32 protein-coding genes and 1 pseudogene (2 of these 33 running past the window's edge) are annotated in these 57,671 nt (G+C 66.9%); 17 read left to right on the top strand and 16 right to left on the bottom strand.

Translation table 11 applies throughout. The features are described from left to right. On the bottom strand, positions 1 to 3,338 hold the 5' portion of the coding sequence (locus ASF14_RS20375) for a hydantoinase B/oxoprolinase family protein (RefSeq protein WP_236697173.1). It extends 256 nt beyond the left edge of the window; 3,338 of the gene's 3,594 nt are visible here — the first part of the coding sequence; its start codon is at positions 3,336 to 3,338; its stop codon lies beyond the left edge, outside the window. A gap of 160 nt (positions 3,339 to 3,498) precedes the next feature. Between ASF14_RS20375 and ASF14_RS20380 the strand changes: the two genes are divergently transcribed. Next, complete coding sequence (locus ASF14_RS20380) at positions 3,499 to 6,189, top strand: TonB-dependent receptor (protein ID WP_056439739.1); 2,691 nt, start codon at positions 3,499 to 3,501, stop codon at positions 6,187 to 6,189. Here the strand turns inward: ASF14_RS20380 and ASF14_RS20385 are convergent. Further along, on the bottom strand, positions 6,167 to 6,928 hold the full coding sequence (locus tag ASF14_RS20385; protein WP_156361343.1) for an acid phosphatase: 762 nt from the start codon (positions 6,926 to 6,928) through the stop codon (positions 6,167 to 6,169). The two genes, ASF14_RS20380 and ASF14_RS20385, sit on opposite strands and share 23 nt — an antisense overlap. A gap of 243 nt (positions 6,929 to 7,171) precedes the next feature. Here ASF14_RS20385 and ASF14_RS20390 point away from each other — a divergent pair, with 243 nt between their 5' ends. From ASF14_RS20390 to ASF14_RS20420, 7 genes are all read left to right on the top strand, one after another. Beyond that, a complete protein-coding gene (locus ASF14_RS20390) occupies positions 7,172 to 9,901 on the top strand; it encodes a TonB-dependent receptor (RefSeq protein ID WP_056439747.1) in 2,730 nt (909 codons plus the stop codon). 148 nt (positions 9,902 to 10,049) lie between these two features. Then, entirely contained in the window at positions 10,050 to 10,556 is a 507-nt protein-coding gene (locus ASF14_RS20395; protein ID WP_056439749.1) for an RNA polymerase sigma factor, read from the top strand. Next, complete coding sequence (locus ASF14_RS20400) at positions 10,549 to 11,535, top strand: FecR family protein (RefSeq protein WP_056439752.1); 987 nt, start codon at positions 10,549 to 10,551, stop codon at positions 11,533 to 11,535. The genes ASF14_RS20395 and ASF14_RS20400 overlap by 8 nt, the downstream gene beginning before the upstream one ends. 533 nt (positions 11,536 to 12,068) lie before the next feature. After that, positions 12,069 to 14,855, top strand: a complete 2,787-nt coding sequence (locus tag ASF14_RS20405; protein WP_056439754.1) for a TonB-dependent receptor — start codon at positions 12,069 to 12,071, stop codon at positions 14,853 to 14,855. Between the two features lie 478 nt (positions 14,856 to 15,333). Continuing rightward, positions 15,334 to 18,063, top strand: a complete 2,730-nt coding sequence (locus ASF14_RS20410) for a TonB-dependent receptor (protein WP_082442394.1) — start codon at positions 15,334 to 15,336, stop codon at positions 18,061 to 18,063. A 71-nt stretch (positions 18,064 to 18,134) separates the two neighbouring features. After that, positions 18,135 to 20,429: an alpha-N-acetylglucosaminidase gene (locus tag ASF14_RS20415; RefSeq protein WP_056439757.1), complete on the top strand. Its 2,295-nt coding sequence runs from the start codon at positions 18,135 to 18,137 to the stop codon at positions 20,427 to 20,429. A gap of 5 nt (positions 20,430 to 20,434) precedes the next feature. After that, positions 20,435 to 21,550, top strand: coding sequence for an acyltransferase family protein (locus ASF14_RS20420; RefSeq protein WP_056439884.1), 1,116 nt, complete (start codon positions 20,435 to 20,437; stop codon positions 21,548 to 21,550). 77 nt (positions 21,551 to 21,627) lie between these two features. On the opposite strand, the gene galA is transcribed toward ASF14_RS20420, so the two are convergent. The 3 genes from galA to ASF14_RS20435 all read right to left on the bottom strand — a co-directional run bounded on the left by galA (position 21,628) and on the right by ASF14_RS20435 (position 29,118). Continuing rightward, positions 21,628 to 24,513, bottom strand: coding sequence for a beta-galactosidase GalA (gene galA / locus ASF14_RS20425; protein ID WP_201780638.1), 2,886 nt, complete (start codon positions 24,511 to 24,513; stop codon positions 21,628 to 21,630). After that, positions 24,510 to 27,305, bottom strand: coding sequence for a glycosyl hydrolase 115 family protein (locus tag ASF14_RS20430; RefSeq protein ID WP_156361344.1), 2,796 nt, complete (start codon positions 27,303 to 27,305; stop codon positions 24,510 to 24,512). Before ASF14_RS20430 ends, galA begins: the two co-directional genes overlap by 4 nt. Positions 27,306 to 27,432: 127 nt before the next feature. Continuing rightward, positions 27,433 to 29,118 carry an alpha-L-fucosidase gene (locus tag ASF14_RS20435; RefSeq protein WP_056439758.1) on the bottom strand — a complete coding sequence of 562 codons (1,686 nt, stop codon included), beginning with the start codon at positions 29,116 to 29,118 and terminating at the stop codon, positions 27,433 to 27,435. 351 nt (positions 29,119 to 29,469) lie between these two features. Here ASF14_RS20435 and katG point away from each other — a divergent pair, with 351 nt between their 5' ends. Continuing rightward, positions 29,470 to 31,701, top strand: coding sequence for a catalase/peroxidase HPI (gene katG, locus ASF14_RS20440; protein ID WP_443025854.1), 2,232 nt, complete (start codon positions 29,470 to 29,472; stop codon positions 31,699 to 31,701). Between the two features lie 140 nt (positions 31,702 to 31,841). Here katG and ASF14_RS20445 read toward each other — a convergent pair whose 3' ends face one another. Then, the gene (locus ASF14_RS20445; protein WP_056439764.1) at positions 31,842 to 33,236 is read right to left on the bottom strand and encodes a sensor histidine kinase; all 1,395 of its coding nucleotides are present in this window, start codon (positions 33,234 to 33,236) and stop codon (positions 31,842 to 31,844) included. Beyond that, positions 33,226 to 33,891 carry a response regulator gene (locus ASF14_RS20450; protein WP_056439767.1) on the bottom strand — a complete coding sequence of 222 codons (666 nt, stop codon included), beginning with the start codon at positions 33,889 to 33,891 and terminating at the stop codon, positions 33,226 to 33,228. The genes ASF14_RS20445 and ASF14_RS20450 overlap by 11 nt, the downstream gene beginning before the upstream one ends. Positions 33,892 to 33,991: 100 nt before the next feature. Between ASF14_RS20450 and ASF14_RS20455 the strand changes: the two genes are divergently transcribed. The 6 genes and pseudogenes from ASF14_RS20455 to ASF14_RS20480 all read left to right on the top strand — a co-directional run bounded on the left by ASF14_RS20455 (position 33,992) and on the right by ASF14_RS20480 (position 41,462). After that, the gene (locus tag ASF14_RS20455) at positions 33,992 to 35,068 is read left to right on the top strand and encodes an ABC transporter substrate-binding protein (RefSeq protein ID WP_056439769.1); all 1,077 of its coding nucleotides are present in this window, start codon (positions 33,992 to 33,994) and stop codon (positions 35,066 to 35,068) included. Then, a pseudogene (locus ASF14_RS20460) lies at positions 35,065 to 36,562 on the top strand (OprO/OprP family phosphate-selective porin). The gene ASF14_RS20455 and the pseudogene ASF14_RS20460 overlap by 4 nt, the downstream one beginning before the upstream one ends. 33 nt (positions 36,563 to 36,595) lie before the next feature. After that, positions 36,596 to 37,897 carry a CitMHS family transporter gene (locus ASF14_RS20465; RefSeq protein ID WP_056439777.1) on the top strand — a complete coding sequence of 434 codons (1,302 nt, stop codon included), beginning with the start codon at positions 36,596 to 36,598 and terminating at the stop codon, positions 37,895 to 37,897. Between the two features lie 4 nt (positions 37,898 to 37,901). After that, the gene (locus ASF14_RS20470) at positions 37,902 to 38,546 is read left to right on the top strand and encodes a YjbE family putative metal transport protein (protein WP_056439779.1); all 645 of its coding nucleotides are present in this window, start codon (positions 37,902 to 37,904) and stop codon (positions 38,544 to 38,546) included. A 37-nt stretch (positions 38,547 to 38,583) separates the two neighbouring features. Next, on the top strand, positions 38,584 to 39,240 hold the full coding sequence (locus tag ASF14_RS20475; RefSeq protein WP_056439782.1) for an alpha/beta fold hydrolase: 657 nt from the start codon (positions 38,584 to 38,586) through the stop codon (positions 39,238 to 39,240). Between the two features lie 89 nt (positions 39,241 to 39,329). Continuing rightward, positions 39,330 to 41,462 carry a TonB-dependent siderophore receptor gene (locus ASF14_RS20480; protein WP_056439785.1) on the top strand — a complete coding sequence of 711 codons (2,133 nt, stop codon included), beginning with the start codon at positions 39,330 to 39,332 and terminating at the stop codon, positions 41,460 to 41,462. A 31-nt stretch (positions 41,463 to 41,493) separates the two neighbouring features. Here the strand turns inward: ASF14_RS20480 and ASF14_RS20485 are convergent, their stop codons facing one another. From ASF14_RS20485 to ASF14_RS20525, 9 genes are all read right to left on the bottom strand, one after another. Next, entirely contained in the window at positions 41,494 to 42,348 is an 855-nt protein-coding gene (locus tag ASF14_RS20485; RefSeq protein ID WP_056439788.1) for a MipA/OmpV family protein, read from the bottom strand. A gap of 17 nt (positions 42,349 to 42,365) precedes the next feature. Beyond that, positions 42,366 to 43,790, bottom strand: coding sequence for an efflux transporter outer membrane subunit (locus ASF14_RS20490; protein ID WP_056439791.1), 1,425 nt, complete (start codon positions 43,788 to 43,790; stop codon positions 42,366 to 42,368). Further along, positions 43,783 to 46,824, bottom strand: coding sequence for an efflux RND transporter permease subunit (locus ASF14_RS20495; protein WP_056439794.1), 3,042 nt, complete (start codon positions 46,822 to 46,824; stop codon positions 43,783 to 43,785). The genes ASF14_RS20490 and ASF14_RS20495 overlap by 8 nt, the downstream gene beginning before the upstream one ends. Before the next feature lie 3 nt (positions 46,825 to 46,827). Next, entirely contained in the window at positions 46,828 to 47,919 is a 1,092-nt protein-coding gene (locus ASF14_RS20500) for an efflux RND transporter periplasmic adaptor subunit (protein ID WP_236697175.1), read from the bottom strand. Positions 47,920 to 48,014: 95 nt separating this feature from the next. Next, positions 48,015 to 49,076 (bottom strand): helix-turn-helix domain-containing protein, encoded by a 1,062-nt coding sequence (locus ASF14_RS20505; protein WP_056439802.1) that lies wholly within the window; start codon positions 49,074 to 49,076, stop codon positions 48,015 to 48,017. Positions 49,077 to 49,544: 468 nt separating this feature from the next. Continuing rightward, positions 49,545 to 50,189 (bottom strand): TetR/AcrR family transcriptional regulator, encoded by a 645-nt coding sequence (locus ASF14_RS20510; RefSeq protein ID WP_056439804.1) that lies wholly within the window; start codon positions 50,187 to 50,189, stop codon positions 49,545 to 49,547. A 5-nt stretch (positions 50,190 to 50,194) separates the two neighbouring features. Beyond that, positions 50,195 to 51,691 (bottom strand): efflux transporter outer membrane subunit, encoded by a 1,497-nt coding sequence (locus tag ASF14_RS20515; RefSeq protein ID WP_056439807.1) that lies wholly within the window; start codon positions 51,689 to 51,691, stop codon positions 50,195 to 50,197. 3 nt (positions 51,692 to 51,694) lie between these two features. Next, entirely contained in the window at positions 51,695 to 54,883 is a 3,189-nt protein-coding gene (locus ASF14_RS20520; RefSeq protein WP_056439810.1) for an efflux RND transporter permease subunit, read from the bottom strand. Between the two features lie 6 nt (positions 54,884 to 54,889). Next, positions 54,890 to 56,086: an efflux RND transporter periplasmic adaptor subunit gene (locus tag ASF14_RS20525; protein WP_156361346.1), complete on the bottom strand. Its 1,197-nt coding sequence runs from the start codon at positions 56,084 to 56,086 to the stop codon at positions 54,890 to 54,892. A 100-nt stretch (positions 56,087 to 56,186) separates the two neighbouring features. On the opposite strand from ASF14_RS20525, the gene ASF14_RS20530 reads away from it, so the two are divergent. Both ASF14_RS20530 and ASF14_RS20535 read left to right on the top strand, forming a co-directional pair. Beyond that, complete coding sequence (locus tag ASF14_RS20530) at positions 56,187 to 56,777, top strand: TetR/AcrR family transcriptional regulator (protein ID WP_056439816.1); 591 nt, start codon at positions 56,187 to 56,189, stop codon at positions 56,775 to 56,777. Positions 56,778 to 57,380: 603 nt separating this feature from the next. Beyond that, on the top strand, positions 57,381 to 57,671 hold the 5' portion of the coding sequence (locus tag ASF14_RS20535; RefSeq protein ID WP_168371585.1) for a cell wall hydrolase. 195 nt of this gene lie beyond the right edge of the window; only the first 291 of its 486 coding nucleotides appear in the window; the start codon lies at positions 57,381 to 57,383; the stop codon falls past the right edge of the window.

Consider the following 57,671-nt stretch of genomic DNA (forward strand, 5'->3'; position numbering starts at 1 on the left):
CATTCGCCCGCACCGCCCGACCCGCGCCGGATGGCGAATTGTTCGAGCAGCACCGGATAGCGCGTCTCCAGCACCTCCGGGTCGGTCAGGCGGCTGTTGGTCATATGCGTCTGGATGGCATCGGCCCCGTCATGCCCCGGCCCCGCGCCCGCGCCCGCGCCACCTGCGATGGTCTCATAATATTGATAGCCGTCGTCGCCGAAGGTCAGGTTGTTCATGGTGCCCTGGCTACCCGCCATCGCCCCCAGCGCGCCCAGCAGCGTGTCGGTCACCACCTGGCTGACCTCGACATTGCCCGCCACCACGGCGGCGGGGAAGCGCGGGTTGAGCATCGACCCCTCCGGCACGATCAGCGTGACGGGACGCAGGAACCCTTCGTTCAGCGGCACCGCCTCGTCGACCAGCAGGCGCAGGACATAGAGGACGGCGGCGCGCGTCACCGCCAAAGGCGCGTTGAAGTTGGTCGGCCGCTGCTCGCTGGTGCCGGTGAAGTCGATCGTCGCGCGCCCCTGTTCGGCATCGATCGCGACGCGGACCGCGACGACCGCGCCGTCGTCCAGTTCGTAGCGGAAGCTGCCGTCCGATAGCGTCGCGATCATCCGCCGCGCCATCGCCTCGGCATGGGCCTGGACATAGGCCATATAGCGGATGACGACGCCCTGCCCCTGTTGCGCGGCCAGTTGGCGAAGCCCGTCCGCCCCGCGCGCACAGGCGGCGACCTGCGCGGCGAGATCGGCGATATTCTGGTCGATATTGCGCGCTGGGTAGGGCCCGCTGGCCAGCAGGTCGCGGATCGCCTGCTCGCGCATCGCGCCATCCTCGACGATCAGCACATCGTCGAAGACCACACCCTCCTCCGCCAGCGTCCGGCTGTCCGGCGGCATCGATCCGGGCGTCGTGCCGCCGACATCGGCATGATGGCCCCGCGCCGCGACGAAGAAGGCGGGCGCATCGCCGCCCGCGAAGACCGGCATGACGACGGTGATATCGGGCAGGTGCGTGCCGCCGCGATAGGGGTCGTTCAGCGCATAGACCTGCCCCTCGCGCATCATGTCGCCGCGCGCCCGGATGACGGTGCGGATGCTCTCCCCCATCGATCCCAGATGGACGGGGATATGCGGCGCATTGGCGACCAGCCCGCCCTCCGCATCGAAGATCGCGCAGGAGAAATCCAGCCGCTCGCGGATGTTGACCGAGGCCGCGCTCCGCTGAAGCGCCGCGCCCATTTCCTCGGCGATACCCATGAACAGACCGGCGAAGATTTCCAGCCGGACCGGATCGACGCTCTCCTCCGCCGCCTGCGCGCGCCGGGCCGCGACGCGTTCCAGCAGCAGCGTGCCCTCGGCCAGCACGCGCGCCTGCCAGCCCGGCTCGACCACCACGGTCGACACCGGATCGATGATCAGCACCGGCCCCGCCAGCACCGCGCCAGCCGCCAGCCCTTCGCGGGCGTGGACCGGCACGTCATGGGGCGCCCCGGCCAGATACATGGCGACGCGATCGACCGGATCGGCGGTACGTTCGGCCAGCATGGGTGCGGGCAGATCCTGCGCCTCGCCGCCCGCAATCGCCTCGACCCGCAGTTGCTCGACGACCAGCGCATCCTCGCCGACAAAGCCGAAACGCTGGCGATGCGCCTCGGCAAAGGAGGCGGCCATGGCTTCCGGACTGTTCCAGGCGACACCGATCGTCTGGTCGTTCCGCGCATAGCGAAGCTGCGCCAGCACGTTCAGCCGCACCGACCCCGGATCGATGCCCTGCTCGGCCAGCCCCGCAATGGCGGCGCCGCGGAGATCGGCCAGCGCCGCCTCCAGCCCATCGTCGCCCAGCGGCAGGCCCACCGTCGCCTCACGCACCACGCTGCGATTGGCCAGCCCGATGCCGACCGCCGAGAGCACGCCTGCCAGCGGATGGATCAGCACCTGCGCCATGCCCAGCGCATCGGCGACCAGACAGGCATGCTGCCCGCCCGCCCCGCCGAAACAGGCGAGCGCATAAGAGGCCGGGTCCTCGCCGCGCGCGACCGAGACGGCGCGGATCGCCCGCGCCATGCTGGCCACTGCGATCGCGACCAGCCCCTCGGCCGCCGCCATCGGGTCAAGCCGTTCGCCGGTCGTCGCCTCGACCTGATCGAGCAATGCGGCCAGCGCGCGCTCGGCGGCGGTGCGGTCGGGCGGCAGGTTGCGGTCGGGGCCGAACAGCGCGGGGAAATGCCTCGGCTGGATCTTGCCCAGGATCATGTTGCAGTCGGTGACGGTCAGCGGCCCGCCGCGCCGGTAGCAGGCCGGTCCCGGCTCCGCCCCCGCCGAGGCCGGGCCGACCAGCAATCGCCCGCCGTCGAAATGACAGATCGACCCGCCGCCCGCCGCGACCGTGTCGATCCGCATCATCGGCACCGCCACGCGCACGCCCGCCAGCACGGCATCGGAGCGCCGGTCGTAACTACCCGCGAACAGCGACACGTCGGTCGAGGTGCCGCCCATGTCGAAGCCGATCACCCGGTCGAAACCCGCCCCGCTTGCGGTGCGCGCCATGCCGACGATGCCCCCCGCCGGGCCCGACAGCAGCGCATCCTTGCCATGGAAATGCTCGCCTGCGACCAACCCGCCGCTCGACTGCATGAACAGCAGACCGCCCGCCGCCGCCTCGCCCAGCCCCGCTTCCAGCCCGCGCACATAACGGCCCAGCACTGGCGACAGATAGGCGTCGGCCAGCGTCGTATCACCGCGCGCGACCAGCCGGATCAGCGGCGCGGTGCGATGGCTGACCGAAATCTGGGTGAAGCCCGCCGCCTCGGCCAGTTCGGCCAGCGCGACTTCATGCGCCTGATGCTTCCAGCCATGCATCAGCACGATGGCGATCGACCGCAGCCCGCGCGCATAGGCCTGCGCAAAGGCGGCCGCCGCCGCGTCGCGGTCCAGCGGGGTCAGGACCAGGCCATCCTCCGTCACGCGCTCATCGATCTCGACGACTTCGGCGAATAGCGGCGGTGCGCGGCGGATGTCGCGCGCGAAAATGTCGGGCCGGTCCTGATAACCGATCGCCAGTGCATCGCCGAAGCCGCGCGTGATCGCCAGCAGCACCGGCTCGCCTTCGCGCTCCAGCAGGGCATTGGTCGCGATGGTTGTGCCGATACGGACGCCGCAGGGCGGGAGCGGTCCGTCGCCGACCCCGGTCAACTGCCGGATCGCGGCCTCGGCCGCGTCATAGCGGCGATCCGGGTCTTCGGACAGCAGCTTGGTCGTGACCACGCCACCATCGGGGCGACGTGCCACCACGTCGGTGAAGGTGCCCCCGCGATCGATCCAGAACTGCCACTGCGCCATCGCACCCTGCATGTCATTCTCCGTCGACGCATTTAGTATCATTTGAAACCACTTCTGCCAGTGACATGCGCGCTACACAATTGCCGCCTATCCGCCCGACGGCAGGCATATGATTTGGTAGCGACGGGAACGGCAGGAGACGAATGAATTCCGGTCCGCCAGGGGGGCGGCCATGACGATGCTCGTCGCGCTGGCGCTGGTCGCCGCGCAAGGTGACCCCCTGCTCTCCATCGATCTTCCTGCCCAGCCGGTGGGGGCCGGGCTCGACCGGCTGGCGCGTCAGGCAGGCGAGGCGCTGGTCGCTCGGCCTGGCGATCTGGCCGGACGACGTTCGCCCGCGCTGCATGGGCGGATGCGCCTGTCGACCGCGCTCGCCCGCTGGTGCGCGCCCGCCGCTCTGTCCTGCCGCCGGATCGCGGGCGGAATCGTCGTGCGTGCGCTGGGGCCGGTGCCGCGCGCGATCCCCCTTCGCGCCCGCCCCGCGCCGCCGCCCGAAGACCCGATGACCGGCCCCGATGTGATCGTCAGCGGCCGTCGCGGGATGACCGTGCAGGGCGAGTTGGAGCGCAGCTATTCCGCCTCGCACCTCGATGCCGTCGAACTGGCGCGACGGGCGCCGCAAAGTCTGGCGGAATTGCTATCCGGTCTGCCCGGGCTCTGGGTGGACAGCTCGGCCGGGGTCGCGGCCAATACCATCCGGGTGCGCGGCATCCCGCTCGATGGGTATCAGGCGATCGCGGTGCAGGAAGACGGGCTGCCGGTGCAGCACGACACGCTGCCCTGGACCGATATCGACCAGTTCGTCCGCCCCGACCTGATGATCGAAAGCAGCGACTATGTGCGCGGCGGTCCCTCGGCGATCTTTGCCAGCAACGCGCCGGGCGGCGTGCTGAACCTGCGCACCCGCGCACCCCGCGACCGGGCGTGCGGGGAGATACGGGCGACCACGACCGATTATGGCCTGATCCGCTGGGAAGGCTATGCAACCGGGCCGGTCGGCGGCGACTGGCGGGTGATCGCGGGGGGATCGGTGGCGCGCGATCCGACGGTTCGACGCATCGCCTCGACGCTGGGCGGCGGGCAGTTTCGGGTGCGCGCGGACCATGATCTGGGCGGCGGAGGAAACGTGTCGCTGGCGGTGCACGGGCTGGACGACGATACGCTTAACATCTCATCCTTTCCGATGCGGTATGACGGCAGGCGGATCACGCCGCTGCCCGGCTTCGATCCCCGGCGAGGCAGTTTTCTGGGGCCGGAGCTGACCCGGCTGCGCTTTGCGGCGCTGGGCGACCGGCCGCTGGGGCGCAACAACCGCAACCGTATGGTGACGCCCTCGCTGGCCTGGAGTCAGCCGGTCGCGGGCGGCGTGCTGAACCTGCGCGCCCATTACCGTGCCTCGCGAACCGAGCGTTATGCGCTGTCCTCGTCGGGTGGCGCCATCCCGGCGGCACAGGCCCTCGCCGACGCGCTGCCGCGCCTGACCGCCGCCTTCCCTGCCACCACGCAGATCGCATTACGCCATGCGAGCGACGGCAGCGCCTTTGTGCCGCTGCCTGGCAACGACCGCGTCATCGTGCTGAACCCGGTGGCGGCGGATACGCGGCTGAACGAGGCGATCGTCGATCTCTCCTATGCCCATGCGCTGGAGGCGGCGGGGCATCATGACCTGACGCTGGGGCTCTATGCCGTCGGTTATCGCTGGGACTTTCGACGGGCCGTCGCCCGTGCGCTGCTGGAGGCGCGTGGTCAGGGACGACGGCTCGATCTGGTTGCCCTGGATGGCAGCGGGCGGGTGCTGGGTCGGGCGACCGATGAGGGGCTGCTCAGCACGGGTTCGACCTATGAGGCCGTGCAGGGGCGGCAGCATATGATCGCGCTCTATGCCGCCGACGAATGGCAGTTGGGCCCGCGCTGGCGGCTCGACTGGGGGCTGCGGCACGAGCGGGCGGCGCTGTCGGCGACGGTCGAGCGTCCCATGTTTATGGACGGCGGCGATCCCACGACCCTGGCCGACGACCGGATCGCGGTCGGGTCGGGGCTGTCGGACGCGCGGGCAAAGCGTATCGCCCGCACCGCCGCGACGCTGGCCGTGCACTGGCGGGCGAGCGACCGGCTGGGCGCCTTCGCCCGCGCCACCCGTGCGATGCGACTTCCCGACCCGGGCGTGTTCCGCATCGGCGGCAGCGACCAGCCCCGCGCGCTGACCATCGAGCAGGCCGAGCTGGGGCTAATTTGGCGGCGTGGCACAACCGGCCTGGACGCAACGCTGTTCGCCAGCCGCTTTCCCGACATCGCGCTGCCCGACCTGTCGCTCGATCCGGCGACCGGCGCGGTGCGGGTCGGTGCGTATCAGGCGGCGGCGCGCACCATCGGGCTGGAGGTCGGGGCCGGGGCGGCTCCCCTGCCCGGCCTGTCGCTACGCGCGACGGTGACATGGCAGGATCCGCGCCTGCAATCCTATCGCATCGCCAGCCTGACCGACGGCGCGGTGACGGTCATGGACCTGAGCGGCCGCATCCCCCGCCGGGTGCCGCGCATCATGGCCAGCCTGTCGGCCAGCGCCGCCCTGCCCGGCACCGGCGTCACGCTGGACGGCGACCTGTCGGCGATGGGACGGCGCTATGCCGACGATGCCAACAGTCTGGCGCTGCCCGGCTTTGCGCTGGTGAATATGGGCGCGCGTTTCGACGCGACCGAGGCACTGACGCTCCGCCTGCGCGCGACGAACCTGTTCGACCGGATCGCGATCATGCAGGGCGACGCGCTGGGCGGCGAAGTCCGTGCCGGGGACAATGGCGGTGTCGTCACCGTCCGCGCGCAGCAGGGCCGGGTCGTCTCGCTCAGCGCGGACTGGCGATTTTAGTGCGGTAGCGCGCCAGTTCCTCGGCCGCCGCCGCCATGTCGCGCCGGAATGCCGCATCGCCATGCTCCCGCGCCACGACGGCGCTGGCCGCCATATAGCCCCCCTCGACCGCGCTTCGGCTGTGCGAGCCGCAGATCCAGCGGCTGTCGCCATAATCCCGCCCGCGCGCCAGGATCGGCTGGGCACGATCGGGCAGCAACTCGGCCATCAGCAACGCGAAGCCCCAACCATGCGCGGTATGCCCCGAGGGATAGTCGCCATTGGCGATCAGCGAAGGCCTGCGCGGCTCGCAGATCGGAAGGTCGCTGCCGATAAAGGGCCGCTTCGACTGCCAATGCGCCTTGGCCGATCCGATCGCCGCCGAGCGATCCGCATCGAACTTCGCCAACAGCGCAGCGGTGATGGGCAGCTTGGTCCAGTCGGGCCGGAAACCCAGCGCGGTGGCGAAACGCTCGCCCAGGTCGCTGGAGACATCGGCGGTCGCCTGTTGCCACCGCGCCATGCCGTTCAACGCACGGCTGTCGCGAAAGGCCCGCGCATCGGCCAGCGCGCGCGGCGATCCCGGCGTCGGCGGCCCGGGCAGCACCGCCGCCAGGTCCAGCCCCTCGCCCGCCGCCAGATAGCCCGCCGTTTCCCGTGCGCCAGCCGTGTCCCGCCCGGACGCCGCCGCCGCCGCCGGTGCCAGCGTGACGAGCGCCATCGAAGCCGCCAGCCCCCAACGCCTTGTCCGCTTCGCCATGTTACCCATCCCTTTCCAAGACTTGGACCAATGCCCCCAAGAGCCCGTCGGCCGCCTATCGGGGACAGGGTCTTTCAAAACTTTCAACGCCCAAGACAAGCCTGATCGAACTTGTAACAAAAACGCCATAAATGTCTTAAAACTTTTACAAAAATCCTTGTCCCCGTTTGGCGGCGCCCCCCGTCTTCCCCGCGATCGTCCTTATGGCTGGACGAGCGATTTGTCTTTTGGGGGTTTGAAGTGATGGGAACGAAGCGGACGCTGTTGCTGGCGTCGAGCGCGCTGTTTGTCGCGCAGCCGGTACTGGCGCAGGATCAGGCCGAACAGGTGGCCGAGGCCACCGGTGGTGCGACCAACGAAGGGGGCGATGTCGTCGTCACCGGATACCGCACCAGCCTGGCGCAGGCGCGCAACTCGAAGCGTGACGCGACGATCATCAAGGACTCGATCTCGGCCTCCGACATCGCCGCCTTCCCCGACCTGAACCTGGCCGAGGCGCTGCAGCGCCTGCCGGGCGTCGCGATCAACCGCGAAGCGGGCGAAGGTCGCCGCATCTCCTTGCGCGGCCTGGGCCCCGACTTCACCCGAGTCCAGCTGAACGGCATGGAGGTGCTGGGCAATGTCGACTCGCCGCAGGACAGCCGCGGCCAGAGCACGCGCGACCGCGCCTTCGACTTCAACCTGTTCGCCGCCGAACTGTTCAACCATGTCGATGTCGAGAAGTCGTACCAGGCGCAGCAGACCGAGGGCGGTCTGGCGGGCACCGTCGGCCTCTTCACCGCTCGCCCCTTCGACTACAAGGGCAGCAAGATCGCATTGTCGGCGCAGGGCGGCAGCAACACGCTGACCCGCGATTTCCAGCCGCGCCTGACCGGCCTCATCTCCAAGAACTGGGGCAATTTCGGCATCGTGGTGTCGGGCGCATATAGCCGCCGCAACACCCGTGAGGAAGGTTTCGACACCTATCGCTGGCGCCGCAACCGCGCGAACGGCAGCAACATCAGCGCCCTGACCGCCGCCGAGCAGGCCAAGATCAATTCGGGCGACCTGCTGTTCGCGCGCGGCAACCGCCTGTCGGTGTGGGACAGCAAGCAGGAGCGGATCGGCCTGACCTCGTCGATCCAGTGGGCACCGACCGACAAGGTCCATGTCACGCTCGACGGCCTGTACGGCCAGTTCAAGGGCGACCGGTTTGAGACCCACCTCGCCTCGCGCGGCGGCGGCAGCTCGACCTGGCTGGGCGGCGGCGAGACCTTTGCGGGCACCGTCTATCCGAACTCGCGCGTCAACGCGATCCAGTGGAACGACCGTAACGAGGTGACCTATCTCGACGTGTCGGGCGGCAAGGCGTCGACCGAAACCCGCGTCCAGAACACCAAGAACGTCTTCAAGCAGGTCGTGCTGAGCGGCGATGCCGAGCTGGTCGAAGGCCTGAAGTTCACCTGGCTGGGCGGTGTCGAGCGTTCGCGTTACGACATGCCGGTCAACGACAAGTTCACCCTCGAAGGGTTCGGCGACGTCATCTCCGACTATCGCGGCGGCACCTATTCGCTGGTCAACACGTACAAGTTCAACACGGCCGACCCCAATTTCTGGCACGCCAAGCGCCTGTACGCCAACAACACCTTCCAGGATTCGGCATTCGACAACGTCAAGGGCCGCTTCGACTATAAGTTCAGCCCCGACGACACGATCAGCGTGGGCGGCGAATGGCGTCGCTTCGCCAATGGCGGCTATTATGCCGAGCAGGACAATATCCTGACCAGCAGCTTCGTGTCGGGCAAGGTCAACGCCAACCCCAGCGCCTATGCCCAGACCTATACCGGCTATTCGGGCCAGGACTGGACGATCGTCAACTTCCCCAAGATGCTCCAGACGCTGGGAATCGACCGGTCGCAATATCTGACCAACAAGATCGGCGTCTATGCGGTCGAGGAGCGGACGGCGGCGGGCTTCGTCCAGTATGACTGGAACCACATATTGGGCGGCATCCCGTTCCGCGGCAATATCGGTGCGCGCTATTATCGCACCACCGTCACCTCGAACGGCACGGCCAATGTCGGCCCAGTTACGGTGCGCGGCGAATATGAGGGCGTGCTGCCCGCCGCCAACCTGATCTTCGAGCTGAACCCCGGCCTGATGCTGCGCTTCGCCGCGTCGAAGAACATCAACCGTCCCGCGCTCGGTGCGCTGGCGGTCAATGGCTCGGTGACGAACGACAATGGCAATGTCACCGTGTCGATCGGCAACCCGAATTTGCGCCCGTACAAGTCGAACGACTATAATATCTCGACCGAATATTATTTCGGCTCGGTCGGTTATGTCGCCGCCGCCCTGTTCTACAAGAATCTCGACGGCTATATCTCGACCCAGACGGTCAACAATGTGCCCTATTCGCAGACGGGCCTGCCCGACAATCTCTATCCGGGCGTGACCGGATCGACGGTGGTCGACAGCTATTCGCGCCCCGTCAATCTGGCGAAGACCAACCTGTTCGGCATCGAGCTGTCCGGCCAGACCGACTTCAAGTTCCTGCCCGCCCCCTTCGACCGGTTGGGGACGGCGGTGAACTTCACCTATGTCGACTCGCGGCTGGATTATTCGAAGATCTATGCGGGCAGCATCCCGACGACGCTGGAGGGCCTGAGCAAGTACAACGCCAACGCGACGCTCTATTACCAGGACAAGGCGTTCGACGCCCGCGTGTCGGCCAATTACCGCAGCGGCTATATCTTCAGCGCCTCGCCGGTGCTGACGGCGCTGGGGCCGGACCAGGACGTGACCGGGTTCGAGGGCACGGTCTATGTCGACATGTCGGCGCATTATTCGGTCACGAAGAACGTCCAGCTGACGCTGAACGGCATCAACCTGACCAACCAGCGCGAGCGGCAATATTCGAACAGCACCCGGCGTCTGTACGTCGTGACCCGTTCGGGCTCGACGCTGCTGGGCGGTATCCGCGTCACCTTCTGATCCTGATCCCAACGCCCTTGATGTCCTGCCCGTGCGGGATATCAAGGGCCCCCTGTGCCGCGTCGGCCCGTCACGGGCCGGCGCGGTGTTTTTTCGACGAGGATTGTCCCCGGATGCGATGCAACCGGCTCTTCCTGAACGGGACCGAATGACCGCCGCGAACGCCTGGATCGCGGAGGGGCGCGAGCGTTTGCTGACCTATGTCCGCAGGCGAATCCGCGAACCCGAACAGGCGGAGGATATCGTGCAGGAGGCGATCATGCGGGTCATCGAGCAGGAGCGGAAGCAGGTCATCGACCAGCCGCTTGCCTATGGCTTTCGCGTGGCGGACTCGGTCATCTACAATCGCGCGCGGCGCGGTGGCGAGCATCATGCGCCGGTCGATCCCGAGATAGCCTGCGCCCTGCCGCTGGCCGATGAGATCCTCGACTATCGCCAGCGTTACGACCGGTTTCAGGCAGCCCTGTCGCGCCTGCCCGCGCAGCGCCGTGCGGTCTTTGTCGAACGACATCTGGAGGGCAAGTCGCGCCAGCAGATCGCCGAGGACATGGGCCTGAGCATCGAAGCGGTGAAGAAGCATCTGGTCCGCGCGATGATCGATCTGGACGGCTGTATCGACGACCTGCCCGTGCGGGGAGGCCGCCTGCATGACTGATCGCGAAACCATGCTGGAGCAGGCCGCCGACTGGGCCGACCGGCTCGATACGCTGTCGCCCGACGAACGGGTCGAGCTGGGCGCGTGGCTGAACGCGGTGCCCGAGCACCGCGCTGCGCTGTCGCGGATGGTGCAGTTGCTGGGCGATCCGGCGCTGCTCGATGTGGTCGAGCAGGCCTCGCGCGATACCGCCATTCCCCCGCCCCGCGCACGTTCCCGTCGCTGGGTGGCATCGGGGACGGTGCGCCGCCGCCGGGTGGCGATGGGCCTCGCCGCCGGGCTGGCCGCCATCATCGCCGCGCCGTTCGTCTGGCATGTCGCGACCCCGGACGCGGCGCCAGTCGAGCAGGTCTATGCCTCGACGGTCGGACAGCAGCGCCAGGTGGCGCTGCCCGATGGCTCGGACATGACGCTCGATGCGAACTCACGCGTTGCCATCGCCTTTTCGGGCAGTGGCCGCGACCTGAGGCTGGAAAGCGGAGCGGCCCGGTTCGAGGTGCGGCACGACGCCACCCGCCCCTTTGCCGTGACCACACCCGAAGGCCAGATGGTCGCGCTGGGAACGAATTTCAGCGTGGATCGCGGCGCGGGGCATAGCGAGCTTCGCGTCTATCGCGGGCGCGTGCGGCTGACCGTGCCGGGTCAGGCGGCAGTGGTCGTGACCGGCGGCCACTGGGCGGAGGCAGGCGCGGGGCGGATCGTCGTGCACGACTTCGACATCGCCCGTTATCAGGGGTGGCAGGACCGCTGGCTGAGCGGCGACCGGATCCGGCTGGGCGATGCGGTCGCCCGGCTGGGCCGTTACAGCGCGCGGCCGATCCGGCTGGCCGATCCGGCCCTGGCGGAGGAGACGTTCAACGGTCGGTTCCGACTGGACACGCCGGTCGAGAGCCTGACGTTGATCGGTGCCCTGTTCGACCTTTCGGTCAGGGATGATGGCCAGACCATCCATGTATCGCGTACCGGCCGGATCAAATAGGCCAATTGGCCCAACCAATAGGCGCAATACCAATTCAGACTCGACGTTGCAGCGGTCGGCTCATTGCGTCCGCGGGAGACCGGATCGGCATGAATGTGCCCCGGGGGACCTTTCATAACAAAATCTTCATAACTTGTAACTCGCTAGAATATAGTGATTATTTTCTACGCATGACTGTTCTGACCAATTTTTGCGTGGAACCATTTCCGGCCCCGTTGACAGGCATGACCATTCCATGTCACCGATAAGACCATAAGATTACAACACCGCGATGCAGGAAGAAATATTCGGTCTTTCGGCGTGACGGTCGCACATGGTCCAAAGGATCAGGCGGCCCTTATGACGGCGGACTTCGGACAGGCTCCGCGTCCCGACGTAGCAGATGAGACGGCCGATCCCGGTCCGTGAACGCTCACCCCGTTCCGGTCGCCGACGCCCCCTGCTTTCCGCCGGTCACAAGGGTCCTATCCGGCAAAGTCTCGGGGAAGCCCGGCGCGATGTGCCCGCGCAGGGATCAGAGGGAGGGAAAGAGCATGACCATGTCACCGTGCCACGATGCGTCGCGTCTTCGGCGCAAACGCCTGCTTCACACGACGGCCTTCACGATGGCCTGGGCCGCTTCGGCGATGATCGCCGCGCCGGCCATGGCACAGACCAGCGGCCCCGCCGCCGCTTCCACCACCAGCATCGCCGCCGCCTCGGATGCCGCACAGGCAACGCCCCAGGCCGACACCGCCGGGGCCGATGCGCAGAACGAGATCACCGTCACCGGCTATCGCCAGAGCATCGCCTCCGCCCTCGCCGCCAAGCGCAACGACATCCGCATCACCGACGGCATCTCGTCGGAGGATATCGGCAAATTCCCCGCCCAGAACATCACCGAAGCGATCCAGCGTATCGCGGGCGTCCAGATGTCGAACATCAACGGCCGCGGCTCGACGATCAGCATCCGTGGCCTGGGCCCACAATATGCCCGCACCACGATCAACGGCCAGACCTTCGCCAGCGCCGACTTCAAGGACGGCTTCCGCTACGACATCATCCAGACCGATCTGGCGAGCGCGATCCAGGTCATCAAGTCGCCGACCGCCGACATGGACACGGGCGGCCTGGCGGGCACCGTCAACATCGATACGGTCAAGCCGCTCGCCTATAAGGGCCCCAGCTTCATCGCCGGGATCAAGGGCTATTATTCCGACTATCGCAAGGACGCGACGCCCAAGGTCAACGCGGCCTATATCAAGCGCTTCGCCGACGACACGATCGGCGTCATGCTGGACGTCGGCTATCAGAAGCTGAAGGATCGCGGCGACTATCTGTTCATCAAGAACTGGTATCAGCCGGGCGCCGTCGCCGGCGCCGCCAATGTTCAGGTGCCGGGCAATCTCCGCTATCGCCGGATCGACCGCGACACCGAGCAGCTGATGGGCAGCGGCGCGATCCAGTGGAAGCCGCAGGACAATTTCGAGGTCCTGTTGCAGGGCGAATATTCGCGCGACCATACACGTTACGACACCCGCCAGATGGTCTTCGGCCGCTGGGCCGCCTCGGCGGTGACGGTGAACGGCACGTCCAATGGTGTGGCCGACAAGATTTCGATCAGCAATTTCAACGTCGACAACAACGACCAGCCCGAACTGCGCAACCTACAGACCCAGGCCTATACCGGCACCGTCAATTGGAGCCCGACCGACACCACCCATATCCATGCGGTCGGCCACTATACCCAGGGTGATGCCAAGCTGTACGAATGGGCGACGATCGACGAGGTGCGCTTCGCGAACGGCGGCCAGCTCGACATTTCCGATCCGTTCAACGTCCGCTGGAACACCGCCAGCCTGACCGACGGATCGATCTACAATATGGCGAACCGCACCTGGTACGCCTTTGTCGACGGTGCGACGCATATCCAGTCAGCCCGCGACCGCGCGATCCAGACCGACCTGACCCAGGATCTCGACTGGCACGGGATCAAGGCGCTGGTCATCGGCGCGAAATATCATCACGAAAGCTTCGACACCAAGGCGTATCGCCACGACCGCGACGCCGATGTCAGCGATCCCGTGACCTATCCCGAATTCGCCTGGATCCCCGACCTGTCGAAGACCGGCGTGCTGGTGAACAACTTCCTGGGCGGGTCGATGTCGATCCCGCACAGCTTCCTGTCGGTCAATGCCCCGCTGTGGCAGCAGATCCTGCGCGACAAGGGCATTTCGGTGCCCGACACGCCCGACTGGCCCAACACCTACAAGGTCGATCGCTATATCCCGGCGGTCTATGCGATGGCCAATATCGACGGCACGCTGTTCAGCCTGCCCGTGCGCGGCAATGTCGGCGTCCGCTACGAACACACCCATCAGAACGTCACCAGCAGCCTGACGAACGGCACCGGCAGCGACGCGACCCTTTTGGGCCAGCAGCATGTCGTGCAGGATTATGGCAATGTCCTGCCCAGCGCCAGCTTCGCGCTGGACCTGACGCCCCGCCTGGTCGCCCGCATCGCCGCCGCCAAGGTGCTGGTCCGCCCGCTGCTCAACAGCCAGACGCAGATGGCCGACACGATCAGCCGCGTCACCACCAGCCTGCGTCCGAGCGTCTCGGTGGCGCAGGGCGAGAGCCGGTTGAAGCCGCTGACCGCCAACCAGCTGGACCTCAGCCTGGAATTCTACCACGGCAAGGGCAACTCGATCACGCTGGCCGGGTTCTACAAGGCGGTGAAGAACGGCACCTTCACCCAATTCTACTGCCCCAGCTCGTTCGACGGCGTGGCGCTGAACGGCGTGGTCAGCGATTGCCAGTCGGCCGATCTCAAGACCGACTACAGCTTCAGCCGGGTGCTGAACGACGACCGGGTCATCCATATCAAGGGGCTGGAACTGGGCGCATCGCAGAATTTTGATGCGATCCTGCCGGTCAAGGGCTTCGGCGCGGTCGGCAACGTCACTATGGTCGACACCGATGCCAGCGCGATCGGCACCGGTTTCAACCTGCGCGACCTGTCGAAGCTGACCTGGAACCTGACGCCCTATTGGGAAAACGAGATGTTCAGCGTGCGGCTGTCGGTCAACCACCGCAGCTCGTATGTGCAGGATGCGGCGTCCAGCTTCTTCGTCAATGGCGGCCTGACCCATGTGGTGCGCCCGCGCACCCAGATGGACCTGGCGCTGGGCTTCAATCCCGCCAGCTATCTCAGCTTCACGGCGGGCATCATCAACCTGAACAACACGCACGAAGACGCTTACCAGACCAACGCGAACACCTTCCAGCTCGCCAGCCGGACGGGTCGCACCATCTACCTCTCGGCATCGACGCGCTTTTAAACCTCCCCCCTGGAGGGCGGACGGCCATGTGGACCGGACCGCCCTTCCTTTTTTTGGGACGGAAGCCGCCCACAAGGCGGCTTTTGTCATTTGGAGGAGGCTCATATCGCTGATCTGGAACGGTTTTTCCGCCTCAATCCAAGTGCAATAATTTTGACCAATCGGCGAGCTGCAACCGTTGACAGGTCAGACCATTCCATGTCACCGATAAGACCATAAGATAACAACATCGCGAAGCAGGAAGACGTTTTCGATCAACGGAGCGCGCCACCACGACTGCAAAATGCAGCGGGGGTCGTGACGGTGATCGGTGGAAGGTGACGCGGTTCGACGCAAGCAATGGGTCCGGCTCGACGGGCTCGGGCACGGTTTTGCCGTCCCGGCCGATGCTCCCCCCTGCCCGCGCGACGGCGACATCGTCCGATCGGATTCGACGTCCGGTGCCATGTCGGGGGCCGGTCGACTTGGGGGGAAGACCATGACTGTATCGCAACCAAACCAGAAACGACGCCTGACGCGCACGGCCCTGCTTCACGGCACGGCCTGCCTGGTGGCGGTCGCGGGGGCCGCACCCGCACTGGCACAGACCACACCCACCGCCGACACGGCCCAGGCGGCGGCCGAGGACGGCCAGAACGAGATCACCGTCACCGGCTATCGCCAGAGCATCGCCTCGGCCCTCGCCACCAAGCGCAAGGACATCCGGGTCAGCGACGGCATCTCGGCCGAGGATATCGGCAAGTTCCCGGCGCAGAACATCACCGAATCGATCCAGCGCATCTCGGGCGTGCAGATGCAGAACATCAACGGGCGCGGTGCGACGATCAGCATCCGGGGCCTGGGTCCGCAATACGCCCTGACCACGATCAACGGCCAGACCTTCAAGAGCGCCGACTTCACCGACGGCTTCCGCTACGACATCATCCAGACCGAACTGGCCAATGCGGTGCAGGTCATCAAGTCGCCGACCGCCGACATGGACAGCGGCGGCCTGTCCGGCACGGTCAACATCAACACGCTGAAGCCGCTGGATTACAAGACGCGGAAAGTCGTGCTCTCGGCCAAGGCGCAGAATTCCGAATATGCGGGCCGCGCGATCACGCCCAAATTCGGCGCCAGCTATGTCGATCAACTCGCGGGCGGGACGCTCGGCGTCTATCTGAACCTGGGCTATCAGAAGCTGAAGGATCGCGCCGACTATCTGTTTCAGGACCGTTGGGCGACGCAGAATGTGAACGGCGCGACGATCGCCGTGCCCCGCCGACCGCGCTATCGCCGGATCGACCGCTCGATCAACCAGATCATGGGCAGCGGAGGCGTGCAGTGGCGGCCCAACGACCAGTGGGAGATCGACGCCAACGCCATCTATGCGCGTGACGACACCCATTACGACGTCAACCAGCAGGTCTTCCTGTTCAACACCGCACGCCTGACCCCGGTCAGTGTGGCGAACGGCGCCTCCATGGTCACGACCGCGACCAACTTCACACTGGAGAACAACCGCCAGGAGGAAACCCGCAAGCTGTCGAGCCAGGGCTATACGCTCAGCGCCAAGTGGCGGGGCGAGGATGGCTGGACCGCGCGCGCGGTTGGCAACTATACGCGCGGCCATGCCTATTCGCGCGAGGATGCCGCGATCCTTGGCGTCACCATCCCCTCGGCCACGCTGGACATCACCGATCCGTTCAACGTCAAATACAGCGTGGCGGCCAATCTGACCGACCCGGCGCTCTACAACCGCTCGACGCTGGTGCGGAACGAGTTTCCGGTCGGCGCGACCCGCCGGACGACGGGCAAGGAAATCTCCGGTCAGGGCGACGTGACCAAGGACGTGTCGCTGGGCCCGATCTCGCAGTTCGCGGTCGGCGCGAAGTATCGGCATGAGAGCTTCGTGCGCGATGTCGGCCGCCACGACCTTGCCTCGCTGGCCAACCGCCCCGGCGCCACCGCCACCGTCTTCCCGGCGCTGTCGAGCAGCAGCTATCCGGTCGGCGGCTTCCTGAACGGCATGGGCAGCATCCCGACCAGTTGGATCGCCCCCGATATCGGCGCGTACAGCCAGGCGCTGGCCGGGGCCGGGATCAGCGTGCCGGACCTGCCCGCGCCGGAATCCAGCTATACCGTCGATCGCTATATCCCGGCGGTCTACGCGATGGCCAATATCGACACGACGCTGTTCGACGCGCCGCTGCGCGGCAATGTCGGCGTGCGGTACGAGCATACGTTACAGGTGGTGAAGGGCAATATCACCGCCCCGCGTACCGGATCCTATACCAATGTCACCAACAAGATCGGCGATTACACGTCGCGCCAGGATTATCAGAACGTCCTGCCCAATTTGAACCTGGTGCTGGAGCCGACCTCCAAGCTGCAACTGCGCTTCGCCGCCGCCAAGGTGCTGGTCCGCCCGATCCTGGACGCCAATACCTCGATGGCGCAAACGACCTCCTCGGTGGCGAACACCTTCCCCGCCGGGACCAACACCGTCACCGTCGATCTGGGCCAGGCGGGCCTGAAGCCGCTGACCGCCGATCAGATCGATCTGGGCGCGGAATGGTATTATGGCGCGGCCAGTGCGATCTCGGTCAACGGCTTCTACAAATGGGTGAAGAACGGCACCTTCTCATCGCTGGTCTGCCCGGCTTCGTTCCGGGGCACGACACTGAACCGCGCGTCGAGCGGCGACTGCGTCGATAGTTCGGGCAATATCTACAACGTCACCCAGACGTCGAACGACCCGCGCATCATCCGCATCCGGGGCGTCGAGTTCAGCTGGAACCAGTCGCTCGACCGCATCCTGCCGGTCGACGGCTTCGGCTTCATGGCCAATTACACCCGCGTCATCCCGACGCAGGTGGCGATCGGCACCGGCTTTACCGTGCGCAACCTGTCGAAGGACACGGTCAACATCACGCCCTATTGGGAAAACTGCCACTTCAGCCTGCGCCTGTCGGCCAATTACCGCAGCTCCTATGTCCAGAACGGCGCGGACAGCTTCTTCGCGACCGAGGGGCATACGGTGCGCGGCCGCACCCAGTTCGACCTGAGCGCAGGCTATACCCCGAACGAGACGCTCAGCTTCGCGGCCGGGATCATCAACCTGAACAACAGCCGCGAACAGGCCTATTACAACAACAATCCCGCGATCTGGCAGGAGACGAGCTTCTATGGCCGCTCCTTCTACCTGTCGGTGTCGACGCGGTTCTGATCTACCCGAGTGGGGGGCGGGTCGACCGGACGGTCGGTTCGCCCTTTCCTTTCGGGATTTCCTTGAGGACAATGCCGCCCGTGAAGACCTTACTCCCCGCGCTCGGCCTGATCGGCACACTGTTCGTCACCACCTCGGCGGCCCATGCCCAAAGCGATGGCGGACAGGCCGCCCGCGCCGCGCTCCGGCGACTGGGCGTGCCGGAGCGGCAGGTTTCGGTCGCGATCCAGCCTTCGACCGCACCCCGCTACCGGGTCCGGGTGGATCATGACCGGTTGAAGGTCGAGGCCTCATCCCCGGTCGCGGCGGTGCGCGGGGCGGCGGCGATGCTGAATGCGCAAGGGCGGTTGTCGGTCAGTTGGGAGGGCAATCGCGTCAGTCCGATGACCCGTCTGACTCCCGGCGACAGCGGCTGGGTCTCCTCGCCATTCAACATCCGCGCCTATCTGAATACCTGCACCTATGGCTATACGACGCCCTGGTGGAACTGGGCCCGCTGGGAACGCGAGATCGACGCGATGGCGGTGCACGGCGTCGACATGCCGCTGGCCATGGAGGGGCAGGATTATGTCTGGCGCCAGCTATGGCGCGAGCAGGGGTTGAGCGAGGCGCAACTGGCGCAGCATTTCTCCGGCCCCGCGTTCCTGCCGTGGCAACGCATGGGCAATATTGAGGGCTATCGCGCGCCCCTGCCCACCGGGTGGATCGACAAGAAGCACGCGTTGCAAAAGCGTATCCTGACCCGGATGCGCGACCTGGGCATGACGCCGATCCTGCCCGCCTTTGCCGGGTATGTGCCCAAGGCCTTTGCCGAGGCGCATCCCAAGGCGCGGATCTACAAGATGCGATCCTGGGAGGGGTTCGAGGGCACCTATTGGCTCGACCCGTCCGATCCGCTGTTCGCCCCGCTCGCCAAGCGTTTCCTGCAACTCTACACCGCCGAATACGGGCCGGGGCAATATTATCTCGCCGACGCCTTTAACGAGATGGTGCCGCCCATCGCCGAGGATGGCAGCGATACCGTGAATGCCGCTTATGGCGACGCGACGGCCAACACACCTGCACTGGACGCGGCGACCAAGGCGGCCGCCCTGCCCCGCGAAGTCCGCGACGCCCGGCTGGCGGCCTATGGCCAGCGGCTCTACGCCGCGATCGCCGCCGCCGCGCCGGGGGCGACCTGGGTGATGCAGGGCTGGCTGTTCGGGGCGGACAAGAAATTCTGGACGCCCGACGCCATCGCCGCCTTCCTGCGCGACGTGCCGGACGAGAAGATGCTGATCCTCGACATCGGCAACGATCGCTATCCGGGCATCTGGAAGACGACGAACGGCTTCGACGGCAAGAACTGGATTTACGGCTATGTCCATAATTATGGCGGCAGCAACCCGGTCTATGGTGCGCCCGATTTCTATCGCCGCGACGTGGCGGCGATGTTCGCCGACAAGGGGCGCGGGAATGTGCGCGGCTTCGGCATGTTCCCCGAAGGGCTGCACAGCAATAGCCTGATCTACGACTATGCCTATGATGTGGCCTGGCCGGGCGGCGACATGGGTCTCGGCCCCTGGCTGAGCCGCTACACCACCGCCCGCTATGGCCGGAGCGATCCGGCGATGACGGCAGCATGGCAGGACGTGGTCGCGGGTGCCTATGACGTGCGCTACTGGACGCCGCGCTGGTGGAACGAACGGGCGGGCGCCTATCTCTTCTTCAAGCGCCCCGCCGCCGATGCGCCGACCTATCCCGCCGAACCGGGCGACCGCGCCAAGCTGCGTGCCGGGATCGCCGCAATGCTCAAGCTCGCGCCGGCCTATGGTGCCAGCCCGCTCTACCGCTATGATATCGTCGACCTGACCCGCCACGCCGCCAGCCTGTCGCTGGACGACAGCGTGAAGGCCGCCGTCACCGCCTATCAGAAGGGCGATGTCGCGACCGGCGACCGAGAGACGGCGCGGGTCAAGGCGCTGGCCCTTGCCATCGACCATCTGATCGGCGGACAGCAGGAAAGCCTCGCCAGCTGGATCGCCGATGCGCGGGCCTATGGCGATACGCCCGCCGAAAAGACCGCCTACGAACAGAATGCCAAGGCGCAGGTGACCATCTGGGGCGGGCGCGGCCATCTGGGCGATTACGCGTCCAAGGCTTGGGCGGGCATGTATTCCGATTATTACCTGCCCCGCTGGACCACCTATCTGGCCGAGGCACGCACCGCCGCCCTCGCCAAGCGGCCGGTCGACGATGCCGCGTTCACGGCCAGGCTGCTCGATTGGGAAAAGGCCTGGGTCGCCGATCCCCGCCCCTACAAGGCCAGCGCGCCCGCCGACCCGGTGGCCGAGGTCCGCGCCCTGATGCAGGAGACCGCCCGGTGACGACCATGACCGCCAGACCCGAGCGCTTCGCCTCGCTCGACATGTTCCGGGGCGCGACCATCTTCCTGATGATCGTGGTCAACACGGCGGGCGCGGGCGGGGCTTTTACCCAGTTGCAGCACGCGCCGTGGTTCGGCTTCACGCTGGCCGACCTGATCTATCCCAGCTTCCTGTTCGCGGTCGGCAACGCGATGAGCTTCGCACTGACCCGGCCGATGCCCGAACATGTCTTCCTGCGCCGGGTATTCAAGCGCGCCGCCCTTATCTTCCTGCTCGGCGTGCTGATGTACTGGTTCCCCTTCGTCACCCACCAGCCGGACGGGAGCTGGGTCGCCAAGCCCTTTGCCGACACAAGGCTGACCGGCGTGCTGCAACGCATTGCGCTCTGCTATCTGCTGGGGGCGCTGTGTGCGCGCTATCTGAAGCCCAGCCAGTTGGTGATGGTCGCGATCGGTCTGGTCGTCGCGCACTGGGCGATCCTGGTCGGCCTCAGCCCGGCGGGCGAGGCGTTCGGACGGTATAAGAATGCGGGTACGCTGTTCGATCTGTGGCTGATCGGACCGGAGCATCTGTATAAGAAGGACCATGGCTTCGATCCCGAGGGATTGCTCGGCACCCTGCCCGCTACCGCCAATGTCATCGCGGGTTATCTGACGGGGCTGGCCATCCAGCGCTGGGGCAAGCACGCGGCGACCGTCGGGCGGCTGGCGGCGATCGGAGCCGGGCTGGTCGTCGTGGCGCTGCTGCTGTCGCCGATGCTGCCGATCGGCAAGAAAATGTGGACCGGCTCGTTCGTCGCGCTGACCGTCGGCATCGACCTGATCCTGCTGGGCGCGGTGCTGTGGCTGGTCGAGATACGCGGCGTGAAGGTCGGGCGGTCCTTCCTCCAGATGCTGGGGCGCAATCCGCTCGCCATCTATCTGTTTTCCGAGCTGCTCGTCGTCGTGCTTGAGCTGATCCATGTCGATGGCGAGGGGCTTTATACCTGGGTCGGCCTCAACGCGTTTCAGCCGGTCGCGCCGGGGCCGGTGGGGTCCCTGCTTTGCGCGTTGGTCTATACGCTGATCTGCTGCGGGTTCGGGTGGGTGCTGGATCGCAAGGGGATTATCTTGAAGGTTTGACCCTTGGCCTTCGACTATGCTCAGGCTGAACGGGGGTCCGAATTCTGTTCAGCCTGAGCGAAGTCGAAGCGCACGGGTTAACGCTCCCGCACGGAAATCGTCCGCCCCAAGCCGGACGCCCTGCCGGGCGCCGCCTCCACGACCAGCACGACCTGCCGCTCGCCCGCCCCGGCCGGGAACGGCACCACCAGCGGCGCAGCCCCAAAGTCCGTCTTCTCCGCCCGCTTCACTCCGTCCACCCAAGCCTCCGCGCGGCCGACGACCTCGGCGAAGACCACCGCGCCACCCTGCTCCGCGATCCGGGGGCGCGGCTTGAAGCTGGTGCGATAGGTCGACCACACGCCCTCGCCCGGTCCCTCCAGCCGTCCGGGCCGCGCATAGACCAGGCTGTTCATATCGTTGCCCGCATAACGCCGCAGCGGATCGGGCCGGGTCGCGGTGAAGTCGCTTCGCTTCCAGTCGGTCAGCATCGCCACCGGCCGGGTGGCAGGAAGCGCGGGCAGAGGCTCGGCGGCGATCACCCGCACCGTGGCGCGCGCGGGTTTCAAGCCCGGCGCGGTCGCCTCGACCGTCAGCGTCCCCGCCCCCGCCTCGGCACGGACCAGCGCCTGGGCCAGCCCGTGGAACAGACGACGTGCAGGCACGACCTCTGAGTCATGATCGTTGGGATCGCCATTGCCGACCCCGATGACCGCGCCCCGCGTCACCCGGAAGCTCACCGGGGCATCCGCATCCGGCACCACCCGCCCGCGCGCATCGACCGCCATCACGGTGAAGGGCTGGACGTCGCTGCCCGTGCCCAGCATCCCGCCACGATCCGCGACCAGCTTCAACGCGACCGGCTGCCCTGCCGTTTCGACGGCCGTGCGCGACACCTCGCGCCCGGCGCGATAGCCGACCGCCTCCAGCCGTCCGGGGCTATAGGGCACCTGCCATTCGGGCATCGCCAACCGGTCGACCGTCTTCGTGCCTAAGCTCTTTCCGTTCAGGCGCAACTCGACCGTCTCGGCATTGGTTAGCACCATTACCCGGATCGCCTGCCCCTCGCGCCCCGGCCAGGTCCAGTGCGGTGCGATGGCGAGGGCAGGCGCATCGTCCACCCATTGTGCGCGGCGCAGGTGGAAGGCCATCTTGGCGAAACCGCACAAATCCATGATGCCGAACACGCTGCTGGTCGTCGGCCATTCGAACGGCGTCGGCTCGCCATGATAGTCGAAGCCCGTCCACACGAACGTCCCCGCGACGAAGGGCCGCGTGTCGATCATCCGCCAGCTTTCGTGATGGGTCAGGCCCCATTCGGCGGCGTCGGTGTCGTAGGAACTGACTTCATGCGCGGCCATGTCGGTCTTCCACACGCCGCGAGTCATGAACGCGCTGGTATCCTCCGAGCTGGTCATCGGCTTGGTCGGATGCGCCGCATGGAAGCTGTCATAGCGGCGATGCTGGTAGTTGAAGCCCATCACATCGACCGCATCCGACACGTTCAGGGGCGAGAACATTCCGTCGTTCATCGCCGCCGTGACGGGGCGTGAGGTATCGAGTTGCTTCACCGCCTCGGCCATGCGGCGGACCATCTCATAGCCCTGCTCGGTGCCCTGCATCGGCTCCTCGTTGAAGACCGACCAGAGGAAGACGCTAGGGTGATTGCGGTCGCGGCGGACCAGCCACTCCAGCTGGCGCAGGTAATCCGGGCTGGGGTTGAAGTTGCGGTTCTCGTCCATGACCAGCATCCCCAGCCGGTCACAGGCGTCGAGCAGTTCGGGCGCGGGCGCATGGTGCGAGCAGCGCAGCGCGTTGCAACCCATCGCCTTCAGCCGCCGGATGCGCCATTCCCACATCGCATCGGGCATGGCAACGCCGACCCCGGCATGGTCCTGATGGACGCAGACGCCCTTGATCTTGGTCGCCACGCCGTTGAGGTAGAAGCCGGTGCCTGCATCGAAGCGGATTTCGCGGAAACCGATCCGGGTGGCGCGGGCGTCGATGGGCTTGCCGTCGCGCAGCAGCCGCGTCTCCACCCGGTAGAGGGTCGGCTGGTCGACCGACCAGAGTTGCGGCGACGCAACCGGGATCGCGACCTTCGCCTCGGCGGTCTTGAGCGGATCGACGGTCACGTCCGTCTCCGCCCGACCGATGGTGCGGCCCGCCGGGTCGATCAGCACCGCCTCGGCCCGCACGGTCGCCGCCGTCTTCTGGACGTTGGAGACGGTCAGCGCGATCGGCACCGTCCAGCCCGTACCCTCGCGACGCGGATCGGCGTGCAGGCCATCGGTGACGATGCTCACCCCGTCGCGCACCGCCAGCCAGTTGTGGCGATAAAGCCCCGCGCCCTCATACCACCAGCCTTCCATCGTCTCGGCATCGACGCGGACGGCGAGCGTGTTCACCTCCTCGCCGAACCGGGCATAGGGGGTGATGTCGATCAGGATGGCGGTATAGCCGCTGAAGCTGTGCGCGACGAGCACGCCGTTGAACCAGACCTTCGCGTTGGTCGCCGCCGCGCCGAGTTGCACCTCCAGATAGCGACCACGCCATTCGCTGGGCAATTTCAGCGTGCGGCGATACCAGCCTATCCCGCGCCGCCGATACCCTTGCGCGACATTGGCCTGGGGATCGACCACCTCCTCCATCGCCCAGTCATGCGGCAGTTCGACGCTGCGCCAGTCGCTATCGTCATAGCTGACCGCCGCCGCCCCCTGCGCGATCCCGGCCTTGGCATTCTGATAGCTTTCCTCATGCCCCAGGATCGGCGGCACCGCGATGTCGCCCTTGTGGAACAGCCAGCCGCTATCGAGCCGGAGCAGCCCCGGATCGGAGACGAATGGCGGTTCGGGCATCGCGTCGAAGGGCGCGGGCGCATCGCCGCTGTCGAGTTCGAGCCGGGCGTTCGCCGCCAGAACGGGCTTGCCCAGCGCGGGCACGGCCAGCCCGCTGGCGAGCAGGGTGCGGCGGGTCACGGTCATCGGGCAGTCTCCGGGAGGGGCGCGTAAAGCGGGCGAGCGCCATCGAGCACCAGCTCGACACGATCGAGGGTCAGTCCGGGATCGAGCGGCACGATCGCCACCCGGTGATGCCCGGCGGCGAAGCTCTTGACCGGCAAGGTTACGACGGCGGTGTTGGTCAGGACATTTTGCCGCCACTGATCGCTGCGCCCCGTGGTCGCGAAATCGACCGTCTGCCACTCGCCGTCGTCCAGCCGGACGGCGGCGCGCAAGCCGTGCGCGGGATCGCGGGGATGGGTCGGCAGCGCGACGACGCGCAGGGTGGCCCCGGCCTCGCTCATGGTGGCAAACCGCCAGGTGGCGGGCGTCCCTTGCGCCGCCGAGCCGCGCGTCGGCAGGGTCAGCCTGGCCCGCAACGCGCCATGCTGGCTGCCGAGGTCAGGGATCGCTTCCCAATCTCCACCATAGCGCGCCGCGAGCGCAGGCATGGTGACGCGGCGTTCGTCCTCGATCGCCGTGTCCGGCTCGACCCTGGGCGGGGCGAGCACGGTCGCATGGACGACCACCGGCTGCTCGCCGCAGCGCAGCGTCACCGGCCCGACCGCGCCCTTGCCGTCATAACGCAGCGTCATCCGCTGCTCGTACCCGCCGCGCTCGTTCAACTCGCCCTTGTCCTGCGACAAGGACAGGCCCGCCGGCATGTCGCTTACGATCCATGAAGTCGCCTGCGGCTGATGCTGATACAGGGTCACGGGTCGCTCCGCCGGAACGCCACGGGTGAAGGTCAGGACATTCTCATCGCCGATCCAAGCGCCCCATAGCCCGGTGGCGCAGCCCTTCTGCGTGGAGGGTTGCCAGCTCGGCCACATCGGCTCGGCGAAGACGGGCAGGCGGCGCGGCGCCATGTCCATCATCTCCCGCCACTTGCCCCCGGCCAACGCATTATAGCGCGCTGTGTCCGCTACCAGCCCGGCATGTGCCGCCCTGGCCCGCGCGACATAGGCATTGGCGCTGGCGCGCTGATCGCGCGCGTACAGCTCGGCCAGGTCGAGCGACAGGATGCGCGTGTTGAGCCCCGCCGCGCCGCGCACCGGATAAAGGACCAACTCGTAAAAGGCATCCTGCCGATCCTTCGCGATACGCGCGCCGATCGCCTCGGCCTGCGCCGCAAGCGTGCGATAGGCCGCCAGCCGCGCCTGCGCTTCCTCACCATCCGACTGCACATAGGCGCTAGGCCGGTTGGGCGTGACCCATTCGGTCTGGCCGAAGCCCATGAACTCGGGCTTGCGCGGCCAGGCCAGGTCATAGAAGCGCATCATCACATCGGCGATACTGCCCGCCTCCGCCTCGCCGAACTGCTCGGCCATGAAGCGGCGCAGATGCTCGCGCGGTGCCTCGTCCAGCAGCTTGGCGTCGAAGGCCAGGTCGAGGAAATATTGCGAGAGATATTCGATCGGCTTGATGTCGCCGACATTGACCACCCAGATGCGCCGCGCGTCGGTGGCCCAGGCGCGTCCCATCTCCTCGCGGATCAGCGCGGGGTGCGTCGTGCCCAGCCACAGATAGTCGTGCGGCCGCCCCCAGTAGGACAGGTGATAATAGACCCCCGCCCCGCCCGGCCGTTTCTGCTCCTCGGGCGTGCTCAACCGCCGCAGATAGCCGTAATTGTCGTCGGTCCACATCAGCGTGACGTCGCCCGGCAGGGTCAGCCCGGCGTCATAGGCCTCCTGCAATTCATGGTACGCCACATAGAGTTGCGGAACCTGCGCCGCCGGTTTGCCGAGTGTGTCGGCCAGAAGCCCACGCTGCCGCCCGACCACGTCCTCCAGAATGCTGCGCCGCGCCGCCGTGGTCGTCACGCCCTGCATGGGCCCGTCGTGCAGGCCGCGCAGGCCGACCGTGTAGAACGCCTCCTGCCCCCTGGTCTCGCCCACCCGCTCGCGCCAGTAATCCAGGATCGCCTGAGGCCGCCGGGTGAAGTCGAACCCGCCGCGCTGGCCCTCGTCCCATTCGCGCAGATTGTTGCGGAGCATCGGCTCGGCATGGGAACTGCCGATGACGATCGCATAGCGTTTTGCGAGCGGCGCATTGCCCGGATCGCCGAAAAAGGGTGTCGAGACCGAGTGCATCGCGGGCCATAGCGTGTTGGCCTTCAACCGCCACATCAGCTCGAAGACACGCTGATAGGTCTCGGGGCCGATATTGCCCTTTTCCGGATCGAAGGTCTTGGCCGCCCAGGGCTCCAGTCCCCAATCCTCATCGTTCAGGAAGATGCCGCGATACTTCACCGACGGCTCGCGCGAGACAAAGGCGGCGTCATCGATGGCGATCCGATTACGACGGCGCGGGGTGACGTCCGCCCACCATTCCCAAGGCGACACGCCCAGCGCACGGGACAGGTCGGTCACGCCATAAGCGGCGCCGCGCGCGTCCGATCCGGCGATCAGCAGATAGCGTCGCCCGGCCACACTGACTCCGGCGCGGACATAGCGTTCCCAGCCACCCCTGATCGGCGACAGATCGACGCCGCCCTCCGCCGCCAGCCGCTGGACGATCGGCGAAGCCGTCGTTCCGATCACGACGCATATCGGGGCGCAGGTCGCCACATCCTCGACGATCGCGCCCGGCCGCCCGCCCAGCCCGGTCAGATCGCGGGCCAGAAGCTCGGCGGCGATACGGGTGGTCCCCTCGCCGTCCGGGACGGCCAGCAGGCTCGCCCGCGTGAGGTCGAACTCGGCGGCCTGGGCGGGCATGGCGAGGCCCAGCAACGATGCCAGGCCTGCGCCCATGACCGTGATCCCCGCCCGCTTCATCCGCCCACCCCCATGGTTATCGGATCAGTCTAACCCGGCGGCTCAAGCTGTAAAGCTCATTTGCCTGACCAATTAGAGGCCGTTTTGAGGCCACGGAAGGGGCCGTCCGAAACGGCCCCTTCCGTCATCAGGCGGTGACGCCGTTGCCCGAAATGATCAGCGGGATGCCGATCTCATGCCGCGCGCCCAATGGCAGCGTGACTTCCAGTGCCTCGGCGGTGCGCTTGAACGGAAGCGGGCTATTGTCACCCTGCAACGTCACCCGCTGGATCTGGCCCGGCATGGTCGGGTTGCCCTGCGCCAGCAGGGTCATGCGCGCGATATTGTCCTCGGGCCAGCCCATTACCAGCGCATGGAGATTGCCGTTGCGCGTCACATATCGCACGTCGCGAGCGGTATAGGCGGACTTGGGACCGCCTTCGGAGAAATTGCCCGAATTGCCGCGCGTCGGGCCTTCGCCGTTCAGCTTCCAGGGGCGACTGGCATAGATCGCCTCGCCATAACGACCCATCCATTCTGCGATGTCGTTGACGATCCTTTCTTCCTTGTCGTCGATCGTCCCGTCGCCGCGCATCGGCACCGACAGCATCAGATTGCCGTTCTTCGACACCACGTCGCACAAGGTGTGGATGACCGTCGCCGCCGACTTGTAGCCGTCGTTCCGATAGGTCTCGATATCATAATGCCAGTTGCCGATGCAGGTGTCGGTCTGCCACGGGAAGCGCTCGATGTAATTCTTGCCGCCACGCTCGACATCGTCGACGATGCCTGTGCGCCGCTGCGGCGGCGTCATCTTGCTGGTGACGACGGCTTCCAGGCGGCCGCCATTCCACTGCATCGACTGGTTGTAGAACCAGGATGTGAAATCCAGGCCATATTGCTCCAGCGGCAGGTCGAAATTGTCGAAATAGACCATGTCCGGCCGGTATTTCTGGACCAGATCCTTGGCGCGGAGCAGCCAGTTGGGCGCGAAGTTCGAGCCTGCCGGAACCCCCTCGTTCCACAGGCGGTCGGTCGCTTCGTGCCAGGCATTGGCCTCCGCCTCGGTACGGATGCCATCGGGCATCGGCATGTGGCGGCCGGTATAAAGCTGCTGCGGGTCGAGCCCTTCCCACCATTGCCCACGCCCTTGCGCGGCGGTCAGCTTATAGGCGTCATAGCGTTCGCCCGCGCGCGGGCCGGTCGGGTCATAGCCATAAGCGGGCTGGTTCCAGTGCCAGGCATGGGCCGAATGGTTCGACACGGCGAAGCGCAGACCCCGCGCACGCGCGCCCTTCGCCCATTCGCCGACAATATCCCTGCGCGGCCCCACCCGCGTCGTATTCCATGCATGATATTTGGAATCATAGGCGTCGAGATTGTCGTGATGGTTGGCCAGCGCCATGAAGTATTTCGCGCCCGCCTTTTTATAGAGGTCGAGCAAGCGACCGGGGTCCCAGCGGTCCGCCTTCCACCTGTTCTGAAGCTCCATGAAGCCGACATCCGCCGGATGGCCATAGGTCTTCAGGTGATGGTTATAGGCGCGGCTGCCGGGCAGATACATCTCGCGGGCATACCAGTCGCCCTGTTCGGGCACGCACTGCGCGGTCCAGTGCGCCCACATGCCGAACTTGGCGTCGCGGAACCAGTCGGGCACGCTGTACCCGGCGGTCAGCGACGCCCAGTCCGGCGTGAAGCGCGAGGGCGGCGGCACCTTCAGCGCACGCCCCGCTCCCATGGCCTGCGGCGCCGTCGGCACGGCCGAGGCCGCTGCGGGCGCCAGTGCCGCCGCCGCGACCGCGCCCCCGATCATCTCGCGTCTGTTCGCCTTCATCCCTCGCTCTCCCTGCCATCGATCCGGTCGCTCGCACCGGCATCCTCAAGTCCGTCCGCTCGGGTTACGCCACCCGCCCTACTCTCTTCTGTGAAAGCATTATGTTATAAGCGCGATCATAATTCACATTTGTCGGAGTTTGCAAGGCGTGTCGCAGGGGGCCAAAATAGGGGCGCGCTCCCCAATCCCGTCGCGCATTCAACGCTACCGCACCGCACCATGCAATCGATGACTGTGATCGGGTTATCTCGCTTTGCCATCGAGACCCGGTTTTCTAATCGCCCCCCGCAACACGAATAACAGACTAAAGGGGCCCCCATGCCGATTGCACCCGTTTCCCTGATCGCGATGATGGCCGCGCTGACCAGCGTGCCCCAGCAGACCGACCGCCCCCAGCCCAAGGCGCCGACCGCCGCCAAGACCGTGACGCAGGACCCGCCCGCGCCGGTCGCCGCCCGGCCCGGCGGCATGACGAACCGCGACTGGTGGCCCAGCCGCCTCGACCTGACGGCGCTGCGCCAGCATGAGGACACCCGCGCCAATCCCTACGGGGCGGACTATGACTATGTGAAGGAGTTCAACAGCCTGGACCTGGAGGCGGTCAAGGCCGACATCCGCCGCGTCCTGCACACGTCGCAGCCCTGGTGGCCGTCAGACTATGGCAATTACGGTCCCTTCTTCATCCGCATGGCCTGGCACAGCGCGGGCACCTATCGCGCCGGTGACGGGCGCGGCGGTTCGGACGGTGGCGAGCAGCGCTTCGACCCGCTGAACAGCTGGCCGGACAATGTCAGCCTGGACAAGGCCCGTCGCCTGGTCTGGCCGATCAAGCAGAAATATGGCCGCAAGCTCAGCTGGGGCGACCTGATGGTGCTCAGCGGCAATGTCGCGCTGGAGGATATGGGCTTCAAGACGGTCGGCTTTGCCGGTGGTCGCGTCGATGCGTGGCAGCCGGACGTCGTCTACTGGGGCCCCGAGACCAAGATGATGGGTACCGAGCGCACCAAGGCGGACGGCACGCTGAAGCGTCCGCTGGCGGCGACCACCATGGGCCTCATCTACGTCAACCCGGAAGGGCCGAACGGCAATCACGATCCGATCGGTGCCGCCGCCGATATCCGCCGCGCCTTCGGCAACATGGCGATGAACGACGAGGAGACGCTGGCGCTGATCGCGGGCGGTCACACCTTCGGCAAGGCGCATGGCGCCCATGCCCAAAAGCCGTGCCTCGGCGCCGAGCCGACCGCGGGCGCCATCGAGCAGCAGGGCCTGGGCTGGGCCAACACGTGCGGCAACGGCAATGCCCAGGACACGATCACTTCGGGCCTGGAAGGTGCCTGGTCGGCGACGCCCACCCAGTTCACCACCCAATATATCGACAATCTGCTCAACTATGACTGGGTGAAGACCAAGAGCCCGGCGGGCGCGACCCAGTGGATCCCGACCGATCCGGCGGCGGCGCAGCTGGTGCCCGACGCGCATCTGCCGGGGGTGCGCCACGCGCCGATCATGTTCACCACCGACATGGCGCTGAAGGACGATCCCGCCTTCCGCAAGATCTTGGAGAGCTGGCAGAAGAACCCCGACCTGTTCGCCCAGGCCTTTGCGCGCGCATGGTTCAAGCTGACCCATCGCGACCTCGGCCCGCGTGCCCGCTATCTGGGCAAGGACGTGCCGACCGAATCCTATGTCTGGCAGGACGTCCTGCCCGCCGCCAGCTTCGCACCGATCGGTATGGAGGATCAGGCCCGTTTGAAGGCGATGGTCCTGGCATCGAGCCTGTCGGGTCCAGCGTTGATCCGCACCGCCTGGGCCTCCGCCTCGACCTTCCGCAGCACCGACATGCGCGGCGGGGCGAACGGCGCGCGCCTGCGCCTAGACCCGCAACAGGGCTGGGCGGTCAACGATCCGGCCGAGCTGAAGACGGTGCTGGCCAGGCTGACCGCGATCCAGAAGGATTTCGCGCGCAGCGGACGCCAGGTGTCGATGGCCGATCTGATCGTGCTGGGCGGCAATGCGGCGGTCGAGCAGGCCGCGCGGGCCGGGGGCATGACGGTCAGCGTGCCGTTCAAGCCCGGCCGCGTCGACGCCACCCAGGCGCAGACCGACCCCATATCCTTTGCCCATCTGGAACCGGTCGCCGATGGCTTCCGCAACTATTACGGGCCCAAGGCAGAGGTCAGCGCGCCAGAGGCGCTGGTCGACAAGGCGGACTCGCTGGACCTGACCGTGCCGGAAATGACCGTGCTGGTCGGCGGGATGCGCGCGCTGGCTGCCAATAGCGGCGGGTCTAAGAACGGCGTGCTGACGGCCCGTCCGGGGACGCTGAGCAACGACTTCTTCGTCAACCTGCTGAGCATGGACACGGTGTGGACCAAGTCGGCGACGCCGGGCCTGTACGAGGGCAAGGACCGCGCGACGGGCGCTGCCCGCTGGACCGCGACGCCGGTCGACCTGATCTTCGGGTCGAACTCCGAACTGCGCGCCGTGGCGGAGGTCTATGCCGCCGACGACGCCAAGGAGAAGTTCGTGAACGACTTCGTCGCCTCCTGGACGAAGGTCATGGACGCGGATCGCTTGTGAGGCGGAATGACATGAGATGCTCCCCTCCCCTTCAGGGGAGGGGTCGGGGGTGGGGCGCGTCCGCAAGCATGTCGTCCGTGGCGAGGCCCCACCCCACCCCCTCCCCTGAAGGGGAGGGGCTCGCCCTGACTATCGAAATGTCATCGCGGTCCGACCGCAGCACCCATGCGCAAGATTACGCGCAGGCCCGGTCGGGTATTCACGATCTCCACCGCCGCATCGAGGCGCGACGCGGCCGAACGGACGATGGCGAGGCCCAGCCCGCTGCCCTCGCTGTCGCGTGCGGTCGACAGGCGGGTGAAGCGCTCGCCCAGCCGGACCAGTTCCGCGTCGGGCAGGCCCGGGCCGTCATCGGCCACATCGATCCTGATCCCCTGCCCCGCTTCGTCTGACACCGTCAGTATCACCTGACCGCCGCGCCGATTATAGCGGATCGCGTTGTCGAGCAGGTTGGACAGGATTTCGAACAGCAAGGTGCGGTGGCTGGCGATCGCGATGTCGGCGGGCGCATCGAGATGGATTTCCACCCCCGCCTCGATCGCCTGCGCGATACGGCGGTTGATGACCGCGACCGCCACTTCGCGCAGGTCGACCCGTTCGCGCGGCGGCGCGACGCCCGCCTCCTCGGCGCGCGCCAGGGCCAGCAACTGCTTCACCAGATGTTCCAGCCGGTCGGCGGCATCGGCGATCTCGCCCAACGCCGCCGGGCTGCCGCGCCGCGCCAGCGCCACCTGCACCTTCAACACCGCCAGCGGCGTGCGCATCTGGTGCGAGGCATCGGCGGTAAAGCGCCGCATGCCCGCCGTCGCGCTGTCCAGCCGGGCGAGCAGATGGTTGAACGCATCGGCCAGCGGGCGAAGCTCGACCGGCAGCGGCCCGGTGTCGAGCGGCGACAGGTCCGGCGTCGCGCGCGTGTCCCGCGCCGCCACCGCCCCGCGCAGCCCCGCCAGCGGCCGCAGGCTCCAGGCGAGTGCCGGGCGGATCAGCAGCATGGCCACGCCCACCAGCAGCAACTCGCCCAGCACCAGCGCGATCACCAACCGCCGTTGCAGCGCGCGGCGACCGTCCAGCGTCTCGGCCACCTGCACGATCACCGGCGCGTCGATCCGCGGCAGCGCGCGGCGCACCTCGGCAATGCGAATATCCTGGTCGCGGTAGCGCGCGAAGCGGAAGCGCGGCGTGTCGAGCGCCAGTTCGGCGATGTTCGGCGCGGACAGGTCGGCATAGCCGGTCAGCAGACGCCCGCCCACCGCGATCCGGTAATAGACATTGTCGCGCTCGCTATTCTCCAGCATGCCGAAGGCGGCGGCGGGCAGGTCCAGCGTCACCTCGCCGCGCTCCACCTGCACCGTCTCGGCCACCGCGCCCAGCGCGCCGCCGAGCACGCGGTCGTTGGTCCGGCGGACCACATCGGCGATCAGCGTCGCCCCCGCCAGTCCCAGCAGCACCGCGATCGCCAGCATCGGCGCCAGCATCGCGGCGAGCAGCCGGGTGCGCAGCGCGACGGCACGCCCGCGCGGCGGCTTAATGGGCATCGAGCATATAGCCGACCCCGCGCACGGTGCGGATCGCCGGACCGTCGGGGGCCAGCTTGCCGCGCAGCCGCGTGATGTTCACCTCGATCGCATTGGGCCCTACCGGCTCGTCATAGCCGAACACCTCGGATTGCAGCGTCTCGCGCGGCACGATCTGCCCCGCGCGGGTCGCCAGCGCGTCGAGCACCGCCCATTCGCGGCGACGCAGGTCGAGCGGCCGCTCCCCCACCCGCGCCGCGCCGCGCGAACGATCGAGGACCAGCGCCCCGACGACCAGCTCGGGCGTCGGATCGCCGCCGCGTCGCCGCCCCAGTGCCCGGATGCGCGCCTCCAATTCCTCCGGCGCGAAGGGCTTGCGCAGATAATCGTCCGCGCCCAGATCCAGCCCGCGCACCCGGTCGTCCAGCGCATCGCGCGCGGTCAGCATCATCACCGGCACGCGGTTACCCTGGCGCCGCAGCGTCTGGAGCACCGAAAAACCGTCGATATCCGGCAACCCGACATCCAGGACGACCAGCGCATAGGCCTCGTCCGCCGCGACCATCAGCGCATCCTCGCCGGTTGCAACATGATCGACCGCATGTCCCGCCGCGCGGAGCAGCGCGACGATCCCGCGTGCCAGCGCCGCATCATCCTCGACGATCAGAATCCGCATGACGCAGCCTTTCCGTGAAAGGCGGATGACAGCTTGCCGGGATTATCCATGGCATTGCGCTTACCCGAACTCAGAGGCGGGAAGCGAGAGGACCTGAACGATGCGAATGGTAATTCTATCGATGCTGATGCTGGGTGCCGTCGCGCCCGCTCGCGCCGATGCGCAGCGCCCGGCCGGTTATCCCCGCTCCTATGACACGCTGGTCGCCAATGCGCGCGGCGAGCGTTTGGTGCGCATCTATGGCAATGCCGACACCGCCGCGATGCAGCCGCTGATCGCGGCCTTTCGCCGCACCTATCCCGGCGTCCAGGTCCGCTATGACGATCTGGAATCGAGCATCATCTACGACCGCGTCGTCGCGGAAGCACGGGGCAAGGCCCCAGGGGCCGATGTCGTCTGGTCGTCGGCGATGGACCTCCAGGCCAAGCTGATCAACGACGGCTATGCGCAAGCCTATCTCAGCCCCGAAAAGCCCGCGCTTCCCGCCACGGCGGTCTGGAAGAATATGGGGTACGGCGTCACCGCCGAGCCGGTCGCCTTCGTCGTCAATCGCCGCCTGATCCCCGCCGGACAAGTGCCGCGCACGCACGAGGCGTTCGAACAATTGCTCCGCACCCGTCGCGCCCAGCTGATGGGCAAGGTCGCCACCTATGACCCCGCCCGGTCCAATGTCGGTTATCTATACCTGACCGAGGATCATGCGATCACCCGCGACACCCGCTCGCTGGTGCAGGCGATCGCGGCGACCCGGCCAATGCTGTCGCGCACCACCGAGCCGATGCTGGACGCGGTATCGGCGGGGCGGATCGCCATCGCGTACAATGTCGTCGGCCCCTATGCGCTGACCCGTGCGATGCGCGATCCGAATATCCGGGTGGTCTTCCCGCGCGACTATACGATCATCGCCTCGCGCGTCGCCTTCATCGCCCGCGATGCCCGGCATCCGGCGGCGGCACGGCTGTTCCTGGACTTCCTGCTGTCGCGCACCGGACAGACGCTGCTCGCCCGCCAATGGCTGCTCCCGGTGCGCGGCGATGTCCGCGCACCCCGCCTGTCCGCCGAACAGCAACGCCCGATCCGCGTCGGGCCGCAGCTTCTAGTCAATCTCGACACGATCAAGCGCCGCCGCTTCCTGGCCGACTGGCGCGCCACTCTTGCTCAAGAGGCCCCCAAATGATGACCCCGATCCGAACCGCCACCGCGCTGGTCGCCCTGTTGGCCGCCACCCCCGCGCTCGCCCAGACGCCGAGCAACGACGACCTCGCCGCACTGGTCCGCCAGCAGGCCGCCGAGATCGCGACCTTGCGGGCTAGGCTCGACCGGCTGGAGGGGACGACCGCCGCCGCGCCCGCTCCGGTTGCCGCGACGGCCCCTGCCCCGATCACCCCACCCGCGCCGCAACTGGCGCAAAGCGACACTATCGGCCGCGATACCGTCACCCGCCCCTTCGCGCCGCAGCTGGTACCCCCCCGGCCCCGCCGAACGCGACGTCGCGCAGGCGCGGCAGGCCAATGCGGCGGGGGTCACCACCGAATGGGGTGCGGGCCTGCCCGTCTTCCACTCGGCGGACGGCATCTACACCTTCAAGCCGCGCGGCCGCATCCTGACCGATGTCAGCTCGACCTTCGGCTCACGCTATGACGGCCGCAACATCACGACGACCGGAATGCGCGCGCTGCGCCTGGGCCTGGAAGGCGGGGTCGGCACGCACTTCTTCTACCAGTTCGAATCCGACTTTTCGGAGAATGAGGTCGATATCGTCACCGCCTTTATCGGCTGGCGCAACCGCATCCGGCCGGGCCTGGATTACGACCTGCGCGCCGGGCATCTGTTCAACGATCGCGGGTTCGAGGGCTCGACGGGATCGGACTCGACGCCGTTCATGGAGCGCACCGTCGTCTCCACCGCGATCATCCCACAGCGCGGCTTCTACGGCGTCGGCATCATGCCACGCCTGTTCTGGAAGACCGGCCACGCCTCGCTGACGCTGACCGGTGACCGGATCGACGGCAACCAGGGCGGCAATGACAGCCGCACGGTGCTGGGCCGCGCACACTGGAACCCGATCAAGAGCGACCATTCGGTCCTGCATGTCGGCCTATGGGGCTTCGACGAGGCGTTGTCCGCCAACGCGACCACGCTGACCCGCAATACGGTGATCGGCGGCCGCTTCAACGGCGCGCTGCGCGTGTCGACCGGCGCGCTGCTGGGCGGGCGCAGCACCACCGGTTACGGCGCGGAGCTGGGCGGCTATGTCGGCCCGGTCTGGGTCATGGCCGAGGCGGGCGAGCGCCGTGCGCGCCTGACCGGCGGACGCCCCAATTTCCTCAGCAAGGCATGGAGCCTGTCGGGCGGCTGGTTCGTCACCGGCGACCTGCCCCCCTATAACCCCCGCCTCGGCAGCTTCGGCCAGCCGCGCGTCCTGAAGCCGATCTTCGAGGGCGGACCGGGCGCGATCGAGCTGACCGCACGCTACGAAAATCTCGACTATACCAGCCTGTTGACCGGCGGGCGCGGCTGGGCCGCGACGGCGGGCGTGAACTGGTATCTCAACAGCTTCACCCGGCTCCAGTTCAACTGGGTCCATTGGGACACCGACAATCGCGCAGGGACCTATACCGGCCCCGACAGCGGCGAGACGATCGGCACCCGCATCGCCGTCACCTTCTAAACACCCCTTTCTCCTCTCACGGAGCATCCTTCGATGGATCTTGCCCTGCTTGGCTTCCTGATGGTCGCCACCTTCATGACGCTCATCATGACGAAGCGGATGACCCCGCTCGTCGCGCTGATCGTCGTGCCCACCGCCTTCGCGCTGATCGCCGGTTTCGCCTCGGGCCTGGGCGACATGATGATCGACGGCATCAAGAACCTCGCGCCGACCGGCGTGATGCTGCTGTTCGCGATCCTGTTCTTCTCGATCATGACCGATACCGGGCTGTTCGATCCTTTGGTCAACCGGCTGTTGCGGGTCGTGCACGGCGATCCGATGGCGATCCTGATCGGCACGGTGGTGCTGTGCGCGATCGTCAGCCTGGATGGCGACGGATCGACCACCTACATCATCACCATCGCCGCGCTGCTGCCGCTCTATAAGCGGTACGATATGAACCGGCTGTACCTCTGCTGCCTGCTCATGAGCACCAGCGGCATCATGAACCTGACGCCTTGGGGCGGTCCGACCGCCCGCGCCGCCAGCGCGCTGAAGCTCGATCCCGCAACGCTGTTCCTGCCGCTGATCCCCGGCATGATCGCGGGCCTTGCCTTCCTGATCGGCCTGGCGATCTGGTTCGGCCGCAAGGAGCGTCGCCGCATCGGCCATGTGAAGTCGAACGAGCCGACCGCCTTCACCGGCATGGCCGTGTCGCAATTCCCCGAGGCGCGCCGCCCGCATCTGCGCTGGTTCAACGGCGCGCTGACCCTGACGCTGATCGCGGGGCTGGTCTCGGGCATCCTGCCGCTGTCGGTGCTGATGATGCTGGCCTTCGCCATCGCCATGATCGTCAACTATCCGCAGGTCGCCGAGCAGAAGGAGCGGATCGCCGCCCATGCCGGTAACGTCCTGTCGGTCGTCTCGCTGATCTTCGCCGCCGGTATCTTCACCGGCATCCTGTCGGGCACCGGCATGGTTGAGGCCATGAGCAAGGAAGTCGTCGGCTTCATCCCGCCGGTCCTGGGGCCCTATATGGCGCCGATCACTGCGCTGCTCAGCCTGCCCTTCACCTTCTTCATCTCCAACGATGCCTTCTATTTCGGGATGCTGCCGATCCTGGCGGAGGCGGGCGCGCATTACGGCGTGTCGCCGATGGCGATCGCGCGTGCCTCGCTGATGGGCCAGCCCGTCCATCTGCTCAGCCCGCTGGTACCGTCGACCTATCTGCTGGTCAGCCTGGCGGGCATCGACCTCGCCGATCACCAGCGCTTCACGCTGGTTCCGGCCGCCGTGGTGTGCGTGGTGATGACGCTGGTCGGGATGGCGGTCCTCGCCTTCCCGCTGGTGGGCTGATCCGATGGCAACGCTCTGGCAGCATATCGTCGCCGACTTCGCCGCGATCGGCTCTCCGGCCGCGCTCGCCGCCTTTGCCCAGGTCGTCATGATCGACGTGTTGCTGGCCGCCGACAACGCCATCGTCGTCGGCGCGCTGGCGGCCGGGCTGCCCCCGGCGATGCGGCGCAAGGTGATCCTGGTCGGGGTCATCGCCGCGCTCGTCCTGCGTATCGGTTTCGCGCTGGTGGTGACGCAGCTGCTCCAGATCGTCGGGCTGGTACTGGCGGGCGGTTTGCTGCTGGTCTGGGTCGCCTGGAAGATGTGGCGCGAGCTGCGCGGCGCGGGGGAAGACGATCCCCTGACCGAACAAGCGCCGCGTCGTTTCTGGGCCGCCGCCTGGGCGGTGGCGGTCGCCGATATCTCGATGAGCCTCGACAATGTCCTGGCGGTCGCGGGCGCGGCGCGCGATCATCCCGGCATCCTTGCCATCGGCCTGATCCTGTCGGTCGCGCTGATGGGCCTCGCCGCCAATGTCCTGGCCCGCGTGATCGAGCGCTATCGCTGGCTCGCCTATGTCGGACTGCTCGTCATCCTGTGGGTCGCGGGCAAGATGATCTGGGAAGGGCTGACCGACCCGGCACGCGGCCTCCTGACCCTGTTCGTCTGACGCCTCGACGCAACCTCATTCTTCGGGAGACATAGCCATGATCCGCAACGCGCCGCCCCTCATCCTGCTGCCCGCCATGGGATGCGACGGCCAGCTTTGGGCACGGCAGGTCGTCGACCTCAGCGACATCACCCATCCGATGCTGGGCGACCTGACCGTCGACGACACGCTGGAGGCGATGGCGGCGCGCGTGCTGGCCCATGCCCCGCCACGCTTCACGGTCGCGGGCGTCAGCCTGGGCGGCTATGTCGCACTGGAGATCATTCGGCAGGCCCCCGAGCGGGTGCAGCGGGTGGCGCTGTTCGGCACCCGCGCCTCGATGCAGATGCGTCCCCGCACCGTCGCCGATCAGGGCCTGCTCGCCACCGCGCCGCATGCCGACCCGGCCCTCACCCCGATCGTCAGCGGCCCGGTGCAGGCCATGGCCGAGCGCGTCGGTACGGCGGTGTTCGAGCGGCAGCAGCGCGCCCTGCTCGCCCGGCCCGATATCGGCCCGGCCATCGCGGCGGTCCGGGTGCCGACACTGGTCGCGGTGGGCGATCGCGACCGCATCTGCCTGCCCGCCGATGCGCGCGAGCTGGCCGATCGCATCACGGATGCGCGCTTTCATGAAATCCGCAATTGCGGCCATCTGGCCCCGATCGAGCGCCCCGGCGAGGTGACCATGTTGCTGCGCGACTGGTTGCAAGGCTGACCAGCACTTCGCTGCGCCGCCGCAAACCATGGTTGCACCCCTAAGCTATAGACGTTACTGCGAGTCGATAGCGATAAGGGGGTTGAGCCATGAATGTCTTGAACGGTGCGGCCAGCCTGGCCGCCTTGCTGGTCTGTGCGCCCGCCATGGCGGCCACGACGGACCCCATCGGAGACATCCCTCCGCCTGCCGAGGACATCGTCGTGACCGGGCGGGCGCAGCATCTTTACCGCGTCGATACGACGACCGTCGGCAAGACGGCCGAAGACCCACTGAATATTCCGCAGGCCCTTCAGGTCATCAATGAGGAGCTGTTCACCGATCAGGGCGCGCGCGACGCGACCGATATCTATCGCAACATCTCGGGCGTCAGCGCCTTCAGCTATGCGGGCATCACCTTTCGCGGCTTTCGGCAGGACCAGTCCTTCTATGACGGTCAGCGCGGCAATCCCTTTATCGGCTTTTCGGTGCCACAGTTGTTTACCGTCAGCCGGGTCGAGGTGCTGAAGGGACCGGCGGGCCTGTTCTTCGGCCCCGGTTCGCCCGGCGGCATCATCAACTACGTCTCGAAGACACCCAGCGAGGTCAGTGCGCTACGCACGGTCGCCACGCTGGGCAATTACGGTCGCGCGGGCATCTCGTCCGAGGCGACGGGCAAGGTCGATGCGAACGGCGTCGTGACCTATCGGCTCGGCGGCTTCTATGAGGCGATGACGCCCTTCCGCTACAACACGAAGAATACGTCGCTGATCGGCGATGGCGGCCTGTCCTTCCGCACCAACCAGGGCGGCAAGCTGACCGTGCAGGCCACGGTCTACGACAATTTCCTGCGCGGCAATCGGCTGCGCGGCGTGCCGGTCGACAATGACGGCAATTTCCTGGGCGATATCCGCTGGAACGCCAACGAACCCACCGACTTCCTCCATTTGAAGTCGCAAGCCTATCAGGCACGCTACATCACCGATATCGGTGACGCGATCACCTTCGACGCGGGCGCGCGCTACTTCAAGGCGACGGAAACGCAGCAATATCACGAGGCGCGCGGTTTCGTGAGCGGCAGTTCCGACCTGATCGCGCGCGAGTTCCGCGACCAGATCCGCGACGTCGACGGTCTGTCCTTCATGGCCAACGCCACCGCCAAGGTGCCGCTGTTCGGCATGGTCCATAAATTCCAGGCGGGCGCCGACTGGTATGACGAAACCAGCATCCTCAACTCGCGCATCCTGCGTTCGGGCGTGACACCACTGAGCCTCAGCAAGCCGGTCTATACGGTGACCGGCCGCGACGTGGCTCGCGCTGCCGCCCTGCCCTTCGAGACGTCGAACACGCGCAGCCGGCGTACAGGTGCCTATCTGCAAGACCAGGTCACCGTCACCGACGCGCTGCTGCTGGTCGGTGGGGTCCGTTACGACCGATTTGACGACACCGTGGCGACCAACCGTCGCCGCGGCGGGCCGCCCACAAACGACTCCTATAGCGATGGCCGCTTCACCTATCGCGCCGGGGCGATCGCCAAGCCGCGCAAGGACGTGTCGCTTTACGCCAGTTGGTCGGGCAGTTTCGAGCCGCAGAGCCCGGCCAGCCAGAATCGCGATGCGGGCGGCCCCTTCGCCCCGGTCACGGGCGGGCAGGTCGAAGGCGGCGTCAAGTCGGTGCTGATGGGCGGACGGCTTCAGGCCAATGCGGCCGTCTATCGGATCGTCCGCCGCAACATGCTTCAGGTCGACCCCAGCCTGGCCCCCATCAACGGGCAGGACCAGCTCCGCCCGATCGGCCAGGTGACGAGCAAGGGGTTCGATATCGATCTGGCGACCGACATCACGCCCGACTGGGTGCTGATGGCCAATTACGGCTATAACGACACCCGGATCACCGGCACCGTTCCGGGCCAGTCGCTGACCAACGCGGTCGGCAACCGCTTCGCCAATGCGCCGCAGCACCAGCTCGGCTTCTGGACGCGTTACCAGATCGCGCCGATCGGCACCGCGATCGGCTTTGGCGGCGAATATCTGTCGAGCCGGATCAGCCTCTCTGGCCAGGCGGTGCAGCCCTATACGATCTTCGATGCCTCGATCACCAAGTCGCTGGGCATCATGGAGCTGATGCTGCGCGTCGATAACCTGTTCGACAAGCGCTATGCCGCCTCCGGCTTCTCGCTGCAAAGCGGCAGCTTCCCGGGCGAACCACGGACCCTGCTGGCGGAATTGCGGTTTCGGTTCTGATCGAGCTCCGGTCGGGTCGACCGACGACCGACTAGAAGCTGTAGGCGAGCCCCAGCGCCCCCAGCCATTGACCGCGAGACCCCGCCTCCGCGACGATCGGGCTGTTGCCGATACTGCCCGTCATCCTTCCGAAGGTGCCGAGCGCGACGAGTTGGACGCCGTGCAGAAGATTGCCGCGCACCGTGCGCACGCCGATCAGGCCGACGGTCCAGTTCTTTAGCCCTCCTCTTGCATCATAGGCGGCAAGGCCGCTTCGGCTGCTGGCGGCGGGTGAGACGCTGTAATAGGTTCGTGCATAGCGATCTTCGGCAATGTCGGCCGATGCGGTGATCGCCACCGCCGCATGGAGCGATAGCGGCGTGAAATAGGTGACGCCGGGCTGCCAGAGCCCTGCGTCATGCACGCCGGTGACATCATGCCGATAAGAGACCGTGATGGTCAGCCTGTCATAGGGGCTGGTCAGCACGCCCGTCTTCTGAACACCGACATAGCCGCCCAGTTCGACCGCGAGGCCCAAGGCCCCCAGCGCCCGGACGCGGGGATCGTGGGTGCCGCCGACGGTGGCGCGGTTGAAATTGATCAGGGCGACTGGCCCCGCCTGCACTTCCCAGACCGGCCCCGAGCGGTCGCGGAGCAGGTTGAGGCTGGCCTGGTTACCGGCAAGGACGAAGCTGTGGCCCTCGACCGATCCGATCGCGGCAGGCGCGACGACCGGGCTGTAATGGTTCGCGCCCTCATAATCGGGAACGACCGCCAGCCCCGCACCGACCGCGACGATGTCACGGTCGAGAGGATCGGTATCCTGGTGGGACTGGGCCATGGCGTGCGCGGGAAACAGGCTCGCGACCGACCATGCCATGGCGGCGGCCATATGGCGTTTCAACATAGGATCGTCCTTTTCGATCAGCCGCCTAGGGCGACGTATAGCTGGATACGGGCCAGCGCGCCCGCGATGGTCTGGCGCAGAAGCGCCCGTTCGGCGGCGACCTGCGCGGCCTGTGCCTCGATCAGCGGAGTCGCGGCGATATCGCCGCGCCAATACCGGGCATCGATCGCCGTTACCGTCTGCATCCGGGCAAGACTGCCCGCCTTTGCCAGGTCGCGCCGTCGGTCGAGCGCACGGATGTTGGTCAGCGCATCATCCACCTCGCGCCAGGCGTCCCGCACCGTCTTTTGATAGGCGAGCGCGGCGCTCCGCTCTTCCGAGCGGCGAAGCGACAATTGGCGTTGCAGTCGCCCACCCGCAAAGATCGGAATGGACAGCACCGGACCGGCACTGGTGGTGCGTGCATCCCAACCGAAATCGGCCAGGTTCAGGACGTCGATGCCAAACAGGCCGGACAGGTTGAGGCTGGGATAGAAGTCCGCCTGCGCCGCCCCGATTGCCGCGGTGGCGGCATGAAGCGCGGCTTCGGCGGCCAGAATATCCGGGCGTCGCCGGGCGAGATCGCTGGGCAGACCCGGCGCGGGTTCGGCCAGTAAAGGCATGGCGGGTCGCTCGGCGACCTCGATCGGCGGCGTATCGGGATTGCCGCCGACCAGCACCGCCAGCGCACGGGCGGCATTGGCGATATCGGCGTCGAGCATAAGCAGCGCATCCTGCCGCGCCCGCTGCTCCTGTTCCACCGCGCGGACATCGATGCCCGTGGCCAGCCCGCGCGCCTGGAACGCGGCGGCGATGGCGAGCGTGCGTTGGCCCAGGGCCTGGTCCCGAAGGGCAAGGCGCCGTTCCTCGACCAGCCCGCGCCATTGCCAATAGGTCTGTGCGACCGCCGCCTCGACCGACAAGCGCGCGCCCCGCGTGGCGGCCTCCGCCTGCGCGATCCCGGCGGTGGCCGCCTCGGTCTCGCGCCGGTTCTTGCCCCACAGGTCGATCGCCCAGCTTATGCTGATGTCGCTCTGGTAGAGATTGAAGGCATAGGCCTTGGGAATGGCGGCGTCGGCGGCCTCCGGTGACTGGCCCAACAGGGGCGCAAGCACGCCGGCCAGCCCGGCGGTACCGATGCGGTTGCGGCTATAGCCGAGCTGCCCGCCGACCTGCGGCAGGCTGTCGGCGTGCCTGGCGTCGCGGGCGATCCGGGCCGCGACCAGCCGCTCCTCGGCGATACGCAGATCGAGATTGGCCGCGAGCGCCTGGGCTTCCAGCCGGTCGAGCACCGGATCGCCGAAGCCGCGCCACCAGTCCTGGTTCGGTGGAGCCGACGCCTGGGCACTGTCCTGCCACCGCGCAGGCAGGTCGGCGACGGGCGGATGAAAATCCGGACCGACCGTACAGCCGCCCAGCAGCAGCGCCAGCAAGCCCGCGCCGACGATATGACGATCAATCATGCGCGGTCTCCTTGGCGGCGTCCTCGCGCCCGAACAGCAACAGATAGAAGGCGGGCAGTGCGACCAGCGTCAGGATCGTCGCGCCGATCAGGCCGCCGATCATCACGATCGCCATCGGTCCCCAGAAAATGTTGAAGCACAGGGGGATGAAGGCGAGCACGGCGGCCAGTGCGGTCAACACCACCGGGCGGGCACGGCCTACCGTCGCTTCCGTGACGGCGGCGCGTACCGCCATCCCCTCGGCCCGGTGCGCCTCGACCTGGTCGACGAGGATGATGGTGTTGCGCATGATCATCCCCGCCAGCGCGATCAGCCCCAACAGCGCGACGAAGCCGAACGGCGCGCCGGTCAGCAGCAGCGCCGTCACCGCACCGATGACACCCAGCGGCGCGGTCGCCAGCACGAGCAATGTTCGGGACAGGCTCTGCAACTGGATCATCAGCAGCACGAGCATGATCCCGATCGTCACCGGCAACAGGTGATAGATCGCCCGGTTGGCATCGGCCGACAATTCGCCATCGCCGCCATCCTCCACGCCATATCCGGGCGGCAGCGCGGCGCGGATCGCATCGATGCGGGGCGCGGCGGCATCGACGATCTCGGACGCCTGGACGTCGCCGATCATGTCGGCCTGCACCGTCATGGTCCGTGCGGCATTGCGCGTCCAGACGATCGGCTGCTCGGTAGCTGGCGACAAAGTGGCCACCTCGCCCAGCGGCACCATGCCGTGTGGCGTCGAGACGGGCGTGTCGATCAGGCCGCCCAGATCGTGGCGATCCTCGGCCCGCCCGCGCACGACGATGCCGATCTGCTTCGTCCCGCGCAGGACCGCGCCACCGGGCGCACCCGACAGGGTGGCGGCCAGATCGCTCGCCACCTGTGCCCGGTCCACCCCGAGGGCCGCCGCCCGCGCCGGATCGATCCGGTAGCGCGCGACGGGCGCGGCAATGCCCCAGTTGATCTGCACCGCCGTCGTCGCTGGAATGCCGCGCAGCACGGCGGCGATCCGCTCCGCGATCTCGCGCAGGCGCGCTGGATCCTTCCCCGTCACCCGATATTGCACCGGCGAGCCCAGGCTAGGCCCCAGCGACAGGCGACGCACATGCAGGCTGGCGCCCGGAATGCCGGGCATGTGCTCCAGCTTTTCGATCAGGGCGTCACGCGCCGCCAGATCGCGGGTCACCAGCATCACCGTCGCGGTCGCCGAATTGGGCAAGGCCGGACCATAGGGCAGGTAGAAGCGCGGCGCGCCGCGACCGACGAAACTGTCCATGCTGCGGATGCGCGGATCGCCGTGCAGCAGGCGTTCGAGCCGCTTCGCCGCGGCTGCGGTCGCCTTGATCGAGCTGCCCGGTCGCATGGCGAGGTCGACCATCACCTCGGGCCGGTCGGAATAGGGAAAGAATTGCTGCCGCACGAGGGTCGCGCCCAGCAGGCCCGCCGCCAGCAGCGTGATCGTAATGCCGACGACCAGCCAGGCCCGGCCCAGCGCCCAGTCGATGGCGGTTCGAAGGTGCCGGTAGAGCCGGGACGGCCCGGCGTCATGGCCATGGCTCCGCGCCATGTCCGGCAACAGCTTCACGCCCAGGAACGGGGTGAAGACCACCGCGACGATCCAGCTGACCAGCAGCGCCGATCCCGTCACCCAGAAAATCCCGCCCGCATATTCGCTGGTCGTCGACTGGGCGAGACCTACCGGCAGGAACCCGACGACGGTAATCAACGTGCCGGTCAGCATGGGAAATGCGGTGTGCGTCCAGGCATAGGCCGCGGCCTCATGCCGGTCGACGCCCTGCTCCATCTGGACCACCATCGCCTCGACGCTGATGATCGCATCGTCGACCAGCAAGCCCAGCGACAGGATCAGCGCACCGAGCGAAATCCGCTCCAGCCCGATCCCCGCCACCCCCATATACAGCGCGACGATGGCCAGGGTCAGCGGCACCGACAGCGCGACGACGATCCCGGTCCGCCAGCCGAGCGTGACGAAGGCGACGACGAGCACCACGGTCAACGCGCAGAAGAACTTGACGAGGAAGGTGTTCACCGCCTCGCGGATGTTGGCGCTCTGATCCTCGATCTGGGTCAGATGCGCACCGGCGGGCAATGTGCGCCGCACCTGGTCGGCCGCCGCGCGGATCGCCTTGCCGAAGCCCAGCCCGTCCGCGCCCGGCCGCATCGACACCGCGAGGATGACCGCCGACCGGCCGTCATGCCGCACCACCGCCTCGGGCGGATCGGCGTAACCACGCGCGACCGTCGCCACGTCGCCCAGTCGGACCATACCCGCCGAGGTGGGGATCGACGCGCCTTCCAGATCGCGAACCTCATCGACCTCGCCGTCCAGCCGGATCGGTGTCTGCATCGCGGCCTGTACCCCACCCGCCGGACCGATGGCCTGACGCTGTGCCAGTGCCTGGGCGAGACGACCGGCCGACAGGCCCATGCCGGCCAACCGCCGGGGATCGACATCGACGAACAGGCGCTGGGGCAGTTCGCCGATGATCTCGGCCTTGCCCGCGCCGGGCACGCGCAACATGGCGTCGCGCGCCTGCTCCGCCAACTGGACCAGCCGGGCATTGTCCGCGCCGGTCAGGGCGAAGACGTAACCATAGACATCGGCATTGTCCTCGCTCGCCGCCAGCGACGCACCGCTAGGCAGCGCGGGCGCGATGTCCGTCAGCTTGCGCCGGACCTGCTGCCACACATCCTTGACCTCACCGGGGGGTGCGGCATCCTTCAGCTCGACGGTGATGACGCAGGCGCCCTCCAGGCAATAGGTCTGGAGATAGTCGAGATGGTCGATGCCGCGCAGCGTGCGTTCGACCGGATCGGCGATCTGGGCCTGCATCTGCGCCGGACTGGCCCCGTCCCAGCGAGCGGAGACGATCATCTCCTTCAGGGTGAAGCCGGGGTCCTCGTTGCGACCCAGCGCCAGGAACTGCGCCGCCCCCGCGACGAAAAGCAGCGCGATCAGGAAACCGACCAGCGCGGGGTGACGGATGGCCCATCGGGACAGGTTGAAGCGGTCCATGGATCAATGGAATCCCGGCTCGATACCGGCATCGACGACACTCTGCCCATCGACCAGCGTGTCGGCGGCGGTGGCGACGATCGACTGGCCGTCGCGCAAACCCGTGACCAGCGCATCCTGCCCGAGCCATGTAGCGATCCGCACCGGCTGGCGCCGGATGCGGCTATCGGCCTGAAGCGTCCAGACATAAGGTCGGTTGCCCCGTTCGGCGATGGCGGACAGGGGAACGCGGATGGGCTGGTCCGGCATGGCCGTGCGCAGCATGAGCGTGACCATGCTGTTATAGGGCGGCGATGATCCCGTTCCGTTCAAAACGAAACGGGCATTGCGCAGATGCAAGGCCGGGTCCCCTTCCGGCGAGACGAGGCGCAACCGGGCGGTGAGCGCCGTGCCCCGGTCGGACATACGGACATCGGCCAGCATGCCCGACGGCAGGGAAAGAGCGGCGGGTGCGTGGATTTCGACCTCGGGCGGGCCGCTCGCCAGCTTCAGCACGGGGCCACCCGCATCGATGACGCTGCCCGGTTCGGCCAGCCTTGCGGTGACGATCCCGTCCTGCGGCGCGACCAGCACGGCGTCGGACAGCATGTCACGACTGCGCCGGACCGCAGCGGCGGCGGCCGCGACCTTGGCCTCGGCGGCACGGGCCGTCAGCGCCCGCTGGCGAACCTCGGCAGTCGACAACGCGCCGACCCCATCCAGTCCGCGCGAACGGTCAGCCGCATCTTGCGCCGCCCGTGCATCGGCCGTTGCGGCGGCCAGCTCGGCCTCGGCCTGTGCCGCCCCGGCATTGGCCTCTGCTTTGCCCAGGCGACCCAGCACCTGTCCGGCGCGCACCGTGTCGCCGACCTGGGCGGTCAGTGTCAGCAAACGTCCGGGCCGTTTGAACGCCAGCATCGTCTCGCGATAGGGACGCACGATGCCGCTGAACTGGCGGAGCGCGCCGCCTGCGGCGTGGACGGGGACGATATCGACGATCGCCACGTTGCGATCGGGCTGACGCGGCGGCGGCGACGAGCAGGCGGTCAGGGTCATGCCCGGCGCGGACACGGGCAACAGGATAGCAAAGAGGTGACGGCGGCAAGGAAACGGCATGACGGCCCCCAGAAATCGGAATGGGCGCGCCATGAGGGGTGATGCGCCCCGCGCCTCCCCTATTTCCGATTTCGACCGATCGATTTTGGAATCGATCAGTCCATGGGGGACGAAATCTCCAGATGGCGGCGGCGATAGGCGCTGGGCGTCTCGCCCTGCCGCGCCTTGAAGCTGCGGTTGAAGACCGCCAGGCTGCCGAAGCCCGCATCCATCGCGATGGTCAGGATCGGCACCTGGGCCTGTTCGGGATCGGCGAGCGCGGCGCAGACCTCGGCCACGCGCAGGCCGTTCAGATAGTCGCTGATATTGCGATGCCCGAAGCGGCCGTTGACCAGCCGACGCACACGATATTCCGGCACGCCCAGCCGCATGGCGATCGCACCGATGGTCAGCTCCGGGTCGCGATACAGGCGCTCCTGCGTCATCGCCACGTCCAGGGCGCTGGCAAGCGGCTCGTCCGCATCGGGCACCGGGACGGGATCGACGACCGCCGCCGGTGACGGTGCGCCGTTGGGCGGGGCGGATGCGAACATCTCCCGATGCCTCAGCCCGAACAGCAGCAACGCCAGGCCGAATGTCCCCATCAACATGCCGATCGTGCCGACGATACCGGTCAGCACAAAGCCGCCAAAGGCCCGCCCGACGATCTCCGCGCCGATCGTCCAGAGCACGACGATGGTGACGATGACGACAAAGGCCACCCGCGCCCGACGCCGCGCCTCGATCAGATCGCTGGCCCGGTTCGACCAGGCATGGCGCAGCGCATCGACGGTAAGCGCGATGCCCGCGACATAGAGCAGCCCGTCCAGCGCATGAAGCGGCGCGTGCGTCCCGCGCTCGCCGCCGATCACGGTCGCACTCAGACCGAGATAGCCCATCGCCAGGGCCAGTTCGGCGAGCCCCGGGCGGAAATCGTCATCGAACCAAGAGCGGGCGAACAGCCAGAAGAGCGGCAGGCTGGCCGATCCGCCGACCTGTAGCAACGTGGCAAGCCCGGCTCGGTCCTGCACGAAAGGCAGTCCCGCCACCTCCGCCAGCAGCGCGGCAAAGGCCAGGGCCGCGCCATAACGACCAGCACGGCTGGGCGCCTCGCTGAGGAAAAGCGCGATCGCCAGAGCCAGCAAGGTCGCAATGCCACCGTGCAACGAGGCTTCCATGAAGGGCAAGCGGTTCTCTCTTGGCCAGCGGTGATCGAGAGCCGAAAATGCAATCGGCGGGGCTGCTAGAAAACCGGAATTCCATGGTGTCAATGGGGGCTGCGCCTGCCAAGCGCAGGGCCAAGCCAACGAGCCTGCCGCCGCTATCTGCGTTCAGCCATTCGGTCCCGGCAACCGGTGGATCGGGTCCACGATGAACTGATCTGGCTCTGGCGTCCGGAGCCTTCCGATATATCCGCGGGGCGGGCGCCCGCTAAGCGACTCGTGGCTGGCGAGCGGCTCGCAGATCGTGTCGAAGCGCATCTGGCGGGACTAGGCGGTGTGACGATCGCGGGGCTGACGTACCCGCCCCATTCGACATGCCGACATTTCAACGAAAGAACCGCACCGTCAGACCGTGGGATCAACACTTGGCTCCACGGAGCCGATCATCGGCGTCGGTCAAGCGAGAGCGGCTTCGACATGCGATCACCCATGCAACAGGGGCAAACTCGAATCCCACTTGCGCAGGAACAGCGTCGCGCATTCCGCTTCGGATAGATCCTGCCAGTAGGCCTCTCGGCTGACCCCCTCGACGATATCGAGCAATATTCTCGCGACCGTCTCGGCGGACCGTTCGGACTGTTCGTCGGAGAGGATCGCCGTGACGTATCGCCGGTAAAAGGCGAAGTGCTTGTCTCGCCAGGAGCCCAGCCAATGGCGCACGGTGGTATCCTCCAACGCCTCCGCCATCAGGATCGTCATGCTCCGTTCGCGTACCCCGCCGTCCGTTTCGCACATGCGGCGGGACAGTTCCCTCAGGGCGAGGAAGGCGTCGTCGGGCAGGTCGCGGGTCAGATTGGAATGGACCCTGGCCATCACCCGGTCCATCACGTCCATCAGGAGCTGGATCTTGCTCGACCAGCGGCGATAGACGGCCTGCTTGCTGACGCCGACCGACTGGGCGATCTGCTCGATCGAGATATCCAGCCCCTGTTCGACAAAGGCCGTGATCGCGGCCTCGACGACCAGATTGCCGATCTCCGCCGCCCGTTCGAGACTGGGGCGGCCGCGCGAGGCGACCGGCATGGCCGGGCCGCCATGGCGCGCGGACAAGGTGTCGGCATCGCCCATATCGCCTAGTTCAGCCCACCGCCCAGCGAGCGGTACAGCTCGACCATGTTGCTCTCGCGGTTGAGGCGGGTGGTCACCAGCAACTGCTGCGCCGAATAGGCGGTGCGTTGGGAATCCAGCGTCGTCAGGAAGGATTCGACGCCCGTCCGATAGCGCGCGTCAGAAATCTTCAGGGCGACGTTCGCCGCCTCGACGCGGGCTGTCTGCGCCGCGATCTGCTCGTCGATGGTGCCGCGCTGGGCCAAGGCGTCGGCAACCTCGCGGAACGCCGTCTGGACGGTCTTTTCATAGGTCGAGACGGCCGCCTGCTGCTGCGCGCGCGCCGCGTCCAGATTGCCCCGGATCCGCCCACCGTCGAACAGCGGCAGCGAGACCGACGGCGCGCCGGTATAGGTGAAGCTGCCGCCCGCGAAGAGGCCGCTCAGCGCGGTGCTGATCGTCCCCAGGGTCGCGGTCAGCGAGATGCGCGGGAACATCGCCGCGCGCGCCGCGCCGATATTGGCGTTCTGCGCGATCAGCTGATGCTCGGCCTGCAACACATCGGGGCGGCGCAGCAGGATGTCGGAGGACAGGCCGGTGGGCAACAGCGGCAAGGCCGCATTCCCGTCACCCAGACCCTGCGGCAACAGATCGCTCTGCACCGGCGCGCCGACCAGCAGGTCGAGGGCATTCTTGTCCTGCGCCACCCGCGTCTTGAGCACGGCGATGTCGTTGCGTGCGCCCTGATAGGTGGTTTCGGCCTGCCGCGCCTCAAGCTCGGAGGCGACGCCGATCCGGAACTGCGCCCGTGTCAGCTCCAACGATTGCGCGAAGGATTTCAACGACTCCTGCGAGATGCGAAGCTGGTCCTGGTCCGAGGCATAGGTCAGCCAGGCCGTCGCGATTTCGGCGATCAGGCTGATCCGGGTTGCGCGCTGGGCTTCCTCGGTCGCGAAATACTGTTCCAGCGCGGCGCGGTTCAGATTGCGGACGCGGCCGAACAGGTCGAGCTCGAACGCCGAGAAACCGACATTGGCCGAATAGAATTCCAGGTTCTGCGAGGAAGAGCCGACACCCGTACCGAGGCCGGCGCCGGTACCACCGGTACCGGTCCCCGCCCCCGCGCCGGTTCCGCCACCCGCCGCGCCACCCAGAGCGCCTGCGGCGCCCTGGATGTTGTTGGTATAGGTGCCGGAGCCCGACAGGTTGGTCGAGGGGACCAGATCGGCGCGCTGGACCCGGTATTGCGCGCGCGCCTGAAGCACATTGGCCGCCGCGACGCGTAGGTCCCGGTTATTCTCCAGCCCCAGCGCGATGGTGCGGCGCAGGCGATCGTCGGTGAAGAAGGACTGCCACCCGATCCGGGTGACGTCCGGCGCATCCGACGCGGCGGCGGGATAGATGCCGTCCTGGGGCAAGGTCGCAGGGACCGCGCCCACCGGCCGGACATATTTGGGGGCGAGATTGCACCCGGCGAGCATCGTGGCCGCCAGCAGCGCGAGTGCGGATTTGGAACGGATCATGGATCAAACTCCCTGCGGCACGGACGGCATGTCGGGGTGGCCATCGTCGTGGGGATGCGTATCGCCCTCGGCCTTGCGCTGCTTGCTGCGATCGAACAGCCGCATGACGACGACGAAGAACATCGGCACGAAGAAGATCGCCAGGATCGTCGCCGACAACATGCCGCCCACCACGGCGCGACCGATCGCATTCTGCCCCCCTGCCCCTGCGCCATTGGCGATGGCCAGCGGGAACACGCCGAACACGAAGGCCAGGCTGGTCATCAGGATCGGACGGAGGCGAAGCTTGGCGGCCTCGATCGCCGCATCGAACGCACTCAGCCCCTCGCGCATCTTCTCCTCGGCGAACTCGACGATTAGGATCGCGTTCTTCGCCGACACGCCGATCGTGGTGATCAGGCCGACCTGGAGGTAAATGTCGTTGTTCAGCCCGGTCAGCATCGCGGCCAGCAGCGCACCGACGACGCCCAGCGGCACCACCAGCATCACCGAGATCGGCACCGACCAGCTTTCGTACAGCGCGGCGAGGCACAGGAAGACGATCAGCAGCGACAACCCATAGAGCGCGGGTGCCTGACCACCGGATAGCTGCTCCTCATAGCTGAGGCCGGTCCAGTCGAGCCGGGTGCCGGGGGGCAGCTTGGCCTGCATCTCCTCCATCGCCTTGATCGCTGCACCCGACGAGACGCCGGGCGCAGCCTGGCCCAGGATTTCCATCGAGGGCTGTCCGTTATAGCGGGTCAGCTGCATCGGCCCCTGATGCCAGTCGAACGAGGAGAAGGCGGTGAACGGCGCCATCGTGCCCGTGGCCCCGCGCACATAGAGGTCGCCGATGTCCTCGGGCGCCATACGATAGGCGGCATCGGCCTGGATATAGACGCGCTTCACCCGGCCGCGATCGATGAAGTCGTTCACATAGGAACCACCCCAGGCGGTCGCGATCGTGCTGTTGACGGTCGACAGGTCGAGGCCGAGCGCGCGCGCCTTGTCCTGGTCGACATTGACCTTGAGCTGCGGCGCGTCGTCGAGCGCGTTGGGGCGCACGCCGACCAGCGACTTGTTCTGCGACGCCATGCCGAGCAACATGTTGCGCGCGGCGAGCAGCTTGTCGTGTCCGATGCCGCCTTCATCGACCAGCTGCATGTCGAAGCCGGTGGCATTGCCCAGTTCCTGGACGGCGGGCGGGATGACCGCGAAGATCAGGCCGTCATTGTAGCGGGCGAAGGCCCCCATGGCGCGGCCGATGATCGCCTGCGCCTTGTTCTGCGCACCGGGGCGGTCCTTCCACTCCTTCATCGGGATGAAGGCAATACCGCTATTCTGGCCCTGGCCCGCAAAGCTGAAGCCGTTGATCGTGTAGACGCCGCGAATGGCATCGCCCGCATCGCTCAGGAAATGGTCGCGGACGAGGTCGAGGCCCTTCTGGGTCCGCGCCGTGGTCGCCCCCGGCGGGCCCTGGACCAGTGCGATCATCTCGCCCTGATCCTCGTCGGGGAGAAAGCCGCTCGGCAGTCGCATGAACAGGAAGGCCATGCCGACGACGATCAGCGCATAGACGATCAGCGACCGCCCCCAGCGCCGCGCGGTCGAGCGGACGCCCTTTTCATAGCGGTCGCGCCCACGGTCGAACCGGTCGTTGAACCAGCGGAAGAAACGCGCCAGCGGACCATGGCCTTCGGCCTTGTTCGGATCGTGCGGCTTCAGGATGGTGGCGCATAGCGCGGGCGTCAGGATCAGCGCGACCGCGACCGACAGCACCATCGCCGACACGATGGTAATCGAGAATTGGCGATAGATGACGCCAGTCGATCCGCCGAAGAACGCCATCGGCAGGAACACGGCGGACAGCACCGCCGCGATGCCGATCAGCGCGCCGGTGATCTCGTCCATCGACTTGCGCGCCGCTTCCTTGGGCGACAGATGCTCGGTGGTGATCAGCCGCTCGACATTCTCGACGACGACGATCGCGTCGTCGACCAGCAAGCCGATGGCCAGCACCATACCGAACAGGGTCAGCGTGTTGATCGAATAGCCGAACGCCGCCAGCACCGCGAACGTCCCCGTCAGCACCACCGGCACCGCGATCGTCGGGATCAGGGTCGCACGGAAATTCTGGAGGAAGAGGAACATGACGAGGAAGACGAGCACGACCGCCTCGACCAGCGTCTCGATCACCTGCTCGATCGACAGCCGCACGAAGGGCGAAGTGTCGTAGGGGAAGATGACCTTGACGTCGGACGGGAAGGTCTTGGCGAGTTCGTTCACCCGTTCCTTGACCGCGACGACGGTATCGAGCGCGTTGGCACCGGGGGCCAGCTTGATGCCGATGCCCGAGGCGGGCTTGCCGTTCCACTGTGCCGAGAAGGCGTAGTTTTCCGCGCCGATCGCGACGCGCGCGACGTCGCCCAGTCGGACGATCGAGCCATCCGTGTTGCTCTTCAGGCGGATCTGGGCGAACTGCTCAGGGGAAGTCAGCCGCGACGAGACCGAGACGGTCGCGTTGAGCATCTGTTCCTTGGGCGCGGGCTGCGCGCCGATCTGGCCCGCCGAGACCTGCGCATTCTGCGCCGTGACCGCGCTGGTCACGTCCGCCATGGTCAGCGCATAATTGTTGAGCTTGATCGGATCGACCCAGATGCGCATCGCATATTGCGACCCGAAGATCTGGGTATCGCCGACGCCCGTCACGCGTGACAGCGGATCGGAAATCCGCGAGGCGACGATGTCGGCCAGATCGTCCGCGTCATGCTTGCCGTTCTCGGAATAGAGGCCGACGAACAGCAGGAAATTCTGCGTTGCCTTGGCGACGATGATGCCCTGGCGCTGGACCTCCTGCGGCAGCAGCGGGGTCGCCGCCTGCAGCTTGTTCTGGACCTGCACCTGCGCGATGTCGGGATCCGTCCCCTGTTCGAAGGTCAACGTGATCGTCACGCTGCCCGCCGAGGACGACGAGGACGAGAAGTAGCGAAGGTGGTCGATCCCCTTCATCTGCTGCTCGATGATCTGGGTGGTGGTGTTCTCCAGCGTCTGGGCGTCGGCGCCCGGATAGTTGGCGGTGATCGAGACCGCGGGCGGCGCAATCGCCGGGAACTGCGCGATGGGCAACGAGCGCAGGGACAAGAGCCCCGCGATGACGACCATCACCGCCAGCACATAGGCGAAGATCGGACGATCGATAAAATAGCGTGACATGGCCGTTTACTTCGCCTGTGTCTGCGCCGAGCCCTGTTGCGGCTGCACGGCCGCGGGCTTGGCGTTGGGATTCCACGGCTTGCCCTGCACCGGCATGCCCGGGCGCAGCATCATGCCGCCTTCGACGATGATCTTGTCCCCGGCCTTCAACCCGCTGGTGACCAGCCAGTTGTCGCCGACCGACCGCCCGGTCTGGAGCGTGCGCCCCTCGACCTTGTTGCCCGCGCCGATCACCATCACGGTCGCCTGGCCCTTTTCGTCGCGGCTGACCGCACGCTGGGGCACCAGGAAGGCATTGGACTGCGTTCCCTCGACCAGCGAAGCGCGAGCGAACATGCCGGGCAGCAGCAGCCCATTGGGATTGGGGAACAATGCGCGGATCACCTGCGATCCGGTGGTCGGGTCGACGGTGACGTCGGCGAAGCGGAGCGTACCCTGCGGACCATAGTCGCTGCCGTCCTCCAGCTTCAGCCGGACCCGGGCATTGCCGTCGCGGGTCAGCTGGCCGCTCATGATCTGGCGTCGCAGCTTCAGCAGTTCGGCGCTCGGCTCCTGGATATCGACATAAATGGGGTCGATGCGCTGGATGGTGGCCAGCGCGTCGGCCTGCGACGCTGACACCAGCGCACCGGTGGTGAACACCGAACGGCCGATCCGGCCGGTGATCGGCGCGCGGATGGTGGTGCGCGCCAGATCGATCTGCGCCGAGCGGAGGGCGGCCTGCTGCGCCGCGACGTCGGCACGCGCTTGGGCGGCGCTGGTCTGCGCGTTCTCATACTCCTGGCGGGCGATCGCGTTGATCTTGACCAGTTCGCCATAGCGGCGCGCCAGCGCGGCGCTCGACGCGATGCTCGCCTGCGCACGGGTCAGCGCGGCGCGGGCACTGGCGACCTGAGCTTGGTAGGGTGCCGGATCGATATGATATAGCGGCTGGCCCTGGCGGACCATGTCACCCTCGACGAACAACCGCTGGGTGATCAGGCCGTTGACCTGGGGACGAACATCGGAGGTTTCGAATGCGGTGGTCCTGCCGGGCAATTCGGTCGTGAGGGTGACAGGCTGCTCGCTCGCCACCACATAACTGACCGGCGCCGGTCCCTGCGCCGCCTGCTGCTGCTGTTGCTTGCCACCGGCACCGCAAGCGGCCAGTGCGAGCAAGGCGGCAGATGCCAACACACGACCCATAAGCCGATTGGAAGACATATCATTTCCCGCTTGAAAAATTGTTTGAGAGCGATCACTCACAAACAGCGGAGTTAGGCCCGCCGATCGAGCACGTCAACTGATTAGAAGAGGCCCCATTGTGACGAATATCGATTGCACTGCCCCCACGCGCGCAGACCTGCGCCGGAACACCATCAAGGAGGTCGCTCGCCGACTGTTCGTCGAAAACGGCTTTCATGCCACGGGGATAGCCGCAATCGCCAAGGAGTCCGGTGTCGCCGTGCAGCAGCTGTACCGCGACTTTCCCTCGAAGGAGGACATCATCGCCGCGATCGTGGCGGCGGACTGCGAACGGATCGCGGACCAGAACACGCTCAACACCGCGCTGACCAACCGCGACCGGGCCGGGATCATCAGCTGGCTGGTCTCGACACCCTGTCGCAAGGACGAATGCGGCGATCGGCTGTTCCTGGAGATTGCGGCGGAGGCGGCGCGCAATGAGCGGATACGGGCGATCTTCCTCGACGTGCGCGCCCAGGCCTTCGAGAATATCAGTCGCGCCTTCGCCGGATTGATGGGCAGCGACGTGGTGGAGGACGAACACCGCACCTTGGCGCAGGCCTTCATGATCATCTCGCTCGGTTCGGTCTGCGCACGGACGCTTCATCAGGAAGAGGTAAAGCCCGCCAGCGACAAGTTGATCGACTGCCTGATCGAAGGCGCAAAATAGGATCACGCCGATCTGGGGCGTTCTGTCGGGGCGGAAGGTAGGCAGTAGATCCGTCCGTCAGGCCCCCTTGTTGCTAGCATCGCGATCTGATCCAAGTTCTGCGAGTAAACTGGGGTAAGCGACCTGCCTTGGCGACCGGCTGCGCATGTCGGGGCTGATTTCCCTCTTTTCCCGGTGAGTTCCAGCGAGCCTTCGTGAACGACCGGGACTGGGGCAATTTTGCCGTTCGCCACCGACATATTGAACGGCAGACCTGGTTTAGAGCAGACGCGCTATCTCACTGCCAACACCACTGCCGCGCAGCGGCTTCGTACAGTGAAGCAGGTTCGCTCCTTTGCCAGCATTCTTTGCCGCCGGAGCTTGGTGGTTTATTGAGCGCAGCGAGTGTGATCTACGCTGCTTTGGGCCGCTCGCTGCGCTAGCATGTCGGTGATGGCATCCCGACGAACCCTATATGCCTCCAGGAGCCGCCATGCTCGGCGCGATGTTGCCGCGGAGCGCTGGCTGTTGCTGCTTATTGTCGTGGCAGCCGTCGCAATCGCCGCTGGCCTTCTGGATACGGTCGGCACTGCTCCGAAGACGAGGCCGCCCAGGACGATGACGATGGCGCAGGCACGCGCCTCGAACGCCAGGGTACCCATCGTTGCTGCCGCGCGGGTCCGCGCAAAGCCCTATCGCTTTGGAGGCGGCTCCGCCGAGCGCGCGCAAGCCGTCGACTGCCTGGCCACCGCAGCCCTCTATGAAGTAGGTGATGACCCGCGAGGACAACGCGCCGTCATTCAGGTCATTCTCAACCGCGCGCGTGCCCCTGGTTTTCCGCGCACCATTTGCGGCGTCGTCTACCAGGGTTTCGACCGGACCACGGGCTGCCAATTCTCGTTTACCTGCGATGGC

This window comes from Sphingomonas sp. Leaf257, from assembly GCF_001422185.1.
Taxonomy (GTDB): domain Bacteria; phylum Pseudomonadota; class Alphaproteobacteria; order Sphingomonadales; family Sphingomonadaceae; genus Sphingomonas; species Sphingomonas yabuuchiae.

Coding starts and splice junctions, on each gene's coding strand:
- ASF14_RS20380 (WP_056439739.1), top strand. CDS start 3,499: ATGACGATGCTCGTCGCGCTGGCGCTGGTCGCCGCGCAAGGTGACCCC.
- ASF14_RS20385 (WP_156361343.1), bottom strand. CDS start 6,928: ATGGCGAAGCGGACAAGGCGTTGGGGGCTGGCGGCTTCGATGGCGCTC.
- ASF14_RS20390 (WP_056439747.1), top strand. CDS start 7,172: ATGGGAACGAAGCGGACGCTGTTGCTGGCGTCGAGCGCGCTGTTTGTC.
- ASF14_RS20395 (WP_056439749.1), top strand. CDS start 10,050: ATGACCGCCGCGAACGCCTGGATCGCGGAGGGGCGCGAGCGTTTGCTG.
- ASF14_RS20400 (WP_056439752.1), top strand. CDS start 10,549: ATGACTGATCGCGAAACCATGCTGGAGCAGGCCGCCGACTGGGCCGAC.
- ASF14_RS20405 (WP_056439754.1), top strand. CDS start 12,069: ATGACCATGTCACCGTGCCACGATGCGTCGCGTCTTCGGCGCAAACGC.
- ASF14_RS20410 (WP_082442394.1), top strand. CDS start 15,334: ATGACTGTATCGCAACCAAACCAGAAACGACGCCTGACGCGCACGGCC.
- ASF14_RS20415 (WP_056439757.1), top strand. CDS start 18,135: ATGCCGCCCGTGAAGACCTTACTCCCCGCGCTCGGCCTGATCGGCACA.
- ASF14_RS20420 (WP_056439884.1), top strand. CDS start 20,435: ATGACCGCCAGACCCGAGCGCTTCGCCTCGCTCGACATGTTCCGGGGC.
- galA (WP_201780638.1), bottom strand. CDS start 24,513: ATGACCGTGACCCGCCGCACCCTGCTCGCCAGCGGGCTGGCCGTGCCC.
- ASF14_RS20430 (WP_156361344.1), bottom strand. CDS start 27,305: ATGAAGCGGGCGGGGATCACGGTCATGGGCGCAGGCCTGGCATCGTTG.
- ASF14_RS20435 (WP_056439758.1), bottom strand. CDS start 29,118: ATGAAGGCGAACAGACGCGAGATGATCGGGGGCGCGGTCGCGGCGGCG.
- katG (WP_443025854.1), top strand. CDS start 29,470: ATGGCCGCGCTGACCAGCGTGCCCCAGCAGACCGACCGCCCCCAGCCC.
- ASF14_RS20445 (WP_056439764.1), bottom strand. CDS start 33,236: ATGCCCATTAAGCCGCCGCGCGGGCGTGCCGTCGCGCTGCGCACCCGG.
- ASF14_RS20450 (WP_056439767.1), bottom strand. CDS start 33,891: ATGCGGATTCTGATCGTCGAGGATGATGCGGCGCTGGCACGCGGGATC.
- ASF14_RS20455 (WP_056439769.1), top strand. CDS start 33,992: ATGCGAATGGTAATTCTATCGATGCTGATGCTGGGTGCCGTCGCGCCC.
- ASF14_RS20465 (WP_056439777.1), top strand. CDS start 36,596: ATGGATCTTGCCCTGCTTGGCTTCCTGATGGTCGCCACCTTCATGACG.
- ASF14_RS20470 (WP_056439779.1), top strand. CDS start 37,902: ATGGCAACGCTCTGGCAGCATATCGTCGCCGACTTCGCCGCGATCGGC.
- ASF14_RS20475 (WP_056439782.1), top strand. CDS start 38,584: ATGATCCGCAACGCGCCGCCCCTCATCCTGCTGCCCGCCATGGGATGC.
- ASF14_RS20480 (WP_056439785.1), top strand. CDS start 39,330: ATGAATGTCTTGAACGGTGCGGCCAGCCTGGCCGCCTTGCTGGTCTGT.
- ASF14_RS20485 (WP_056439788.1), bottom strand. CDS start 42,348: ATGTTGAAACGCCATATGGCCGCCGCCATGGCATGGTCGGTCGCGAGC.
- ASF14_RS20490 (WP_056439791.1), bottom strand. CDS start 43,790: ATGATTGATCGTCATATCGTCGGCGCGGGCTTGCTGGCGCTGCTGCTG.
- ASF14_RS20495 (WP_056439794.1), bottom strand. CDS start 46,824: ATGGACCGCTTCAACCTGTCCCGATGGGCCATCCGTCACCCCGCGCTG.
- ASF14_RS20500 (WP_236697175.1), bottom strand. CDS start 47,919: ATGCCGTTTCCTTGCCGCCGTCACCTCTTTGCTATCCTGTTGCCCGTG.
- ASF14_RS20505 (WP_056439802.1), bottom strand. CDS start 49,076: ATGGAAGCCTCGTTGCACGGTGGCATTGCGACCTTGCTGGCTCTGGCG.
- ASF14_RS20510 (WP_056439804.1), bottom strand. CDS start 50,189: ATGGGCGATGCCGACACCTTGTCCGCGCGCCATGGCGGCCCGGCCATG.
- ASF14_RS20515 (WP_056439807.1), bottom strand. CDS start 51,691: ATGATCCGTTCCAAATCCGCACTCGCGCTGCTGGCGGCCACGATGCTC.
- ASF14_RS20520 (WP_056439810.1), bottom strand. CDS start 54,883: ATGTCACGCTATTTTATCGATCGTCCGATCTTCGCCTATGTGCTGGCG.
- ASF14_RS20525 (WP_156361346.1), bottom strand. CDS start 56,086: ATGTCTTCCAATCGGCTTATGGGTCGTGTGTTGGCATCTGCCGCCTTG.